General features: G+C 41.4%; 50 protein-coding genes (1 of these 50 running past the window's edge). 25 read left to right on the top strand and 25 right to left on the bottom strand.

Annotated elements, in window-relative coordinates:
- The 3 genes from RMY63_RS28420 to RMY63_RS28410 form a co-directional block, all read right to left on the bottom strand.
- On the bottom strand, positions 1-430 hold the 5' portion of the coding sequence (locus RMY63_RS28420; protein WP_322731906.1) for an ElyC/SanA/YdcF family protein. The gene continues 260 nt to the left of window position 1, outside the view; the window shows 430 of its 690 coding nt (coding positions 1-430); the start codon lies at positions 428-430; its stop codon lies off the left edge, out of view.
- Complete coding sequence (locus tag RMY63_RS28415; RefSeq protein ID WP_322731905.1) at positions 430-1,086, bottom strand: DUF2301 domain-containing membrane protein; 657 nt, start codon at positions 1,084-1,086, stop codon at positions 430-432. Before RMY63_RS28415 ends, RMY63_RS28420 begins: the two co-directional genes overlap by 1 nt.
- A 328-nt stretch (positions 1,087-1,414) precedes the next feature.
- On the bottom strand, positions 1,415-2,218 hold the full coding sequence (locus RMY63_RS28410) for an SAM-dependent chlorinase/fluorinase (protein ID WP_322731904.1): 804 nt from the start codon (positions 2,216-2,218) through the stop codon (positions 1,415-1,417).
- Positions 2,219-2,327: 109 nt separating this feature from the next.
- On the opposite strand from RMY63_RS28410, the gene RMY63_RS28405 reads away from it, so the two are divergent.
- Positions 2,328-2,483, top strand: a complete 156-nt coding sequence (locus RMY63_RS28405; protein ID WP_322731903.1) for a hypothetical protein — start codon at positions 2,328-2,330, stop codon at positions 2,481-2,483.
- A gap of 184 nt (positions 2,484-2,667) precedes the next feature.
- Here the strand turns inward: RMY63_RS28405 and RMY63_RS28400 are convergent, their stop codons facing one another.
- Positions 2,668-3,840, bottom strand: a complete 1,173-nt coding sequence (locus RMY63_RS28400) for a transposase (protein WP_322731902.1) — start codon at positions 3,838-3,840, stop codon at positions 2,668-2,670.
- Between the two features lie 851 nt (positions 3,841-4,691).
- Between RMY63_RS28400 and RMY63_RS28395 the strand changes: the two genes are divergently transcribed.
- Together RMY63_RS28395 and RMY63_RS28390 are read left to right on the top strand one after the other, a co-directional pair.
- Entirely contained in the window at positions 4,692-5,369 is a 678-nt protein-coding gene (locus RMY63_RS28395; RefSeq protein WP_322731901.1) for a response regulator transcription factor, read from the top strand.
- A gap of 2 nt (positions 5,370-5,371) precedes the next feature.
- On the top strand, positions 5,372-6,907 hold the full coding sequence (locus RMY63_RS28390) for an ATP-binding protein (protein WP_322731900.1): 1,536 nt from the start codon (positions 5,372-5,374) through the stop codon (positions 6,905-6,907).
- Between the two features lie 166 nt (positions 6,908-7,073).
- Here the strand turns inward: RMY63_RS28390 and RMY63_RS28385 are convergent, their stop codons facing one another.
- Both RMY63_RS28385 and priA read right to left on the bottom strand, forming a co-directional pair.
- Positions 7,074-9,272, bottom strand: coding sequence for an Ig-like domain-containing protein (locus tag RMY63_RS28385; RefSeq protein WP_322731899.1), 2,199 nt, complete (start codon positions 9,270-9,272; stop codon positions 7,074-7,076).
- Positions 9,273-9,848: 576 nt separating this feature from the next.
- A complete protein-coding gene (priA, locus tag RMY63_RS28380; protein ID WP_322731898.1) occupies positions 9,849-12,518 on the bottom strand; it encodes a primosomal protein N' in 2,670 nt (889 codons plus the stop codon).
- Positions 12,519-13,321: 803 nt separating this feature from the next.
- On the opposite strand from priA, the gene RMY63_RS28375 reads away from it, so the two are divergent.
- The 4 genes from RMY63_RS28375 (at position 13,322) to RMY63_RS28360 (ending at position 16,936) form a co-directional block, all read left to right on the top strand.
- Positions 13,322-14,494, top strand: a complete 1,173-nt coding sequence (locus RMY63_RS28375; RefSeq protein WP_322731897.1) for an RpoD/SigA family RNA polymerase sigma factor — start codon at positions 13,322-13,324, stop codon at positions 14,492-14,494.
- 162 nt (positions 14,495-14,656) lie between these two features.
- On the top strand, positions 14,657-15,151 hold the full coding sequence (locus tag RMY63_RS28370) for a GNAT family N-acetyltransferase (protein ID WP_322731910.1): 495 nt from the start codon (positions 14,657-14,659) through the stop codon (positions 15,149-15,151).
- A 349-nt stretch (positions 15,152-15,500) separates the two neighbouring features.
- Entirely contained in the window at positions 15,501-15,836 is a 336-nt protein-coding gene (petJ, locus tag RMY63_RS28365) for a cytochrome c6 PetJ (protein WP_322731909.1), read from the top strand.
- A 176-nt stretch (positions 15,837-16,012) separates the two neighbouring features.
- Positions 16,013-16,936, top strand: coding sequence for a tetratricopeptide repeat protein (locus RMY63_RS28360; RefSeq protein ID WP_322731896.1), 924 nt, complete (start codon positions 16,013-16,015; stop codon positions 16,934-16,936).
- Positions 16,937-16,940: 4 nt separating this feature from the next.
- Here the strand turns inward: RMY63_RS28360 and RMY63_RS28355 are convergent, their stop codons facing one another.
- Complete coding sequence (locus tag RMY63_RS28355) at positions 16,941-17,591, bottom strand: Uma2 family endonuclease (protein WP_322731895.1); 651 nt, start codon at positions 17,589-17,591, stop codon at positions 16,941-16,943.
- A gap of 326 nt (positions 17,592-17,917) precedes the next feature.
- On the opposite strand from RMY63_RS28355, the gene RMY63_RS28350 reads away from it, so the two are divergent.
- From RMY63_RS28350 to RMY63_RS28340, 3 genes are all read left to right on the top strand, one after another.
- The gene (locus RMY63_RS28350) at positions 17,918-18,301 is read left to right on the top strand and encodes a hypothetical protein (protein ID WP_322731894.1); all 384 of its coding nucleotides are present in this window, start codon (positions 17,918-17,920) and stop codon (positions 18,299-18,301) included.
- A 268-nt stretch (positions 18,302-18,569) separates the two neighbouring features.
- Positions 18,570-18,932 (top strand): hypothetical protein, encoded by a 363-nt coding sequence (locus RMY63_RS28345; protein WP_322731893.1) that lies wholly within the window; start codon positions 18,570-18,572, stop codon positions 18,930-18,932.
- 12 nt (positions 18,933-18,944) lie between these two features.
- Complete coding sequence (locus tag RMY63_RS28340; protein ID WP_322731892.1) at positions 18,945-19,499, top strand: hypothetical protein; 555 nt, start codon at positions 18,945-18,947, stop codon at positions 19,497-19,499.
- Positions 19,500-19,569: 70 nt separating this feature from the next.
- On the opposite strand, the gene glgX is transcribed toward RMY63_RS28340, so the two are convergent.
- Complete coding sequence (gene glgX, locus RMY63_RS28335; protein ID WP_322731908.1) at positions 19,570-21,696, bottom strand: glycogen debranching protein GlgX; 2,127 nt, start codon at positions 21,694-21,696, stop codon at positions 19,570-19,572.
- 529 nt (positions 21,697-22,225) lie between these two features.
- Between glgX and RMY63_RS28330 the strand changes: the two genes are divergently transcribed.
- A complete protein-coding gene (locus tag RMY63_RS28330; protein ID WP_322731891.1) occupies positions 22,226-24,325 on the top strand; it encodes a TonB-dependent receptor in 2,100 nt (699 codons plus the stop codon).
- Positions 24,326-24,378: 53 nt separating this feature from the next.
- On the opposite strand, the gene RMY63_RS28325 is transcribed toward RMY63_RS28330, so the two are convergent.
- A complete protein-coding gene (locus tag RMY63_RS28325; RefSeq protein WP_322731890.1) occupies positions 24,379-24,786 on the bottom strand; it encodes a hypothetical protein in 408 nt (135 codons plus the stop codon).
- A 168-nt stretch (positions 24,787-24,954) separates the two neighbouring features.
- Here RMY63_RS28325 and RMY63_RS28320 point away from each other — a divergent pair, with 168 nt between their 5' ends.
- Entirely contained in the window at positions 24,955-25,251 is a 297-nt protein-coding gene (locus RMY63_RS28320; RefSeq protein WP_322731889.1) for a hypothetical protein, read from the top strand.
- A 209-nt stretch (positions 25,252-25,460) separates the two neighbouring features.
- Here RMY63_RS28320 and RMY63_RS28315 read toward each other — a convergent pair whose 3' ends face one another.
- Both RMY63_RS28315 and rsgA read right to left on the bottom strand, forming a co-directional pair.
- Complete coding sequence (locus RMY63_RS28315) at positions 25,461-25,550, bottom strand: AraC family transcriptional regulator N-terminal domain-containing protein (RefSeq protein WP_322731907.1); 90 nt, start codon at positions 25,548-25,550, stop codon at positions 25,461-25,463.
- 289 nt (positions 25,551-25,839) lie between these two features.
- Entirely contained in the window at positions 25,840-26,901 is a 1,062-nt protein-coding gene (gene rsgA / locus RMY63_RS28310; RefSeq protein ID WP_322731888.1) for a ribosome small subunit-dependent GTPase A, read from the bottom strand.
- Between the two features lie 464 nt (positions 26,902-27,365).
- Between rsgA and RMY63_RS28305 the strand changes: the two genes are divergently transcribed.
- The 5 genes from RMY63_RS28305 (at position 27,366) to RMY63_RS28285 (ending at position 35,941) form a co-directional block, all read left to right on the top strand.
- A complete protein-coding gene (locus tag RMY63_RS28305; protein ID WP_322731887.1) occupies positions 27,366-29,834 on the top strand; it encodes a glycoside hydrolase family 31 protein in 2,469 nt (822 codons plus the stop codon).
- A gap of 266 nt (positions 29,835-30,100) precedes the next feature.
- Positions 30,101-34,534, top strand: a complete 4,434-nt coding sequence (locus tag RMY63_RS28300) for a PAS domain S-box protein (protein ID WP_322731886.1) — start codon at positions 30,101-30,103, stop codon at positions 34,532-34,534.
- Between the two features lie 78 nt (positions 34,535-34,612).
- The gene (locus RMY63_RS28295; protein WP_322731885.1) at positions 34,613-34,819 is read left to right on the top strand and encodes a hypothetical protein; all 207 of its coding nucleotides are present in this window, start codon (positions 34,613-34,615) and stop codon (positions 34,817-34,819) included.
- Between the two features lie 561 nt (positions 34,820-35,380).
- Positions 35,381-35,557 carry a hypothetical protein gene (locus RMY63_RS28290; protein WP_322731884.1) on the top strand — a complete coding sequence of 59 codons (177 nt, stop codon included), beginning with the start codon at positions 35,381-35,383 and terminating at the stop codon, positions 35,555-35,557.
- Between the two features lie 171 nt (positions 35,558-35,728).
- Positions 35,729-35,941, top strand: a complete 213-nt coding sequence (locus tag RMY63_RS28285; protein WP_322731883.1) for a hypothetical protein — start codon at positions 35,729-35,731, stop codon at positions 35,939-35,941.
- Between the two features lie 393 nt (positions 35,942-36,334).
- Here RMY63_RS28285 and RMY63_RS28280 read toward each other — a convergent pair whose 3' ends face one another.
- A complete protein-coding gene (locus tag RMY63_RS28280) occupies positions 36,335-36,817 on the bottom strand; it encodes a DUF4168 domain-containing protein (protein WP_322731882.1) in 483 nt (160 codons plus the stop codon).
- A gap of 109 nt (positions 36,818-36,926) precedes the next feature.
- Entirely contained in the window at positions 36,927-37,916 is a 990-nt protein-coding gene (gene holA / locus RMY63_RS28275; RefSeq protein WP_322731881.1) for a DNA polymerase III subunit delta, read from the bottom strand.
- A gap of 257 nt (positions 37,917-38,173) precedes the next feature.
- Between holA and RMY63_RS28270 the strand changes: the two genes are divergently transcribed.
- A complete protein-coding gene (locus RMY63_RS28270) occupies positions 38,174-38,962 on the top strand; it encodes a DUF1868 domain-containing protein (protein WP_322731880.1) in 789 nt (262 codons plus the stop codon).
- A 53-nt stretch (positions 38,963-39,015) separates the two neighbouring features.
- Here the strand turns inward: RMY63_RS28270 and RMY63_RS28265 are convergent, their stop codons facing one another.
- Positions 39,016-39,810, bottom strand: a complete 795-nt coding sequence (locus RMY63_RS28265) for an RDD family protein (RefSeq protein WP_322731879.1) — start codon at positions 39,808-39,810, stop codon at positions 39,016-39,018.
- A 45-nt stretch (positions 39,811-39,855) separates the two neighbouring features.
- The gene (locus tag RMY63_RS28260) at positions 39,856-40,701 is read right to left on the bottom strand and encodes a hypothetical protein (protein WP_322731878.1); all 846 of its coding nucleotides are present in this window, start codon (positions 40,699-40,701) and stop codon (positions 39,856-39,858) included.
- Between the two features lie 80 nt (positions 40,702-40,781).
- Between RMY63_RS28260 and RMY63_RS28255 the strand changes: the two genes are divergently transcribed.
- The 5 genes from RMY63_RS28255 to pstB all read left to right on the top strand — a co-directional run bounded on the left by RMY63_RS28255 (position 40,782) and on the right by pstB (position 46,120).
- The gene (locus RMY63_RS28255) at positions 40,782-41,735 is read left to right on the top strand and encodes a stage II sporulation protein M (protein WP_322731877.1); all 954 of its coding nucleotides are present in this window, start codon (positions 40,782-40,784) and stop codon (positions 41,733-41,735) included.
- A gap of 251 nt (positions 41,736-41,986) precedes the next feature.
- Positions 41,987-43,030: a phosphate ABC transporter substrate-binding protein PstS gene (gene pstS / locus RMY63_RS28250; protein WP_322731876.1), complete on the top strand. Its 1,044-nt coding sequence runs from the start codon at positions 41,987-41,989 to the stop codon at positions 43,028-43,030.
- 224 nt (positions 43,031-43,254) lie between these two features.
- On the top strand, positions 43,255-44,232 hold the full coding sequence (pstC, locus tag RMY63_RS28245) for a phosphate ABC transporter permease subunit PstC (protein WP_322731875.1): 978 nt from the start codon (positions 43,255-43,257) through the stop codon (positions 44,230-44,232).
- Positions 44,233-44,421: 189 nt separating this feature from the next.
- A complete protein-coding gene (gene pstA / locus RMY63_RS28240) occupies positions 44,422-45,303 on the top strand; it encodes a phosphate ABC transporter permease PstA (RefSeq protein ID WP_322731874.1) in 882 nt (293 codons plus the stop codon).
- Positions 45,304-45,340: 37 nt separating this feature from the next.
- On the top strand, positions 45,341-46,120 hold the full coding sequence (gene pstB / locus RMY63_RS28235) for a phosphate ABC transporter ATP-binding protein PstB (protein WP_322731873.1): 780 nt from the start codon (positions 45,341-45,343) through the stop codon (positions 46,118-46,120).
- Between the two features lie 13 nt (positions 46,121-46,133).
- Here pstB and RMY63_RS28230 read toward each other — a convergent pair whose 3' ends face one another.
- The 5 genes from RMY63_RS28230 to surE all read right to left on the bottom strand — a co-directional run bounded on the left by RMY63_RS28230 (position 46,134) and on the right by surE (position 48,995).
- A complete protein-coding gene (locus tag RMY63_RS28230; protein ID WP_322731872.1) occupies positions 46,134-46,421 on the bottom strand; it encodes a hypothetical protein in 288 nt (95 codons plus the stop codon).
- Between the two features lie 112 nt (positions 46,422-46,533).
- The gene (locus tag RMY63_RS28225; protein ID WP_322731871.1) at positions 46,534-46,692 is read right to left on the bottom strand and encodes a hypothetical protein; all 159 of its coding nucleotides are present in this window, start codon (positions 46,690-46,692) and stop codon (positions 46,534-46,536) included.
- 75 nt (positions 46,693-46,767) lie between these two features.
- Positions 46,768-47,421 carry a PAP/fibrillin family protein gene (locus RMY63_RS28220; protein ID WP_322731870.1) on the bottom strand — a complete coding sequence of 218 codons (654 nt, stop codon included), beginning with the start codon at positions 47,419-47,421 and terminating at the stop codon, positions 46,768-46,770.
- 87 nt (positions 47,422-47,508) lie between these two features.
- The gene (locus RMY63_RS28215) at positions 47,509-48,132 is read right to left on the bottom strand and encodes a hypothetical protein (protein WP_322731869.1); all 624 of its coding nucleotides are present in this window, start codon (positions 48,130-48,132) and stop codon (positions 47,509-47,511) included.
- 182 nt (positions 48,133-48,314) lie between these two features.
- Entirely contained in the window at positions 48,315-48,995 is a 681-nt protein-coding gene (gene surE / locus RMY63_RS28210) for a 5'/3'-nucleotidase SurE (RefSeq protein ID WP_322731868.1), read from the bottom strand.
- 496 nt (positions 48,996-49,491) lie between these two features.
- On the opposite strand from surE, the gene psb32 reads away from it, so the two are divergent.
- A complete protein-coding gene (gene psb32 / locus RMY63_RS28205; RefSeq protein WP_322731867.1) occupies positions 49,492-50,229 on the top strand; it encodes a photosystem II repair protein Psb32 in 738 nt (245 codons plus the stop codon).
- Between the two features lie 97 nt (positions 50,230-50,326).
- Here the strand turns inward: psb32 and RMY63_RS28200 are convergent, their stop codons facing one another.
- The 3 genes from RMY63_RS28200 to RMY63_RS28190 form a co-directional block, all read right to left on the bottom strand.
- Positions 50,327-50,710 carry a DUF4346 domain-containing protein gene (locus tag RMY63_RS28200; RefSeq protein ID WP_322731866.1) on the bottom strand — a complete coding sequence of 128 codons (384 nt, stop codon included), beginning with the start codon at positions 50,708-50,710 and terminating at the stop codon, positions 50,327-50,329.
- A 100-nt stretch (positions 50,711-50,810) separates the two neighbouring features.
- Positions 50,811-51,992 carry a GNAT family N-acetyltransferase gene (locus RMY63_RS28195; protein WP_322731865.1) on the bottom strand — a complete coding sequence of 394 codons (1,182 nt, stop codon included), beginning with the start codon at positions 51,990-51,992 and terminating at the stop codon, positions 50,811-50,813.
- 190 nt (positions 51,993-52,182) lie between these two features.
- The gene (locus tag RMY63_RS28190) at positions 52,183-52,923 is read right to left on the bottom strand and encodes a RibD family protein (RefSeq protein ID WP_322731864.1); all 741 of its coding nucleotides are present in this window, start codon (positions 52,921-52,923) and stop codon (positions 52,183-52,185) included.
- Between the two features lie 299 nt (positions 52,924-53,222).
- On the opposite strand from RMY63_RS28190, the gene RMY63_RS28185 reads away from it, so the two are divergent.
- Positions 53,223-55,352 carry an ATP-binding protein gene (locus tag RMY63_RS28185; RefSeq protein ID WP_322731863.1) on the top strand — a complete coding sequence of 710 codons (2,130 nt, stop codon included), beginning with the start codon at positions 53,223-53,225 and terminating at the stop codon, positions 55,350-55,352.
- A gap of 173 nt (positions 55,353-55,525) precedes the next feature.
- On the opposite strand, the gene RMY63_RS28180 is transcribed toward RMY63_RS28185, so the two are convergent.
- Complete coding sequence (locus tag RMY63_RS28180; protein WP_322731862.1) at positions 55,526-56,599, bottom strand: Gfo/Idh/MocA family oxidoreductase; 1,074 nt, start codon at positions 56,597-56,599, stop codon at positions 55,526-55,528.
- Between the two features lie 276 nt (positions 56,600-56,875).
- Positions 56,876-57,595, bottom strand: a complete 720-nt coding sequence (gene rnc, locus RMY63_RS28175; protein ID WP_322731861.1) for a ribonuclease III — start codon at positions 57,593-57,595, stop codon at positions 56,876-56,878.
- Positions 57,596-57,671 lie beyond the last annotated feature (76 nt).

Here is a 57,671-nt window from a genome sequence, read left to right as displayed (position 1 = left end):
CAGATGCATAACTACGATCCTTAACCACGTAAGGTGTCGGAACAGCTACTACTTTTTCTGCTTCTAAACCGAGTTGGATGAAGGTAGCTGCTGACACGTCTGCAAAGTTCTTGTATCCGGTAAGATAACTTCCTTTTCCTAATGTGCCTCCGGTAGTAATTATTTGATGATAAGAACCGGTTTGAAATTCAGTCAAAGCTTCTTCTATAGCGTAATCTGGTAGCCATCCTTCAACAATTAATACTTCTGCTGATTGGATCGGGGAAGTTACGGCGAGAAATGAATGTACATGAGTAATAGTGAAAAATATTAAGTAAACAATCAAAGCGATCGCAATCGCCCACCCTTGAGCCGTAAGTGTCCACATTTCTTGGTGTTTGGTTAGTTTGATTTTGGGAAATTTTTGACACCGACGATTTTTTCTCTGCATTAAACCTTAGCTAAACGTTGTTCCTTTAAGTAGGTAAACACAGACTTATCTCCAATATCAGCAGGAATTGCTTGCACTGTCTTTCGCAGGGCAAACACTAAAAATAATATCGCCCAAGTTCCTAATAAAACACTTTCTCCCTGAGTTGGTAAAATTCCTACCAAATGTCCCAACAACAGTAGCGGTACAATTGGGGTTAATACTTTGGTTTCCAGGCGATTGAAGCAAAAAGCCTCTTTAAAATAAATACCTGTCAAAGCTACAAAGATAAAACCAACTCCAAATAAGGTAATCGGCTGATTGTAAACAGCAAGAGCTAAAGGTTGACTACTAGTGATTGCCAGAATCACTGATGCGATACTACCAATCGCCCAAAAAACTTGCAATGTTCGGTGCAGTGATGCCATATAAATATGGATGGTAAATAAACTTACACCAAGAGCGAGACTAAAACAAGCATATAGAGGTGTCAGTAAAGTTACAACAGTTGGGTTATTGTTGAGTAAAATCAAAGCGCTGCCGATCGCAAAGCTCAGTGCTGCTACCATTAACCCAGTACGATAGATAATTACGCCAGTGCGATCGCTCTGAGTAATTGTAAATTCCCCAAACTGACCTTGATAAACTTCTGGTGCAGAGAGTGTTTGTGTAGTCATAGCTAAGAATATAATTATGATTCTCTAGTAGAGTACAACGAGAAATTGCTCAAGGGTTACTTTTATTATGAGCAATAAGGCGAACTTCATGTCACCATTCTTAAACTTACGTCTTTTAGCAGTTGCTTTCTGGAAATTTTTGTCGAATTGGCACTGCCTACGGTGAATGAAAATACTTGTTTTTAAGTGGTGTGCAGTTGCCCAACCTCCGTTTTATATCTAGAATTTTCCCCTTTCTTTGCCTTTGGCACAAATCACCAACAGGCACTTTGCAGCCTGGTGATTTTTCACTGTCTTAACTTTAGCAATATTCACTGCTCTGATTTTCTTAAAAAAACAAGACTTCTAGCGCATCTTGTAAATTAATCTGTAATTGTGAGTGAGCATGTCCGCAATTAATGGCAATTTCTACCCAGCCATGACTGCCAACTAAAGCTATTATCTCTCCCACCTTGACCTCACTGTAAGTTTCACCGCTTGGTACACTCAATCCAGCAACTTGCACATACCAACTTTTGCCTTGCATGTAACTTGCCCGAATGTTACTCACTAGGTTGCCAAAGTGGTCAATATATTGAATGCAACCTACTACACCAGTTTTTGTTTGCTTACAGTTGCCTATATCCAGCTTTACCAAACTTGCTAAATCGATTTCTTGTCCTAGCTGTTTGAGTGGGACACCACTAGCAAGATTAGCTGCTACTGGTGCAAAGATATCTCTACCGTGAAAAGTCTTACTTGGTTGAGAAGTGCGCCAATAATTAAGATTTGTAAGTTCAACGGCTGCGATCGCCAGACTTTGACTGAGTACGCCGCTAAATATACCATTATCTGGCCCGACCAAAAACCCTTGAGCAAATTCTACTGCGATCGCTCGTCGCTTGCTTCCCACACCCGGATCTACTACTGCCAGATGCACTGTCCCAATTGGGAAATGGGCATAAGCATTCATCAGGCTAAACCGGGCTGCGGCGATATCTTGCGGCGGAATTTGGTGCGTTAAGTCTATCACCGTCAGTCTGGGGTTGATTTGGGCTATGACTCCCTTAATTATGCCTACATAAACATCGCGATCGCCGAAATCGCTCAGTAAAGTCACAAGTGGTTGTCGAGCTATCTGGTTATTAGACATATTTTGGTAAAAATATATAAAAAATATATTTTCTGTAGCAACAGCTACAAAATGTGTGCTATGTTAAGAATACAAGACATAAATTGAAAGATTAAAGCAGGAAATCACTATGAGTCAAAATAGACTACAAAGCATAAGCAAATCACGAGAAGCTCACAGAGCCAATATTCAAAGAAGCCTAGAGCATCGCTTAGAAATAGCTAGAGCAAAAGGCGACGAAGAACTGATTCGTCAACTGGAAGCTGAAATGAGGTATTCCAGCTAAATCAAGTTTTCATTGTTCATAGTTTTGTTGTGTAACCCGCTACGGCGGGTTTTTTCTTTTTAGGGGGTTCTCTGGCAATTCTAGTAAAAGCTCATAATCCTTAATCAAGCAACGATATTGATTCTAGTGACATACTCCACACACTCCCCAATCGCGGGTGAGTGTGGGCTTCTCAATGACTCTTCTATGAAGACATTAATTGAGCTTTGAGGGCGTGTGTCCCACGCGCCTTTATGTTTAAAGAAGCATTTAGATCCCTGCACAAACTGATATTACAATTAGAACAATTGTGCATTCTTTGAGATAACGGCTTTTTAGCCTTGTGACCACAACTAGAGCATTCAAGGCTTGTACCGTTTGGGTTTACAGCTATTACTTTTAAACCAGCATTTTCGGCTTTATTTGAAAGTATGATTACGAACTGCCCCCAGCCAGCATCATTGACACTTTTAGCCAGTCTTGTTTTAGTTAGTCCTTTGATATTCAATTTTTCTACAGCTACGACATCATACTTATCAAGTAGTAATTTAGCTGTTTTAAAGTGAAAATCTTTGCGAGTATCCGCAACTTTTTTGTGCTTGACACCCAATTGTTTAATTGCTTTTCTACGTCGATTAGAACCTTTTTTACGTCTTGATACCCTTCGCTGTGCTGACTTTAATTTACGTTCAGACTTGCGTAAATGTTTGGGTGCAGCAATTCTGGTCTTGTCAGAGGCAACATAAAAATCAATCAGCCCAACATCAATTCCCACAATATTGTTAGCGTTAAAATCAGGTTTAATAGCTGGAACTGTTTTGTCATCAAGGCTGAGAGTTACATAATAACCATCTGCTTTTTTGGTGACAGATACGGTTTTGATATCAGAACCATCAGGTATTGGGCGATGAACAATCACCTTAACATCACCTATTTTTGATAACGTGATTTTGTTAGCAGCAAAATGATGTCTCTGAAATTGGGAATATGTAAATGTTTTGTATTGTCCTTTACCCTTAAATCTAGGTCTACCAGATTTCTTCCCGTTACTATCACCTTTCAACCATCTGTCAAAAGCTAATTTAACTTTTTTAGGGACTTCTTGTAGAACTTGAGAGTGAATCTCTTTGTACCAAGGTCTATCTACTTTAAGCTTAGTTAGAGATGCTTTTTGATTGTAATAGTTAGGTTGTTCTTTTAGCTCTGGGATATGACAAATTAATGAACATCTATCAATAAGACAACAATTCATCTCATACCAGTCAAACCTTTGAGCCAGTAAATAGTTGTATTTACAACGCAACATTTCTAGCGTTTTATCAATTTTTTCTACTTGCAATGCAGTTGGCTTAATTTTATACTGGTATGAAGTTTTCATTTTTTCCTTTGTTTTTCGACCTGCAAATATAATAACATAAATGCAAAGACAGCATGTAGGCATTAATGAAAAACAAAGCATTAAATTTGAGGATATCTGAGCGTAGATTAAACAAACTACGCTTATACTCGGCTCAAAACGATAAAACTATGACTCATGTAATTGAAGATTTTATAGATTCACTGGAAGTTAAAAATGGTGAGGCAGTTCGAGTCTTGGCGGTTCCCGTCGAGTCGAAACTGCCTTTCCCGTTGGGCGATTCCTCCTCGACCGCTCGCCCTGTCAAACCGTAGGTTTGATTTGGTTAGGGGTCAACTCGTCACCGCCCAAAAATTCATCTCATCGCCTCCCTTCGGGTAGGCAAGAGGCTTCTTTTTGTTGAAGCTAAGAGCTGATTCGTAAAGAAAATCTTAAGGATACCCAATTCATTGCTGGGTATGACTTTCAGAGAATCAACGCTCTTATGGCTCAAATTCCTGAAACCCTGATGAGACAAAGACTTTACTCTAGTTTACAAATTAGCTCTGAAACAGTTTAATCATCTGGTTTAATACCGTACATGAAAAAGCTCTTGTGCAGTGATTAGGGGTGCTTTCGCCCACAAGGGACGTTAGTGTTGGCGTAATAACTAATACCAATTCGCAATTCGCAATTCGCAATTCGCAATTGAAAAATTTAGATGTAGCAGGGCTTTCCCGGCTTACATCTGTTGCCTTATTTTAGAGAATTGGTATAAAAGCAAAAGCCCACACTGCACCCGATCAAGGGGTCAATGTGGGTAATTTATTCCTGTAACGGGAATAAAAAATAATGAATTTAGAATAGAAGAATATATGAATTAATAAAAGCTTGTGAACGTTCTGTTTGTTGAAGATGAAGCGAAAATTGCTAACTTTGTCCGGGCTGGACTCAAGGAGCAGGGATTTGTTGTAGACTACTGCGATAACGGTGATGACGGATATCTGCGGGCATTAGACAACGAATATGATGCGATTATACTTGACATTATGATGCCGGGAAAGGATGGACTATCGATTCTAAAACTATTACGGCGGCAAGGTCGGAATGCTCCGGTGATTTTGTTGACGGCTCGGAATGAACTAGAAGATCGCCTGCAAGGGCTAAATTTGGGAGCGGATGACTATATCGCAAAACCATTTTTTGTGGAAGAGTTAGCGGCTCGAATTCATGCGGTTGTGCGCCGGAGTGTGAGCGATCGCCAAAATCTGCTTTGCGTTGGGCCAATCAAACTCGATCGCATTACTAGGGAAGTCACTTGCAATCACCAAGCGATAGAACTCACCAGCCGCGAGTTTAATCTTCTGGAATATCTCATGCGCTCTCCCGGACGGGTTTTCACTCGTACCCAAATTTTAGAACACGTTTGGGGCTACGACTTTAACCCCAATACTAACGTTGTGGATGTTTGTATCCAGCGAATTCGTAAAAAGATTGACCCTCTTGATGAAGCAGTCTGGATTGAAAGTATTCGAGGGGTTGGATATCGATTTCGTAAGCCAGATTCTTGATCGTGAAACTTCCTTCCTTTCGACTCCGCATTGCTCTGTTGTCTGCGGCTCTAGCTGGCAGCACATTAGTCGGATTTGGTGCGATTTCCTGGTTTCAGATTTACAATGCTAAGATTAGCCGCCTAGATGCAGAACTATTAAATCACTTGATACGGGCAACTCCGAACTTCCCTCCACGAGAGGAACCTCCCGTTGGCGCAGCGTCTCCCAGAAGAGAAAACTCAGGCGATCGCTCACGATGGCAGTTTTACGAAGATTCATTATCTTATTCCTTCGGAACCAATACAAAAAACCTTGTCGCTCTGGTAGTGCTTGACACAAACAACAACATCCTTTATCAATCCAACTCCCTACCTGCCGACCTTGAGGTGAATCGTCTGCTGTTTAAGCGTCTTGAGTTGACACCTCTAGCACCGCCCCCAAAGAGAGAACCACCACCTTTACCCTCTAATACAAATCCATCGATCCAGCGCCCACCGCTAATTCGTCCACGCCCACCTCAATTTGTTACAGAGCAGACAGCAACAGCAGTCTGGCGGATTGGGGCAGTTAAATTTCCCAATGCTCAAATTGCCATTGCCGTTAGCTTGCAAGCCGTAGATCAAGAAATGGCTACCATTCGCAATATCTTCCTGGTTTCAATTCCGGGAGCGCTGCTGCTGGTTGCGGTGGGGGCATGGTTGGTTTCTGGTGGTGCTTTGCATCCCATCCGGCAATTAACGGACGTAATTCAACAGGTAACTGTCAAAGGGCTAGATCAGCGGATTCCCATTGGGACAACTGATGTTGAATTTGTCGAACTGATTCAGGTGTTTAACCTGATGCTGTCACGCTTAGAACGTAGTTTTACCCAAGCTTCCCGCTTTAGTGGTGACGCGGCTCATGAACTGAAAACCCCACTGACTATTTTGCAAGGCGAACTAGAACGAACACTCCAACAGGTCGAACCCGGTAGTGAAGTACAACAGGGCTTAAGCAATCTGTTAGATGAGGTGCGCCGCCTGAGTGGAATTATGCGGAAACTCTTGTTACTATCTCTGGCAGATGCCGGAAAAATGAGCTTGTATCTAGTTGAAGTGGATATGTCTGAGTTGCTGATGGAAATGTTAGAAGATGTGGAAATGCTAGCTCCCCATTTGACAGTGCAAACTGACTTTATTAATGGGTTGCGGGTAAAAGGCGATCGCGATCTTTTAATTCAAGTTTTGCAAAACCTATTCAGTAATGCGATCAAATACAATCTCGCCAACGGCTGGATACAAATTCGCACTCATCAAACTCCAACAACTCTTCACGTTACCATTGTCAATGCATCAAAAGATATTCCACTCAGCGATCGCGATGTCTACGACGGGCTTCGCCTACGCATTTTTGACCGCTTCTATCGGGGCGATCCCTCACGTAACAGCAAGGTAGAAGGAATCGGACTAGGACTGAGCCTAGCCCGCGAAATTGCCAGGGCGCATCGTGGCGACCTTACCCTTGACTTAACACCTTCTGGTCAAACAGCATTCACCCTCACCTTACCGATGAAGTAAGTCCTGGCTTGATTGAATTAAAGTTTTAGAGTTTCGCTTCGATTATTGTTTTCCAAAAGTGACAAAACAGGGATATTACCGCAAAAGATAACGAAAGTAGCGGTAATTCATGAATTACCGCTACGCAATAATCAGGTTTTCAGGCACATCTTGCGTAAGTCCTGTATTAATTAAGTGGACGCAGAAGTGTAATTTTGCCCATGCCCGTCTCTTGACTAAGTTGTGCCACGTAGAGATTTCCATTCGTGGGATTCTCAACCAAATCTAATGGACTTGGATTAAAACCAGTGAAACCACTAATACCCGTTTGGGAATTTACAATATCCAAGTTTGCGCCACCTGGGGTTAGCACAATGATGTCTTTCCCGGAACTGAAGCGTGTCACCAGCAGTTTGCCTTCCAGGTGACCACCTAAAACATGACTACGATATTCAATAATGCCATTAGGTGAAAAATGCTCTCCAAAATCGAAGGCAATACCCTTCCAATTCCGGTCAGGTAGAGTACCAATGGGATATTCATTTATCTGAACTGGATCTGTACCAACTGTGGGATTTCCTCCACTCAACACCCACTCACAACGCTTCGGATTGGGATGACCATAATAACCATTTTTAACAACGCGAAACAGAAAGTCTCGCTGCGTGCCTAGACTGCTAAGAGCTGGCACAGATGGACTAGTATAAGCGCCATTAGTAGCCCGATCAATCCGGTTTTGACAGGCAAGAGGTAGGGGAATAGGTGTATTTGGCGTATTGCCACCAGCTGCCGAACCATTCGTTGGCACATACAACTGACCATTGCTGTGCCAAACCAGATCGTAGGCATTACGTATACCGCTAGCAAAGATAGTTACAGGTGCTCCCGGATTAAAGGGGTTATAAGTACCTCCATCCTCTGTCTTAACGCTTAAAGGAGGTGAGGTGATTTTGGACAGGTCAACTCGTAATACAGCAGCAGTTAACAACTGCTCAGGACGATTACTCCAAGCAGTGTTTGGTGCACCAGTACTACTATTACTACCCTGTAACACATACAGCAGATTTGGCTGATTGGGCTTAAACTCAATGCTATTGGTTAGATGATCTCGGCTCGATCGTGGTAAATCAACCACATAGTCTTTTACTGTCTCTAGATTAGTACCGCTTAAACGAGTAATTTTACCAGTCCACTCTGGTGCATCAACAGTTGCATTCCAGTAGTAGTTATTTGTTACCCAGAGAATTAGGTTGCTAGCATTTGTTGATGAGGGATCAAAGTGCATACCAATGATCGTTCGATTACCACCATTTGCAGTCTGCAATGAGGAAATCGTTTGTGGCGTACCCAGAGTGCCATCAGCATGGATCGGGAAACGCAAAATCTCACCTAGTAAGGTAGCAGCATAGAGTTTATTGTCAGGCCCAATCAATACTGTCGTGTAAGGTTTGACAGGTACATTCGCTAGTGAGACTTGCTCAAAAGTAATATTGCTTACTGGGTCTACAAAAGTGCCTGTTGTGAAACTGATGCTATAGGGTAAGAATGCAGCACCATTGCTATCTTTAACCCCGTCGGTGATTTGTAACAAATATTTGGTATTGTTCTTGAGACGATTTATCGGAGACACTACAATCACATCTCCGCCACCGGAAGTGTTGTAATTGGCATTGACTTGTGTATTAGTACTGCTATCGATCAGCTTGATGGTTGAGGCGGAAATAGTATTAACTGCAATCCCACTGTTAGGCAGATTTAGGTCTGCTGTAATCGAGATATCTGGCGATACATTTGTCTGACCATCATTGGGATTGGTCGTTCTGATCGAGGGACGATTACCTAGTGCGATCGCAATATAGTTGAGCTTGGTATTCTTACCACCTTTAGCATCAATTGTGAGCTTGCCATCGGCAACATTAACAATCCGGGTAATTGCGGCAAACTTTTTAATTGCCGTTGGTACAAAGCTAGAAATAGCAGCCCTCCCTTCTATATTAATCTGGTGCTTACTATTTACAGTATTACTAGCATCACCGACGCTAACAGTCACATTGTAGGAACCATTAGATAGGGCATATTCCCAAGCAGCAGGTATCTTGACTGCTGTTCCCGAATTGCTAAGAGGATATTGCAGATGAATCAGTCTATTTAGTCGTTGATCGATGCCACTTTGGTTGCGATCGCGTGTATTGAGTTGGATATCAAGGGGAGTGGGTGTAGTATTGCCTAAGCTATCTTCACGCACCCAACCAAAGCCTCTAGTATCATTGTAGGCTTCACCGATATCTTTAATATACCCAGATGGTACAGGAGCGTTTTTTGGTTGAAAAGCAATCCCTTGAACAATTGCTAATACCAGTATTTTGGGTTTGATATTGTAAATCATAGTATGCCTTGCCGTTGTGTTCGTAGTTGATACGTGAGTAGTCCATTAACGATTGGCCAAGTATCTGCAATGATTATTCCTGGCAATCTTTCATTGGCTATAAACGAACGTAATGATCGCAAGTCTTAGGGAACCCATTTCTCCAAAATGTATAAAAAGTATTTATTAAATACTTTTTATACATAAGTACTGAACTTATTTTTAAGAGAATTATAAAGGAACTTTCTAATTCCTCAACTTGGCACAGTATGATTACGTAAAAAGCAATAAATCTTCAAAATTATTCCCTGTAAATTTTTAATTGCTGCTGGCAGAGTTCCTTTTATCTATGCTGTTAATATGCAACTAATATCAGGTTCTTTTGAAGATAGCAGATTTCAACTTTGTGAGGTACAAAAATACCCCACCCGCATTATCGTCAATTAAAGGGTTTAAGACCCCAACCAAAACACGTAGCATATTTTCAGTTGGGGTTTAAATCCCCATCTGAAAATATGCTACGTGTTTGAATGCGTGAATTTTGAATTGTTAACGTGCACCCTCCCCAAAGCATCGAGGAGAGTTGGCAGTTTACGATTACATAATATTAATCGGGTCTACATCAATAGTTAAACTTACAGACGAAGGACAAAGCGATCGCACTTCTTCCCAATCTGGTAATTGTGGTAAGGCATCGGGGGCAAATTTAATTAATATCTGCCAGCGATAACGATTAGCTACTCGTAAAATACTCGCTGGTGCTGGGCCCAATATCTCGAATTCTTCTTCTGTACTCAAGGCTGTAGCAATAACTTGCGCCGTATTTTGTACTTGAATCGGGTCGAGACTACTTAAACGCAACAAAATTAACCGCCCATAAGGAGGATAATTGAGTGCTTGGCGTTGTTCTAATTCCGCTTGAGAGAAAGACTGATAATCGTGCGATCGCACTGCTGCAATTACCTGATGCTCTGTAGTATAAGTCTGCACAATCACTCTACCCGGATCTTCACCTCTACCAGCACGTCCAGCGACTTGTGTCAAGGTTTGAAATGCTCTTTCGCTGGCGCGATAATCTGATAAATTTAGCAATCCATCGGCGGCAACAACACCTACAAGTGTCACCTGTGGTAAATCCAAACCTTTGGTGAGCATTTGTGTGCCGACTAATAAATCTGCTTCACCGTTGGCAAATTGCGTGAGTAAGGTACGATGTGAACCTTTGTTGCGGGTGGTATCGCTATCAAAACGAATCAAGCGTAACTCTGGGAACTGTCGCGCTAGTTCTTGCGTGACGCGTTGAGTACCGCTACCGAAAAATTTCAGGTAAGGGGAACTACAATCAGGGCAAAATTTGGGGTGCGATCGCGCATAGTTACAATAATGACACCGCAATAATTCCGGCGCTTTTTCTTCGGTGTGGTGATATGCCAGCGACACATCACAGTGGGGACATTCCAATACATATCCACAACTGCGGCAAGAGACAAAAGTACTGTGTCCCCGACGATGGATAAATAAAATTCCCTGTTGTTTTCTTTCTTGCAACTCTTGTAAAGCTGTTTGCAGCGATCTACTAAATATAGAACGATTTCCCTGTTGCAACTCTTGCCGCATATCGACGATTTCCACTGGCGGTAAAGGGCGGGAATTGATACGTTCAGGCAAACTTAAGTAATGAGTGCTGTTAGCGGTAGCGGGGCGTTTAGCCCGTGAGGAGTGAGGAGTTAGGAGTGAGGAGTTAGGAGTTAGGAGTGAGGAGTTAGGAGTTACAAATTCTCCCCCTGCTCCCCTGCTCCCCTGCTCCCCTGCTCCCCTGCTCCCCTGACTCCTCATGCTTACCCAAGTTTCCAACGAAGGCGTAGCGGAACCCAACACCAAGGGGCAATTTTCTAATTCGGCTCGCCATTGGGCAACGGTGCGGGCGTGGTAGGTAGGTATAGGGGAATCTTGTTTAAAACTGCTATCGTGTTCTTCATCTAAAATAATTAAACCCAAGTTGGGTAAAGGGGCGAAAACGGCGCTGCGAGTACCAATGACAACTTGAGGTTCTCCCGTAAGCATTTGTCGCCAAGTGTCATAACGCTCACCGTCTGAGAGGGCACTGTGATAAACGCTGACTTTATTACCAAAACGAGCGCGAAAACGATCGGTTAGCTGGGGTGTAAGTCCAATTTCTGGGACTAAGACAAGGGCGGATTTACCTTGATTGAGGAGAGGTGCGATCGCTTGCAAATATACTTCGGTTTTTCCTGAACCTGTCACCCCATGCAATAAAACTTCAGCAAATTCATCTAATGTCTGGATTGTCTCTAAAGCGCTAGCTTGAGCAGTAGTTAAAGCTTTAGCACCATCACCTGCTAAAGTTGGGCCTTGTTCAGTTCGCAAAACTTCCCGTTCTTCGATGACGATGTAACCCTTTTGTGCCAACGTCTTGAGAATAGAGGAACTAGCATTGCAAATTTGCAGTAATTCATTTTGCCACAACTCCCCACCACGTCGCCGCAGCACTTCTAAAATTTCTCGTTGGCGAGTAGTTAAGTCATCGTCGATTGTACCTGTGAGCGTGACTGCTTTTTGCAACTTTGGTCGAGTCAGTCGCGGCGGTTCTAAGTAGCTTTCTACTAAACCAAATCGCAATAACTCCCGAATTCCTCGATAAGCAGATTTGACTTTTTGTTGAAGGTAAACAAAACTGTAATCCCTCGCCGGCTGCCCTTGCAAAAGTTCCCAAACTTGCCGCGCAGTCGGAGTCAGAAAAGCTAAAGGATCGGCAGATGCCAGTAAATAACCACTTCCCCCTGCCCCCCTGCTCCCCTGCTCCCCTGCCCCTCTGCCTCCAACCAGACGGATACGACGCTGCGATCGCCCCAGTAACCCTGGTGGCAGAGCAACCCGGATTACTTGAATCAGGGGCGTATAGTAATATGCAGCAACTCGGTTGAGTAATTCCCAATAAGCACTTGGGAAAAATCCAACGCTGACTATATCTTCTACTTCCCGAATTTTTTCTGGTGGTAAATCGATATTTGGTTGTGCCAGTAACCGAATAGCGATCGCTCCTAATTGTTGCGCCCCAAATGGCACGCTCAAAATATCCCCTGGTTTTATTTCTAACTGGGCTGGCAATCGATAAGTAAATAGTCCTGTACTTCCTGGACAGTCTACCAATACTTCAACCCACCGATTAACAGTTTCACCTGACTTGTATGATTCACTCGGTTCACTCACCACGAAAGGAGATAAATTTATGTCATTAATATACATACTTGCTGATTTTATAATTAAATATTTTCTTCACATAGCTGGTCAAAATCAACCTAGCTAACTAAACTTTAGTTTTTCGCTTTCTTAAATTTAAATGGTATTTATCAATACTGTTATTCTTCATAATACTTGATAATTTTCCTCTTATGTAATCTACTAGACAAATTCGTATCAACTATATATGCAATAAATATTTGGTGCCCACTATACAAATAAAAGCATATTGGCTTTTGCTGCAACAGTTACTCATCTACTAAATAGGGAGTAGCCTTTTTCCGCCTATCGATAGATATTCAACCCTTTCTGCTTATGAGATGCTTTTATACAAAGTAAGATCGTCCCAAAAATTAAGCTGGCTCTCTTATAATTTGTATCATGTAGGTAACTTGAAATCAAATCGGGAATGCGTAAATTTATTAGCAGGTCTTCCTTTTATACAGTGGACTCCAGCGCCTAAAACATTATAAATATTTAGAAAAATATATGAAAGTTTAAGAAATTTGGATGAGTAGCTGGAATTTTTATATTTGTTAAGGTTGAGAAAGTTTGAGGGGGTTTGACATATTTGATAATTCAGAAAAAAATGAAGAATATATCTGTTGGGAATCTAAGAAAAAGCTTTATTGGGTGCTAAGGTCAGTTTCGTTATAGTTGTATATAACTGTAACCTATAGGTAGTAGGTAGATGCCGATTTTTATTTCTGTAGACAAATTAGCATCAGCCTATATTTCGCTATTCTTTACGGGTGCATCGTCCATTAGGGAAAACTACCAAGCCTCAAACGAGTAGGTGTAACTAAATTATGTACCAAACAAAGCAACAATCCCTAAAGGAAAATATGAATATTGTTGAATTGGGAAAAATGGAAATATTGGAGAATGCTGCTGATATCGAAGAACCATCACTCGATAGTTTAAATGCAGTGGCACAAGAAGAATCTCCAATTGTAGTAGAAAATCTGGAATCAGACGAACGCGATGGAGATGACATGGCGGCGGCTCGTCCTTCGGGGTACAACAAAACCGAACATGATGATGCTGTCGGCGCGTTTTTTAAGGAAATGGCGCGTTATCCGCTCTTAAAAGCTGATGAAGAAGTAGAGTTAGCGCGGCGAGTCAGGTTTTTAGAGGAAGTCAGAGAAATACAAGCGGCTTTAGAGTTAAAACTGGAACATGAAGCCAGCAAAATAGAAGTGGCTTCCGAGCTAGGAATGACGGAAAAGCAACTAGAAAATCGCTTGTATCAAGGGAGAGTCGCGAAACGCAAAATGATTCGCTCGAACTTGAGATTGGTAGTATCTATTGCTAAACGATATTTAAATCGGGGAGTACCTTTTCTGGATTTAATCCAAGAAGGAGCAATGGGTTTAAATCGCGCTACAGAAAAATTCGATCCCGATAAAGGATATAAGTTTTCTACTTACGCCTATTGGTGGATTAGACAAGCAATTACCAGAGCTATAGCTAATGATGCGCGGACAATTCGACTACCGATTCATATTGTCGAAAAGCTTAACAAGCTAAAAAAAGCCCAACGGGAACTCAAACAAAAACTCTGTCGTAATCCTACCGAAGGTGAAATGGCAGAATATTTGGAGATTAGCGTGCAACAACTACGTCAGCTACAACAGCTACGGCGACAAGCACTTTCTCTCAATCACCGCGTCGGTAAAGAAGAAGACACGGAATTGATGGATTTGCTAGAAGATGAAGATAACTTGTCTCCAGAAGCAAAAATGAATGAAAACATGATGCGTCAGGAGATTTGGGAAGTCTTGGGTGACGTATTAACTCCACGAGAAAAAGATGTGATTTCTCTGCGTTATGGTTTGACAACCAGCGAACCATGTACCTTAGAAGAAGTTGGCAATATGTTCAATCTTTCTCGTGAGCGAGTGCGTCAAATTCAAAGCAAAGCCATGCGGAAATTGCGCCGTCCTCACATAGCCAAACGCTTAAAAGGTTGGTTGATTTAATTACATTGCTCAAGATAGAGATGCAATCCCTAACTTAATTAGCTTTGCAATTCGCAAAAATCGGGCGTTTTGTAGCTTTTTTCGGCTCTTGTTTGGTCAATATTCAAAAAAATTGCCCAGTTGCCTATAGACTATGGACTATAAACTATGGACTATGGACTAATGACTTCGGGTAGCAATTTAATTGTGCGTTTTGCTGAACCAGCCGATTGCAGCATACTGTTTAAATTAATTGAGGGACTTGCAGAATATGAAAAATTATCTCACGCGATCGCTGGCAATGCTCTAGCACTTCAAGAGCATTTATTTGGTTCACGGAGGTATGCAGAGGCAATATTAGCAGAATCTGCGGGTCAAGCTGTCGGTTTTGCGCTATTTTTTCATAATTATTCAACATTTCTGACTAAGCCAGGAATTTATCTGGAAGATTTATTTGTTTTACCAGAATATCGCGGGCAAGGTATTGGTAAGGCTCTGTTGACTAAAGTAGCTCAGATAGCTGTAGAACGTGATTGTGGGCGATTAGAGTGGAGTGTCTTAGATTGGAACGAGTCAGCCCAAGCATTCTACCGTAGGATGGGAGCATCTATATTAGATGATTGGCGAATTTGTCGCGTCACAGAAGATGTGCTGACTCAATTAGGAGCTGTTAAATAAAAAACAAAGGATGAAGCAGGATAATTTTCATCTTTAATATTTCATCCTTAAATTTTAATGATTTTTTTTAGAAAATATTCAAAAGTACATAAATTTGCATTTTAATCATTAGCATAAATGCATATTTATGTAAATAAACAAGCTAGGGTATTTTGTAGAGAAGCACATTTTCGTTACATATCGCTTTGTGCTAACAAACCTCAATCTAAAATTGCCAAGATTCAAAATCCAAAAACTTTATTCAATAAAGCAAAGTTTGACAGCTTGTCATTTGACTATGGCAACGGCTCAACTGACAATTATGGAGGATATTGCACCGAATAAGCCGTTATTGCAGAGAGAACACGAAATGAAAAAAATGATTACAGTCATGCTGTTAGGCATAGCAATCTTCACCTTTGCCTTCAGCCGTCCAGCTTTGGCAGCAGATGCTGCTAGTGGAGCTAAAGTATTTAGTGCTAATTGTGCCTCTTGTCACGCAGGAGGAAAAAATCTGGTTCAAGCTGACAAAAGCTTGAAAAAGGACGCTTTAGAAAAGTATGGTATGTACTCAGCGGAGGCGATTATTTCCCAAGTTACAAAAGGTAAAAATGCTATGCCCGCCTTCGGCAAACGTTTGAAGCCCGAACAAATTGAAGATGTAGCGGCTTATGTGCTTTCACAAGCAGATAAGGGATGGAAGTAGATTAAAATCTAACTTCAAAAATTAACAATTTGCGGGGCTTTTTGTCCCGCTAATTTTAGAGTTGCCGCAATTATCAAACAGGATGCATATACCAATTTGGGATTTTGGATTAAGAGTCTGTACAAAAAGACTGTTCCAAGCATATCAAACAATACTACCTATCCTCATTTGGTATTATGAGTGATTTCTGGCAATTATTTTTCAGTGTAATTATTGCTTTACCTCTGATTTTTTTGACTTTACCTGCACATTCTTCACCCATTTTAATTACCCAAATTACAGCGAGTGATTTCTTGGAGTTGGGTGTAGATAAGATGGAGCACGGTGATTATCAGGAAGCAATAAAGAATTTCAACCAGGCGATTGCACTTGAGAAAGATTTTGCTGTTGCTTATAGCGATCGCTGTCTGGCTTATCTCCAATTACAAGATTACCATCAAGCTGTTACAGATTGTACGCAAGCCATAAATTTTGCACCGGATAACTTTGAGGCTTATCTAAATCGGGGAGTAGCACACTACAGACAAGGGGATTATTCAGCCGCCATTGTCGATCATAATCGAGCGATCGCACTTAAACCATCCGATTTTCGAGCTTACTACAACCGAGGGCTAGCTCGTGCTGGCGGTGGGAAAGATTCAGAGGCAATTCTTGACTTTAATTTAGCCCTAACTCAGATACCTCAAATAACTAGCTTACTACTTGCAGATATCTATAATGATCGAGGTTTAGCGCATTTTGTCTTGCAAGATATCCAAGCTGCGATGCTCGACTTTAATCTAGCAATTCGTCTCAACGCTAACGATTATAGAGCGTACTTTAACCGAGGTTGTGCTTGCGGACGAAATGGAGATGACTTTGGTGCAGTGCGTGATTTTTCCCAAGTCATCAGACTTAACCCCAGTAATGCCCAGGCTTATGTTAATCGGGGAGTAGCTCAGTATCACTTAGGATATCATTTAGGAGCTATATCTGATCTGCAAAAAGCATCTGAGTACTTTGAAAACCAAGGAAAAAGAGTTGCCTACGAAAAAACTCTAGATTTACTGAAGAATCTGCGACAACAAATTTCCTTTGCAAGTGAAATCGCTCTTTTATAAGACTTCAGCACTGTGTAGGGTATCCACCAGCTTGAAAAATCTGTTCTGCGGTTATATTTAACTCTGGGAAAGTAGGTGAGATAATGCGTTGTTTACCGCCGCAGGCATCGCTACCTCGAAACTGGCTGACTTGATATTCTCCCTCAATTAAGGTGTAAAGCGAAACGGTTGCTTGTTTGGGGTTGCCAATAAATCGCCTACCGCCTAAAGCAGCATAGTCTACAATCCAGTATTCCGGTATGCCTACAGCCTCATAGTCAGCAGCTTTTTTTAAATAATCATCACGCCAATTGCTATTCACTACCTCAACTACTAAGGGTATTGATTCCGCTTGGCTTACAGTAGATTCTTTTTTCCATAGAGGTTCGTTTACTAAATTGGGGCGATTTAATATCAGCACATCTGGTGAGTAAGCAGATTCATTTTCAGGCGGTTTGACTAATGCTGTTTTAGGTATGAAATAGGGGAGATTTAAACGAATACATTCTCTAGTAATTTCAAAGGCTAAAAATCCAACTACCTCTTCATGGTCGCCTGTGGGTTGCGGTATCTCGACTATTACTCCATCATGCAATTCATAACGTTTTCCTGTGTTGTCAGGATATTTAGCAACGAATTCATCGAATGTAATTAGTTTGCGTAAGGCTTGAATCATAAATTATTGTCTTCTATTGTGTTTGTGAAGCGTCCAGTTTTCTCAATGCTAACGTAATTCGTAATTGCTACAAGAGAAGAGGCTTTGAAGCTTATTCCCTTCGCCTTTTAAAACCTAGCTTGCTTATGAAGCCCAATATCTCTAGTCCTTGGAGAGCGCACATATAGAAATTTAAGTGTATGAAACAGAATAAAATATATCTCAACCCAGAGTCAGATCATATTACTAGTAGAACCGAGATCACAGTTAAATTAGTTTATCTCGGCTAAACTAAATACTTATACTGAAATATAACAAATACTCGTATAGAAACTTAAATTATGCCAATGAATAGAGCAGATCGTAGAGATTCTAATTATGACAACGCTGTTAATAATCCTCGCTCACGACAGATAGAGCCAGCTTCTTATCATGAGCTTAAACAGCTATTGGGGACTGTTCGCGTCCAACGCGATGAATGGCAACAACGTGCGAAAGAAAATGAAGAAGCTGCATCTCAACTGGTTCATGTTCAGCAAAAGATTCAAACTTACCAAATCGAAGCTAATGAGCTAAAAGAGCGAGTCACTCAAAATTACCAGTTCTTTGTTGATGAGCAAGAAAATCATCAAAAGACACTCTACCTCTATAACGAAGAAAAAGCGAAAATATCCCAGCTAGCTAGTTCATGTTCACCAGCGAGAGATCCAAACTTGCCAACTCGAAGCTAATGAGTTAAAAGAGCGAGTCACTCAAAATTACCAGTTCTTTGTTGATGAACAAGAAAATCATCAAAAGACGCTCTATCTTTACAACGAAGAAAAAGTAAAAATATCCCAGCTAGTTCATATTCATCAGCGAGAGATCCAAACTTGCCATCTCGAAGCTAATGAGCTAAAAGAACAAGTCACTCAAAATTATCGCTTCTATATTGATGAACAACAAAGTCATCAACAAACACTTTGTGTCTACAATGAAGAAAAAGCTAGAGCAACTGAATTGTTTACCAAATATGATGCAGCCAACTCTGAACGAGAAATGTATTTGACTTTATACAATGAGGCCAAAGTAAAACTCAAACATGAGCGACGTTCCAAAGCCAGTATTAAGGGATGGGAAACTCGCCGGAAAGCCGAGAATGAAAAACTAAAACGAGAAATTGCCCAGATGGTTGTGCTACTGCGTGACTCTTTAGCAAGTAAAGATGAAGCAGTAAATAATCTTTACGTTGTAGCAGAACGTATGGATCGGATTCAATCTCTAGTTGATTCGGTAGAAGAAGAAACAACTAACAATCCTATGGGTTTGGTACAAAAATTTAAACGCATCTGGCTGGCAATTAAAGACATACTTTCTGAATAAACAAGCATACTTATGAGCAAAAAATCACTACCAACCACGCAAAAAAAAGCTAAAGCGAGGTTGGGAGATCAAATTCGCAGTATTGCCGATCGCCTTAAACAAGAGACTGATGTACAGATACAAGCAACTTCTCGGATTCTAGGGGCTGCTGCTCAAATTGCCGAAAATCATGACCGACTTATTAATGAAGTAGTTGATATGGTTGAGTCAGACCTAAATGTAGAGAAACAGGTATATCAAAAGCATATTTACACTGTCGATATTCTGAAGCAACAATTTAAAACATTACGAGATGCAAAAACTCACTTTAATCTGAAAGTTACTAGTTGGGAATCACTAGTTAATAAATTAAATGCTGCATCTTCCCAAACAACCATAACACAGAATGAGCCTCAATCAAATCAGGATTTGACAGACTCCAATATGATAATTGGTAAATATAATTTTAATAATATTGAAAAATTGACAGTTTTTTTAGAGCCTGATGTTGCAGAAACGTTTCCCAATTCGGAAGCAGTAAATGAAGCTCTGCGTTTTCTAATTAGAGTTACAAGTAAAAATGGTTAAAGCATTTTATCAACTGTATAGAAAAAAGATATTTTTCTATACAGTTGAGCATCTTTTTCTCTTCATACTGCTAACTGACAAGACGTAATACCATTAGAGAGCGCTCTGTAACTGGTACAGTTTGAGAGTCTGAAACTAATTTTCCGCGCTCTAAAAAGCGAGGTTCATTAGTGTCAATTACTATCTCCCATACCTTGTCTTTAAAGTCATCGGGTAAAGCAAAATCAATTAACTCGTAGTGAGCGTTAAAAAATATCAGAAAACTTTCATCAATAATCCGCTCACCACGATCCCCTGGAGTAGCAATTCCCTGTCCATTCAAAAAAATCTCCATTACTTTGGCATAACTAACTAGCCACTGCTTCTCAGTCATTTCGCTGCCATCAGAATTAAACCAAATAATATCATTAATGCCTAAACCGTAGATGGGGCGACCTTGAAACCACTTACGTCGTCGGAATACTGGATGCTGATTGCGAAAGTTAATCAGTTCACGTGTAAAGTCTAATAAATCTGCGTTCGCTTTATGCAAATCCCAATGCCGCCAAGAAATTTCATTGTCTTGGCAGTAGACATTATTATTTCCCTTTTGACTACAGCCAATTTCATCCCCCTCTAATAGCATTGGGACACCTTGAGATAGCATTAGGGTTGCTAAAAAGTTTCGTCGTTGCCGTTCGCGCAAACGCATTACTTCTGGATCGTCAGTTTCGCCTTCTGCACCACAATTCCAGGATCTATTATGGCTTTCACCATCTCTACTGTCTTCCCCGTTTGCCTCGTTATGCTTTTCGTTATAGCTGACCAAATCATTTAACGTGAAACCATCATGAGCAGTTATGAAATTAACACTTGCATTTGGGTTGCGCCCGTTTGTTTGATACAGGTCAGGACTACCAGTAAAACAGTAAGCAAATTGTCCTAAACTATCATCTATACCACGCCAAAAATCTCTGACTGTATCTCGATATCTACCATTCCACTCAGACCAACGCAGTGGAAAGTTCCCGACTTGATAGCCTCCTTCTCCTAAGTCCCAAGGTTCAGCAATCAGCTTCACATCTGCCAAGATTGGGTCTTGATGAATAATGTCAAAGAAAGCTGATAGATTATCTACCTCATATAATTCCCGTGCTAGTGCCGAGGCCAAATCAAATCGGAAACCATCTACATGCATTTCTGTTACCCAATAGCGCAGGCTATCCATAATTAACTTCAGAACTTGAGCATGACGCACATTCAGAGAGTTACCGCAGCCTGTAAAGTCCATGTAGTAGCGAGGATCATCCTTTACCAAACGGTAATATACAGAATTATCAATACCTCGCAAAGATAGCGTTGGCCCGAAATGATTTCCTTCGCCAGTGTGGTTGTAGACTACATCTAAGATCACTTCAATTCCGGCAAAATGTAGTGCCTTGACCATTTGCTTGAATTCGGTTACTTGTTCTCCCTTAGTCCCACTAGCACTGTAACTAGAATAGGGAGCAAAATAATTGATGGAATCGTAGCCCCAGTAATTCTTTAATCCTTTATCTTCTAAATGTCCCGGATGAGATAGGAAATGATGTACTGGCATCAACTCAACTGCTGTAATTCCTAATTGCAGTAAGTGTTGAATTGCAGCAGGATGTGCCAACCCGGCATAAGTGCCCCGTAACTCTTCTGGAATAGCTGGATGTAGTTTAGTAAAACCTTTGACGTGAGTTTCATAAATAACAGTTTTATACCAAGGTGTACCAAGCAGTTGATCGCCTTCCCAATCAAAAGATTGATCGACCACAACACACTTGGGCATTATTTTGGCATCATCTAGTTCAGAAAAAACTAAGTCTTTTTCCTCAGCGTCTAGAGAGTAGCCAAAGACAGCCGGATCGTTACTAAATTCACCGTCAATTGCCTTTGCGTAAGGATCAATTAATAGTTTGTTTGGATTAAATCGATGACCTACCTCCGGTGCCCACATCCCATGCACTCTAAACCCATACTTTTGGCCTGGGGCAACTCCTGGTAAGTAACCATGCCAAACAAAATTGTTTTTTTCTGTCAAAGGCACACGGATTTCTTCGTCATCGTTGTCAAATAAACAAAGCTCTACCCCTGTTGCATTTTCCGAAAATAAAGCAAAGTTTGTCCCTTTACCATCCCAAGTTGCACCTAAAGGATATACACTCCCTGGCCATAAAGCTACATACATGAGTAAATCTTGAATAATTAGTTTTTCAGCAAATATTATTGACTTCAACTTTTTGAATAATTAGTTAAAATTTAAAACTACTAATTATTCGTTAAAATCACTAACATTAAAGTCTAACTTCTAAATAAATATTATTTGCTCTATCATTAGTAATAAAAATCCCTATTCCTTAAGTTGGAAAAATTAATGTAGAGGGCAACAGGCTGAAAGAAAACAGCCCTGTCTGTGACATGCTACGCGATTTGCTTCAGTAAAGCAACCCTCAAAAAAGCTTCTTTTTCCCTGCTCCCGTTTGACTACGCTCACGGCAAGCCTGCCCCTAGCAAGAACTGCGGTCTAAATGATTCAGTCTTTAGCCAGACAGGATATAACTTCTTTAAATACGATCGCTCTAAAGCTTAACATATAGTGAATTGACAAATAGTCTCATCTGAACTGTAGAAATATGACAGCGTGTCTTTTGACACGACGTTACTATTACAGCAACAATGCTACGTAGTGACTGTTTTTACTTAGTGTGAAAGAGAACGTGAAAAAGGATTTTTTGTTGCTAACAGTTGCTTTACCGAGTTTACTGATAGCGTCTCCTAGCTTTGCTGCTGAGAGTGAAATTGAGCAGAGAAATACTAATAAATCAACCGAAGTCATTTTAGATATTCCGAGTTTGAGTGAAATTGAGCTACCCGCAACTAATGCCGAATTATTAACTCAACAACCTGTACCAAGTGAAGTAAATCCAGAAGAAACTCAGCCAGAAACAGAGCAAACTCCGAGCGATGATGCAGACATTACTATAGAAACGATCGCAGAACCAGACAATCTACCCCAATCTACTCCAACTTACGTCATTGATAAAGAAGAAATTCAAAAGCAGGGCGCTACAAGTTTAGCCGATATTTTGAAAAGAATGCCTGGTTTTGCAATCAATGATGTCGGTCATGGTGCAGATATTCACACAGGTACATACTATCGGGGAGCCTCAATTAATCAGTCTGTATTTCTAATTAATGGCAGACCAATTAACAATAATGTCAACATTTATCATGGTGGAACTGATTTAAACAGTATTCCTGTAGAGGAGATTGAACGAGTAGAATTATATAGCGGTACAGCCTCCGCTTTATATGGTTCCTCAGCCTTTGGGGGAGTTGTGAATATTATCACCAAACAAGGTTATGGCAAACCTAAATTGAGCGCTAGTGCAGAATTTGGTTCATTAAATTTAAATAATCAACAAGTGAGCTATGGTGGTTCATCTGATAAGGTCAAGTATAACTTTAGCTTTGAAAGATTCTTTACAGATAACCGTTACCCCGTTCCAGTAGGTGCAGCAAATCGAGATGAGAAAGGATTTTTATCAAATGCAGATACAGCTACAAGTACATACTTTGGTAGCATTGGACTAGATTTAAATCAAAAAAACTCTTTAAATTTAGATGTTACTAAACTCAGCAGTCGTCGCGGCTTAATTTATTTTGGATTTCCTCTGCAAAGAGATAGATTAGACCACGATGGTTTAAATGTTGGCTTATCTTGGAAAACTCGGCTAGGTAATGGCGAAAGCTCTAATATTACAACCTCAATTGGTTATAACCAAGATTATTTCAGCACTTATGGCCCTACGGGAGCATCATTTTATCGTAGAGGGTCTTTAGATACGCAACAACTCACAGCCAGGGTAGATCATGAGTGGAAAATTACTTCCAATAATAAATTGCGCTGGGGATTAGATTTGAAAAACACCGACTTAATCGGTGATGTTTTGAGTACAGATCCTACTAGGATTGCCGAGAACGAAACTGAAGATAGAAGTTTGTTTAATACAGCTTTATTTGCTGTCAATACTTGGAATATTAGCGATAATTTTCTGATAGATTTAGGACTAAGACAAAGCTTTGACAGCCAATTTGGAAATTATCTCAACCCTAGTGTTGGGTTACGTTATGCCGTCACACCAATAGTAGCAGTGCGTGGAAGTTGGGCAGGGGGACAACGCAATCCTGGGTTGGATCAGTTGTATGTTTATGATACAGTTCATGGTTGGGCACCTAATCCTGATTTAAGCCCAGAAATTGGCTCAACTTGGACTGCAGGAGTAGATGTTAATTTTTCTCAAAATCTGATTGGACAGTTTACTTACTTTGGTAGTAGTATAGGCGATCGCTTGGGAGTCATCGCTGGTAAATGGGCAAACATTGGATTAGTAGATACCAATGGTTTAGAGGCTGCATTGCAATTAAAAATTGCGGCTGGCTGGTCAACTTTCCTCAACTATACTTATACAGATGCCCAAATAAAAACAGGAACAGAGAAAGGTTTACAATTAGGTTTGATTCCCTATTCTGTACTGCAAACTGGTGTGGGTTATCAAAATTCAGGTTGGCAAGCTAACTTGTATGTTACCTACAATAGTGGCGCTCGCAGATCTATCTTCACTAACTCTACTGACAAGCCCACAGATTTTGCACCGTCTTTTGTGAATATAGATTTGAGTGGGCGTATACCTCTAACTAGCAATTTAGGATTGACAGTTTACTTAGAAAATCTACTCGGTGAGCAATATGAGCGAGTTAATCGCATATATAGCCCTGGATTTACTTTTCGTGTTGGTTTAAACGCCAATTTTTAGGTATTCAATGTAGAGGGTTGCAGTTACAATCTCTCTACATTGAAATTGCATTACTATTTGCTAGCAGAGAAATTATATTCTCCAAGACTACCACCAATACCATTGCTCAAGAAAGCTGAAAAAGATCCTCCGATTCGCAGTGTAGAACCTGTTTGTGAGAGATTGCCTTGATAGTACTGATAAGGAAAGTTACTAGAAGACTTACGGACAAAAGCAATACGTCCCGAACTAGGGCAATAGAAGCCTTCAATCGCATTTCCAAAGATGCTTCCAGAGATGGGTTTGCAGTTGAGAGCGCTTGCAGGTTGGGTGATAACAAGAGAGCCAAAACTTTGATTTCCTACTACAGACCAAGTGCCAGCCACGCTTGTTGGCCAGCCATCAGCATCAGCTGAACTTACCCATGAAAATGTTCCACAACAGACAGCAATAGCTGTATATGTTTTTAAATTATTCTTCATAATTTATCATCGAAAAATTATACAATGGGTTTTATATGTAGCAAATAAAATATCATCACTAACATAATAATTACTATAAAATTTACAAAAAATTACGAAAACTTACCCAGGTTATAATTCTTTGTAATAAGAATTTTTTGTTATTGTCCTTCAATACAAATAGCTGACATGAGAGCCAGAATTGAAAATAAAATACTTTTTATTCACCACGAAGATTTACCAGAGTTTAAGAAGGGTGGTTCGGTGGTGAGAAACTCTTATTTTTGGGCACTACGTTCAATTGCTGGTCAAGCTTCACGTTATCGTGATTGGGAATACGAACCGGAGGTTTGGCTAGCGCTTTCACGAATGCTTTTATCGTTTGCTGAATCTGGATATTTGGGTATTAGAGAAACTTTGCTAGAGTTTCCCTTCTCTCAAGGAGAAATTCCTAATTTGTTGCGAGATGTTTCGACTTGGGAGTAAGGATGTATAGCTGTCATTTTTGTTAACAAATCCTTGACCAGCTTCTAGTTGAAAATGATTAAGATTAGAGATATCAAGCGATTACTGTAAATATTTGTATCTTTTAATTTGTAACCACCGCTTTTGAAATCTCCAAACATCTCTTATACATAGACGTGTAGCGGCTTCTTGCAGGGTACGAGCGATCGCTATATATTTCTATTAAGGATTCAAACAAAGCGGTAAATAATTTTCTGCTTAATCAGTGGTGCGAGAACATGAGTTTCAGCAGGGGAATTTAGAAGCCTGACGAGCCGCACCACAGCATCTTGTTTGCTCCCCTGCTCCTCTGCCCCCTTGCTGCCTCGACAATTTACCTTTTCTTAGTGCCATTCTGTACTGATATCATGTCCGCATAATTAGTTATGATTTCCACAGTCATTGCACCCCACACGCCAGGTGCTTCAAGTCGGCAGAGCCGCCCAACGCACTGGCTCCCCTTAATCCCCTCCCCGCTCTTCGGGAGGGGAGACAAAGCGTAGCTTTGGCGGGGTGGGGTTCTTCGGGTTTAATAAGTAATCAAGCGGAGATGATATGACACCTGTGCAACTAGCGCTTGTGATGATTTCGCATGGATTTATGAATCTTCTTCCATCTTTCTTTCTCAGCTAATTGCGCCCTCTGGTCTTGTTTGCGAGTCAGGTAGTCGAGTTCTTTTTGTAACTTTTGGTAGCTAAGAAATCTAGAATAATCAAGTTCTCCCTCAGCCAAAGCCTGCTGCACGACACAATCCGGTTCGTTATTATGCTGACAATTGCGGAAATGGCATTCTTGCGCCAAGGTTTCGATGTCTGCAAAAGTTTCTTGCAAACCTTCATCACCTGCCCAAATTTGGATTTCCCGCATTCCTGGAGTATCAATAATTAATCCGCCAGTAGAGAGCAAAATCAATTCACGATGAGTTGTCGTGTGTCTACCTCGGTCATCACCTTGCCGTACTGGTTGCACAACTTGCACAGATTCACCTTGCAGTTGGTTGGTGATAGTGGATTTACCAACGCCAGAAGACCCCAACAAAGCAACTGTCTGTCCTGGTTGCAAGTAAGGTTTTAAAGCATCCAATCCTTGATGATTGGTGGCACTTAAAACTACAATTGGTACACCCAAAGCAACTGCTTCTACTTGGGTTAAATACTTTTCTAGAGAGTTGCACAAATCTGCTTTGTTCAACACAATTACCGGATTTGCACCACTTTCCCAAGCCAGAATGAGATAACGCTCAACTCTTCTTGGGTTAAAATCACCATCCAATCCTGAGACTAAGAAGACTGTATCAATATTCGCTGCAACAATTTGTTCTTCTGTTTTACTACCCACCGTCTTGCGAGAAAATTTGCTTTTCCTGGGTAAAATCTCGTTGATAGTGGCTCGTCCTTCAGATTCTCTGACACTAATCACAACCCAATCTCCAACGGCGGGAAAATCTTGTGGTTGAGAAGCACGATGCCGCAATTTACCTGAAACTTCTGCTGAAAGTTCCCCTTGTTCACTATAGAGGGTGTAAGTATTTCTGTATTCAATAGCAACCCTACCAACGCTAAATCCTTGTAAGCGATAGGGTTCAAAGCTGTGAGCAAAAAAGTCACTCCAACCTAAATAATCCAAATTCATTGATGTTTCCTCGATGTGTGCTACTTGTTTTGCACAAGGTTCCACAGAGGAAGACACTTCTATGCAGGAGAACTCCCCGCACCAGAATGTCTGTGAATTCTAGTTTTCATTCCTGTAGAAAACAGGACTGAACAGAATCTCTGCGCCTTGTGTCCTTTGAGTTGGGATGGTCAAAGTAACCCGGACTGCTAACAACTCAGTCATAGTTCGTCCTCCTTATGTACTACAGTTAATAATCTACATTACTACATTAGCCTATTCCAGAAAATTCGTTTAACCCTGATGTAGAGACGTGATTTATCGCGTCTTAAAAGACTAATGCACAAGTTTGTACATTACAAAAATAAATCTTGGTAAAAAATATCTGCTCATCTTTCACCAACTTCTAGCGAAAGAAAGAGTTTGAGGCTGAGTATCTCTGTAATCATGAATGCGGACAAGTGTTTACCTGCTAAATAACTGATATGCCGCAATATTTCGGAAAACTACCCACCACTAACCAAGCTTGGACAACTGTTAGCAATGTAAAAGCTGTAAGCTGGGAAAATAATACTGTTAATTTTGACTGTGGCGACTCACGCCTGACCATCAGCGTACTTACTCCGAATTTAATCCGTGTGCGTTTCGCACCAACTGGGGAATTTATGCCTCGCCGCTCTTGGGCAGTGACGCTGGATGATGCAGAATGGGCAATAAAACCTTTTGCAGTGCGGGAAACTGAAGCAACAATAGAAATTGAAACAGCACAAATTCGTGTGTGCGTTCAGCGAGAAAAATGTCGCATCGCCTGTTTTGACAAAGCTAATCGTCCCTTTGCCCAAGATGCAGATATGGGAATGGGTTGGCGGATGGGCGCAGTTGCAGCGTGGAAAGAAATTGCAACTGACGAACATTTCTATGGCTTTGGTGAACGCACAGGCTTTCTGGATAAACTCAGCGAAGTAAAAACCAACTGGACAACGGATGCTTTAGATTATGATGCACTCACTGATGAAATGTACCAGGCAATTCCATTTTTTATGGCTTTGCGCCCGCAGGTAAGCTATGGCATCTTTTTTAACACTACTTTTTGGAGTCAGTTCGATATCGGCGCTGAACAACCAGGGATTTGGAAGATGGAGACTCGTGGCGGTGAATTGGATTATTACATTATTTACGGCCCCGAACCTGCCCAAATCCTGGATACTTACACTCAGTTAACTGGAAGAATGCCATTACCGCCGAAATGGGCGCTAGGTTATCATCAATGCCGTTGGAGTTACGAATCAGAAAGCGTTGTGCGGGAACTGGCGCGAGAATTTCGTCAACGCCGCATTCCTTGCGATGTTATTCACTTGGATATTGACTATATGCAGGGCTATCGAGTGTTTACTTGGAGTCCTCAACGCTTTGCCAATGCGGCAAAACTCATTAATGATTTAGCAGAGGATGGTTTTAAAACAGTCACAATTATCGATCCTGGTGTGAAGTATGAACCAGAAGGTAATTATCACGTTTTTGACCAAGGCATAGAAAACGACTATTTTGTGCGTAAAGTTGATGGTACGTTGTTCCACGGCTACGTTTGGCCTGAGAAAGCTGTTTTTCCTGACTTTTTACGTCCTGATGTGAGTAACTGGTGGGCTGATTTACACAAAAGCCTAACTGATATTGGTGTGGCAGGAATTTGGAATGATATGAATGAACCTGCCATAAACGATCGCCCTTTCGGCGATGATGGTGAAAAGATTTGGTTTCCCCTAGATGCACCGCAGGGAGGCAGGGGAGCAGAGGGGCAGGGGAGCAGGGGAGCAGGGGGAGATGACGGAGCAGGGGGAGCAGGGGGAGAGGAGGATAATTCTCAATCCAAAATCCAAGTTGCGCTGGAAGCGCACCAAAGGTGCGACCTAAAATCTAAAATTGATGTGACTCATACGGAAGTGCATAACTTGTATGGGTTGATGATGGCTAAAGCTTGCTATGAAGGGTTACGACGGCATCGAAGTTCAGAGCGATCTTTTGTGTTAACGCGATCGGGTTATGCTGGTGTGCAACGCTGGTCTTCGGTGTGGATGGGGGATAACCAATCGTTGTGGGAGCATTTAGAAATGTCTCTGCCGATGCTTTGTAATATGGGACTTTCGGGTGTGGGGTTTGTGGGTTGCGATATTGGCGGGTTTGCTGGTAACGCTACAGCTGAATTATTCGCTCGGTGGATGCAAGTAGGAATGCTTTACCCATTGATGCGCGGTCACTCGGCAATGTCTACTGCTCGTCATGAACCTTGGGTATTTGGCGATCGCGTTGAAAATATCTGTCGAGAATACATTAATCTACGTTACCAATTACTTCCCTATATTTATAGTCTTTTTTGGGAAGCGACAACAACGGGCGCACCGATTTTAAGACCACTATTGTACCACTTCCCCAACGATCCGAAAACCTATAGCCTCTACGATCAAGTATTGCTAGGTGCATCGCTGATGGCTGCACCAATTTACCGCTCTGGAGTTGAGCATCGAGCTGTCTACTTACCCGCTGGCACTTGGTATGATTGGTGGAGTGGCGATCGCTACGAAGGCCCAATTCACATTCTTGCTCATGCACCACTGGAAAAAATGCCACTGTATGTTCGTAGCGGTGCGATCGTTCCTATGCAAGCTGTCAGCCAATACGTTGATGAATCGCCACTCGACCAGATTCGGTTACGAATTTGGCCTGGTAACAACGAATATCAGTTATTTGAAGATGATGGACAGACAAGTAAGTATCAAAAAAACAATTTTTCAATCACAAACATACGTGTATTTACGCAGGCAAGCCAAACAGTAGTGGAAATTGAAGCAAGAGTTGGAAAGTGGACACCTCCACTGCGAGAAGTGATTATAGAACTTGTTGGTGTTGGAGAGCAACGGTTTCAAGATGATGGTAAGCGACATAGCCTACAATTCTGAAATCAAGATTGGGGATTGGGCAATTCAATTTTGGATTTTGGATTTGCGATTTTGGATTAGAATTCAATCTAAAATCCAAAATCTAAAATCTAAAATTCCCAGTCCCCATTATTTCCTACTTGAAATTATGCAAAAAAAATATGCATAGAGGTAGATGAAAAATCAGCCCAAGTGTAATTTACAATACAAAAAACATCAATGATTAGCTCGTAAGAAATACGTAAGTTTACTACGCTAGATAGATAGATGCGGTTAGAGAATACTCAATGTTAAATATTAACCGCTTGCGGCTGCAAGATAGATTTAAAATCTCTACAAATGCACTTGTGGCAAGAGTCGCAAGTGCGAGCGCTGTTTTTGTTGGTAGCTTAGTATTAGTTGGCTGGTGTCTTGGCATTGAAGTTCTTAAGCGCGGCTTCCCTGGTAGTCCTGCCACAATGAAAGTCAACACAGCACTTTGTTTTGTGTTGTGTGGTGTGTCACTTTGGCTATTTTTAAAAGGGGAGCAGGGGAGCGGGGGAGCAGGGGAGCGGGGGAGCAGGGGAGCAGGGGAGCAGGGGAGCAAGGGAGCGGGGGAGCAGGGGAGCAGGAGGGAAAGAACAATTCAAAATTACCCGCACAGTTCCACAGTCGCCTTGCCTATAGTTACTCTTGTAATCTCTCAGGTCTGTGCAATAGCTGTCACCACAATTGCAGCGCTTACCCTCTGTCAATATCTGTTCGGTTGGAATCTCGGCATTGATGAGTTCGTATTCCGTGATTTGCGAACTAGTATAGCGACATCGCATCCGGGGCGAATGGGGGTGAACACAGCACTCAACTTTATACTCGTCAGTGTCGCCCTACAGATTCTGATTCATCCAAAAACCCACCGCAGTTATTGGTATGCCCAGATTATCGCTCTGATTGCTACTTTAATTTCCTTTCAAGCGCTGATGGGCTATGCCTACAAAGTAAAAGTTCTCTACGGACTTGCCCCTCATACAACATCAATGGCGTTACAGACAGCGGTGTTGTTCTTTTTACTAAGTATGGGAATTCTGTGGGCGCGGGCAGAACATGGCTTAATGAAGGTAATTACAAATGATAGTTACGGTGGCTTACTTGCACGTCGTTTATTAATTGCCGCGATCGCAGTACCTTTTATATTGGGATGGGTAATTGTCAAAGGTCAACGGGCAGAACAATACGATCCGGCATTTGCAGTATCGGTGTTTGCGATCGTTTTGATTGTAATTTTTACTATTTTGATTTGGCAAAGTGCCAGGGTTATTGAACACCTCAGCGCTCAACGCGACCTTGCCCAAGAAGCACTGAGAACCTACGAAGCTAAACTAGGGAGTTTTGTAGATTCTAACGTCATCGGCATTCTGTTTGGCAACGTGTATGGCGGTATCCAGCAGGCAAACGACGAATTTCTGAGGATGATTGGTTACACGCAGGAGGATTTGTCAGCAGGTAAGTTAAGTTGGCGCAATATCACACCATCAGAGTATCTATACTTGGATCAGCGAGGTGTTGCCGAAGCCCAAAAAAATACCAACGCTGCTTGTACACCCTACGAGAAAGAATATATTCGCAAGGATGGTAGCCGCATCCCGGTTTTAATTGGTTACGTCCTGCTAGGAGAAAACCGGGAAGAGTCAGTAGCCTTTATCCTCGACTTGAGCGAACGCAAGCAAGCAGAGGCAGAGCAACAAAAATTAGTGTCCGTAGTAGAAAATAGCTCTGATTTTATCGGCATCGCCACCCTTGAAGGTCAATTACTCTACATAAATGATGCAGGTCAAAAGCTGGTAGGTCTTTCCAGCCTTGATGAAGTGAGGCAAAAAGCAGTATTAGATTACTTCATGCCCAAAGACAAAGCCTATTTTCAAGAATATATACTGCCGACTGTGCGATCCCAAGGGCGCTGGCAAGGAGAATTCTGCTTCCGGCATCTCCAAACAGGTCAACCGATACCAGTTGATTACAACATCTTCACTGTTACAAATAACAACACAGGTCAGCCAATTGCCTTAGCAACTGTGACTCGTGACATCAGCAAGCAAAAGCAGACCCAGGAACAAATCTTACAGCTCAACAGGGATCTACAGCGCCGCATTACTGAATTACAAACTTTGTTGGAGGTAATTCCGATTGGAATTGGCATTGCCGAAGATCCAGAATGCCAAAATATCAAGGTCAACCCTTCTTTTGCCAAGCAGTTGGGAATATCCTCAGATATAAATGCCTCCCTTAGCGCTCCCTTGTCCGAAAAACCGACAAGCTTTAAAGTCTACCGCGAGGGAAGGGAAATCTCAACAGAAGAACTCCCAATGCAATACTCTGCTGCTCATGGTGTCGAAGTTCTGGATTGTGAACTTGATATTATACATGAAAATGGCAAAACTGTCAAGCTGTTGGAGTACATTGCACCCCTGTTTGACGAAGAGGGTAAAACCAGAGGATGCGTTGGTGCATTTTTAGATATTACGGAGCGCAAACAGGCAGAAGAAGTATTGCTAAACCAGCAAAAATGGCTAGAGGATGTGTTAAATTTGATGCCAAGACCGTTGCTGTTTATCGAACCAGGAACGGCGCGGGTAACTTTTGCCAATCGCTCTGCTAACGAATTAGCAGGGGGGGAATTTCCTAAAGGTGTACCTGTTGAAGATTATCACACAGTTTATTACTATACAGATGCAGCTGGCGATCGCATCCCCAATGAGCAAATGCCAGGAGTGCGGGTTGCCCGTGGCGAACGCCTGAATGGATTGGAGGTGGACTGGCACACTCCCACTGGCGTCCACTCTCTACTAGTATTTGCTGATACCTTGCCAGCAATGCACGGTCATCCGGCTACCTGTATCTTAGTGTTCCAAGAAATTAGCAACCTCAAAGATGCACAAAAAGCACTCTCATTAAGTTACAAAAGGCTAAAGCTACTATTTGACACAGCCAATGATTTATTATCGAGTCAGCAACCAGTAGTACTAATCGATACCGTCTACCAAAAACTAAGAGACCAAATTGGTTTAGATGTTTACTTTAACTATTTGATTGAGGATAACTCTCAGCTAATACGGCTAGAGTCTTACAGTGGCATTTCTCCAGAACTGGTAAACCAAATCGAGTCTTTAGAATTTGGTGAAGCGGTTTGTGGGACTGTCGCCCAGGAGCGTTGTGCAACCGCTCTAGAGAATGTGCAGCAATCAATTGACCCGAAAACAGAATTGATTCGTTCTTTAGGAATTACAGCTTATTATGCATCCCCATTGCTCGCTCAAGGACGGCTATTGGGTACTCTTTCTTTTGGCAGCCGCACTCTGTTAAGCTTCACCGACAATCAAAAAGGGATGATGCAAGCAGTATGCGACCAAATAGCGATCGCAATGGAACGGACTAGTTTAATTGCTTCTTTGCAACAACAAACTGAGCAGTTGCAAGAAGCCAACCGGATGAAGGATGAATTCTTAGGGATATTGTCCCACGAATTGCGATCGCCCCTCAATGCCATCCTTGGCTGGGCGCAATTACTGCAACGAAGCAAGCTCAGTGATACCCAAATGGCTAGGGCAACGGAGACAATTGAGCGCAACGCCAAAGCGCAAACCCAGCTAATTGAAGACCTACTAGATATATCGCGGATGAGTAGAGGCAAGTTACGCCTCGATGTCCGTACTTGTAATTTGGTTCCCATAATTGAGTCAGCTATCAAAGCTGTTAGTTTAGCCACGCAATCCAAGGAAATCGATTTGAGATTTTCTCTGATTCCCTCAAAAAAAACGCTAAATTCAGATTGGGAATTAGGAGTTAATCAGGAAAATCGCGAATTTCCGAAAGCACAATCCCAAACCAATCAACTTTCACAGGACAGCAAGCTGGGTGAAAATTCTCAATATTTAGTTTTTGGGGATTTCGAGCGCTTGCAACAAATTATCTGGAATCTGCTATTCAATGCCATCAAATTTACACCCATTGGAGGAAGGGTAGAGGTGCAATTGTCAGTAATTAATGGACAAGAAAAACAACAAACAACGGATAAATATGCTCAAATTCAGGTGATTGATACAGGCATTGGTATCAGCCCTAATTTTCTTCCTTACGTCTTTGATCGCTTTCGTCAAGCTGATAGTTCTAGCACTAGAATCTATGGTGGATTAGGACTAGGTTTAGCGATTGTCCGTCATTTAGTGGAATTACATGGCGGTAATGTCCATGCAGATAGCCCAGGTAAAGAACAAGGAGCGACGTTTACCGTCAAACTACCACTTCTCAAAAGTGCCCACCTCCATCCTTTTGCCCCTCTACCCCCCTCTGCCCCTTTGCCCCTCTCCCTGCTTGGTGTGCGCGTGCTGGTTGTAGATGACCAAGCCGATAGCCGTGAATTTATCACCACAGTCCTCGAACAGTGCCAAGCCGAAGTTACAGCTGTAGCATCAGTTGCAGAAGCATTGCAGTTAATTAGACAGTGGAAACCAGATGCTTTAGTCAGCGACATCAGTATGCTCCAGGAAGATGGTTACTCTTTGATCCGTAAAGTGCGATCGCAACCACCAGAACTAGGGGGAAATATTCCAGCCGCAGCTTTGATAGCTGATACTAGGGCAGAGGATCGGATGCGAGCTATACAAGAGGGTTATCAACTGCATTTACCTAAACCTATTGAAGCAGCTGAGTTAGCTACAGTAGTGGCCAGACTTGTTGGACGGACTTAGAGGATGTCTGAGAAGTATCAAATCTTTGTTTATGGGGGGTACCTCCAGCATACTTCGGTAAGGGTCGTCCCAGGAAGCATGGTAATAGACAAACTAACTCCTGGTCGAGTTGCCCAGGCTATGGGGATCATTTTAGAGAGTATTGGTACTCCTGCTCGTTCGCCCAAACCCCGTGGAAAGTCTCCAGGTTGGAAACTTGGGCAACTGCGGCAACGTAGAATTCGCTATCCTATAGTCAAAAAAACTACGCCAAAACCACGCAAACAGAAAGATAAATCGGCTTAGTACCAAAGATTTTTCTGATTGAAGCTTATGTTTTGTGAACTCAGTGCTGCTGGGTCGTTTCCTAATGCTTAGTCTAGTTTCCGGTGCGAAACTAAATTTTCAAAAAATGAGGATACGGATTTAAGATGTTTCTAGGAACTAAAACCAAGGTTTTTAGGCTTTATAGAATGAGCTTTCTGAGTTTCGCACCACGAACTAGTCTAAACTCCAGGAAACAGAGTATAAGTGTTGAGGTCACACTTGGCTGTGGATGGCTTAGTAATCGCTCTGATAGTCCCAACCTGCTGATAGAGATGACTGAAATTATCCGTCTTTCAAGTCCCTATCAGTTAGTGAGTCCCTGTTTTGTCCTGATTCTTCTCTCTGCATTGTCTGTCTAATTTGTCAATGCGTAAGTTCTAAAATAATTGAAAAACGAAAACATAACTAAATTAGTTATGCATAAAAAAGAAGTTCCAAACACTTGAATTACTAGATTGAATTTCAGACTATTTAAATAAGGATTAGGCAATTCACAGTTTAATCTCGTCGAGACAATCCTACTAAACAGGAGAGCTTTAAATGGCTAGCATCACGATTTTTGACTTGAATCCTACTGGTTCTGAACTGTTTTTTGACTCTGAAAGCTACTTAAAGGAACTATCTGAGGCAGAACTCGCTATCCAGGGAGGGGCTACTCCATTGCTAGCAGGTCTACTCTTTGGTGGGGCATTATCGTTCGTCCTAGAACCCGATTAGAGCTATCTATAGCAATCCTATTTGATTTGCAAACGCTGGTGACCACAGGGAGCCGGATTCAGACGACTTTTGTTTGTGTCTCATATCGGATTGCTATACCTAGCTTATAGCGACAGTAAAACAGTCTCTTTGCACATTCAATCCAAGCAAACTAGTCTCAAAGGAGAAAAAATGGACAGTAAATCTACTTCGATTCAAATATTTGATCTTCCTTGTTTAGAGGAAGCAGATGATACTCTGACCGCTAATATTAGAGGAAGAGGAGGGCAAACTACGGCGGAAATTGGAGCCTGTGGAGTTGCAGCCATAGCAGGACTTACTTTTGGTGCGGTGGGGAGTATCGTAGCTGGTACAGTATGTCTCATGGTCGCTAATGCGGATTGACCTTGACTAGAATAAAGCGTGTTTGCAAGCTATATCCAAACGAGAATAGCTGCGATCTTTAGCATTGCCAAGAAGTTTTCTTGTCACTTGCACCATAAAATGGCATCTAATGCCATTTTATGCTTCACAAAAACCTAGGTCAATATAGGACTCATATTTGATTTTTAAGGGAGCTAGGTACACCTTTATTCCTTCTTAAGAGTCCCCATTACCCCTTATCCCCTTCAGGGGCCCCACCATCCCCACTAAAGAGTCCCTAGTCTCTACGAGTAATTCACGCCCATCAAATCGGATTGCTATAGGACTGCTGTAATGTCAGAATAATTGAGTTATGATTCCCATAGTAATTAGCCACTTACTTACTATGTGCTTTCATTGAATTAGCCCTTCTACTCACCGAGACTCAGCAGGTTGTTGCAGCCGTAATAGGGTATTATAAACCTGCCTTTTTAAGATAGTATTATTTTGTAGTTCTATAGTAATTTTGTTGAACTGTTCAAACTTCAAACCATTCTCTTCGACAATTTTTTGAGCGTGGTTACAGTAGTTCACTGCAATATCTTGAGCCTTTCTTGGAAGACCATTTATGCTATTAGAATCGTTGCAGACAATATTGGGAATTTCTCCATTGCCAATAAGTTTTTTAATTTCTTCAAAAGCATTTTGACGGGCTGGCTCCATTGCGAGCACGGCTTGAGCGTAACTGTTGATTTCAGTATTGTTAACTATTGGTGCTGGAGTTTGAGCGTCAGCTTTGGAACTCAATGAAAAAGCATTGGAAATTACACTCACACTAGCGATCGCACCGAAAAATAATGATTGCGAAAGGGTTCGCTTTCGGCTAGTTCGGGAAAATAAATCAGAAATTTTCTTCATATAGTGTGTGACAGAAAACTAGATCAGGGATATTATAAGAACTTTGAATTATTTTCGGAGTTGGAAGTTCCAGGAACTGGTCAATACATCAAGCTTTTATATTTGATTGTCAATTTCCTCGGCATTCTTGACAAAGTTCGATGACTTTTGTCTGGAGTGTTGACATTTCTGATGCTCCTTGCTTAAGACTAACCTCTAATTCCAGTAGTAGGGGTAAGCAAGAGATTAACTGTTGCACAGAAAGCAGCTTGATTTCTTGCTGTAAGAAGTAAATCCGTTTGGGATTACCGATATCAGCAGCAATAGCGATCGCTTGTTGATTCCGTTCCCCACTTTCTATCATAATCTTTACCCACAGCCAGGTGCGAAATTGTCCAATCAGCGTCGCAACTATCCGTAATCCTGGCTCGGAAGCATTATTCAAATCTGCCAGTGTTGTCAAAGCTTTAGCTGTATCTCCTGTTCTGATTGCTGCTGCTAATTGTAAGCTATTTTGAGTAGTATTTCTTACTAATTTTGTAACAGTATCTGTGTCTAAAGGCTTATTACTACCTTGGGCATATAGCCGTAATTTCTCTAACTCATTGAAAAGTAGCCGTGTATCATTGCCAACAGATTCGGCCAACAGATGGGAAGTATTGGCAGTCAGTTTCACGCCCACAGTCTGGGCTGCTTGATTAACAGATTGCACCAGTAATTCTGTTTTCCAAGGGGGGATGAGGGGAAATTCTCGGAATTCGGTAGCAAACTGTTTTAACAATTTCGTAGATTTGAGGCGTTCATCTGGCTTATTGCGGCTAGTGAGCAATAAAAATGAGTTTTCGGGAATCACTCTTAGCGATCGCCCCAATTCTGCCAACACATTCTCAGGACAGTGCTGACACAGAGTAGTATTTATCAGCCATACCAAGCGCCCACCAGCGCCAAAAGTAGGCGTCATCACCTGATTTAACCCCTGGATAGCAGCATCAGCTCGATCTGGCGAGAATGCAGTGTAATTAAAACTTGTCCATTGCGGATCGAGAACGCGATCGCGCAAAACAGCGATCGCCTTTTCCATCACAAAATCATCTTCACCCCAGTAAACATAGATTGGCATAGATAAACCTCTTAGTAGATGGGCATTAGGAGTGCTGAGTGCTGAGTGCTGTTAGTGGTAGCGGGGCGTTTAGCCCGTGCTGAGTGCTGAGTTAAGAGTTAAGAGTTAGGAGTTTTGTTTACCCCCTTGTCCCCTTGTCCCCCTATCTCCCCACTCCCCACTTCCCACTCCCAAAAATTAAATACTTTTGAAATCATTTTGTTAATCAAGGTAATTTTCCCTAAAATCTATCAAGTGAGAGCGTGAGGCTATGAAGATTGGACGATAACTATCAAACTTACTTAAATCGGTTAGCACGACTGACTCTGCCAGAAGCCTATAGATCCCAAGCGCAGCATATTCAGGAATCTTCTAAATTTCAGCCATATTCTGGGTTGAGACAAGCAGCGTCCTTTCCTGGCTATACGCTAATTACCCCGCCGGCAGAAGAAGAATCATACAACTCTGCTTTCTATGCCAAATTACAGACTTATCAACAGGAACTTTTGCAGTTGCCTGTAAACCGTAATTTGATTGTACCTGTACCTCCTGCTAGCTTCCATCTAACTTTAGCGGATTTAATTTGGGACAATGCCTACCTTGATGCCTACGAAAAAAATCCTCATTTTGACGAGGAGTTACACTCTTGTTTAGCTGAAATATTTCAAAAATATCAACAATTGATGACAAACAGGAGTCATCCAATTAAATGGCAAATGCTGGGACTAATACTGATGCCAAGAGCTGTAGCCATTTGTTTAGTTCCCCAAGATGAACGCTGTTACGAGGAAATTATTCAATTTCGCCGAACAATTTATCAAAATCCCAAGTTAATTGCCTTGGGTATTGAGCAGCATTATCACTTCACGGCCCATATTACATTAGCCTATTTTGGGGAGGTTCCATCTGACCTAGACCGCATAAGCTTCAGCACTATGCTTTCTCAATTGAATGAACAATGGCTGTTAAATTTGCCAGAATTTTTGATTGATCGTGTTGAATTACGAAAGTTTGACAACATGACACGCTATTATCGTGAACCAGACTGGCCAATTTTAGATTTTTAAGTAATTATTTAGTAGTCAGTAATTTGCACTCACTGACTACTGACTACTCATTATTAATTAGCCTCAAATTTCGGTTGTTGATAACCGAGGTAAATTGCTTCTAAAAAAACATCAGGCATAACAGCTTCTGGCAATTTTTCTAAATTAATAATAGCTTTAACTTGCTCGGCTAGCTTTAGAGATAGTGAAGCTCTTGCCTTTAACGACATTGCACCACGTCGCTGTAAATACTCGCGAATCACAGCAAAATCATCTGGCATCAGTTGCGATAAATCAGCAATTTCGATTAACTGTTCATGAAGTCCTTTTGCCTGTTCTGAAATTGTCAATCTTCCAGATGCAGTCGGTGTTTGTGCTTGAATGACAATTGTGCCAGCAGCCAAATCACCTAAGCGCTTTTCGCGGCTACCCAACATAATTAAAAAAGCACCAACAAATAAAGTTTCATCAAAGGGCCGCAGTAAAGCACGTAGCGTTGCTTGTTGTAACCCGATGAGTCTACCATCATCTCGAACTACGCGAATTTTAGCAAACCGTTTACCAGGAGTTTGCCCAAACCATAAGGTTTCAAAAAATACAAAATAGCCGATATAAATTGCAAAGGTGATAATGAAGAAAATTGCTAACAACCAAATATCTAAACTTGGTAATTTGGTAAAAAAGTATTCAACGAAACTTAACAGTTGTGTCGAGAAGACACTCCAAGTAAGAACAAACAGAAGTAAAGTTACACCCAACACTGTATAGTCAATCAGGAGTGCCAAAGCTCGATTACCGATTCCCGCTAGAGTGAATTCCAACTCTACACTTTCTGGAGTCTGGAATGTGATGCGATTAAAAAAGCGCATATTTTAACTAATTCAAAATTAATAGAGTTGGATTAAGGTGTTGGGTTAACGAAAATCTTGCGAGGGAGGTTCTCGTAATTGTAAACCTAAACCTTCACGCCGACTACGCAAGTCCAAGTATAAAACAGCTTTTAGTGCTTGCCAGAATGGCATGACTAAAACTCCACCGATCAAACTTCCAATTACAGAAATAACATTGACAATCGAGTAGATAGCAGTACCAGGCTCAAGCCTGATTAGAAATAAGCTAGGTATATAGTTTAATACAAACACCAACGGCATTGTAACGATAAAAGCAACTAAAACAATGCCTTGAATGCGAAATACTGAGGCTTTAGTTAGCTCCCAACTTCTGGCAACACTTTCGCCACCATTGATATTTTCCTCAACTGCTAAGGGCACTTCAGCTACTATCCAACGGGAATAAAACCAGGTTAGTCCTAATAATATAATGCCTGCCGTTACAATTATTGCCAATGTGGTTATGACTATAATGCCTGAAGTACCTAATATCCCTCCTAATGCTACTCCGATCAAGCCAGCTAGTACACCGCCCACGATCGCTAATCCAAGATAAATTACCAGTAAAGATATACCTACTTGCAAACCAACTCTTAAAAATGACCAAAGACGTGGATTAATATGGCTGCTGGCAGTTTGAACACCTTCAGGCTGGTAAATTAATTCTCCAAAAGCCAAGCGTGAGATGAGTCCAGAGATGGCTGCATATTTTGCCCAACCATACACAGGAATTAGAATCCATAAGTGCGCGATCGCAGCTAGATTAAGATAAGTCTTCAAATGAGAACGATACAACCGTACCGCAGCACTGACAACGTTACCGATACTCAGTGGTTGTATCTGGCCGGAAGATCCAAAATTTTCAGACATAATGGTAAATTTCCCTTGAAATTACGGAGATGAATTTGAGGCTATCTTAAGCTAAGTTAAACTGAGTGTTCCCAAAATTCATGAATATTCAACGTTGGATTGCGCGACGAGAACCAAATTGGCAGCGTTTGGATGCCCTACTAAGGCAGATAGAAAAAAAAGGGTTAAAGTCCCTACGAGCAGCAGAAATTAGAGAGTTAGCGAGTTTATATCGTTCTGTAGCGGCAGATTTGGCACGTGCCCGCACTCAGCAAATCGGCAATACTTTGATCCAAAGTTTACAATCTTTAACAACTCGTGCTTACACGCAGATTTACCAAGGTTCGCGGCGACAAGAATGGCAGGCAATCCTAGAATTTTATCGTTGGGGATTACCATCTGTAGTCCAGAAAGCATTTGTATACATTGCTGCGGCAACAGCGCTGTTTTTACTAGGCGCACTAGTGGCTTGGTGGTATTCCTGGCAAAACCCCAGCTTTATGCCTTTGATTGTACCTGAAAGCTTGATTACCAAGGTGCGAGATGAGCATAAATTATGGATGGGTTCAATTGTCGGTGTTGAACCTTTAGCATCTAGCGGGATCGCAATCAATAATTTGTCGGTGTCTTTTGGGGCTGTCGCTGGTGGTATAACGGCTGGAGCATACACAGGCTATTTGATGATATTTAATGGTTTATTAATTGGTGCTGTTGGTACTTTAGTTGCCCAAAATAATCTGGCTTATCCCTTTTGGGCCTTTGTGTTTCCGCATGGTTCTTTGGAATTACCCGCGATATTTTTTGCTGGGGGTGCAGGATTTTTATTAGCAAGAGCAATTTTATTTCCTGGTAAATATCGCCGTGGGGATGCACTGAAATTCTATGGTTATCAAGCAGTGCAGCTAGTATTTGGGATTGTACCAATGTTGATTATTGCTGGTGCGATCGAAGGATTCTTTTCACCTAATCCCAGCATACCTGAGCCGATTAAATATTTAGCAGGAATAGGATTATTTATACTTTTGGTAATGTATTGTAACCGCAAGAAAACATGAAACAATTTTGATATTTAGATTGCATGGTTTACTAAGTTTTAATTATTTAAATTAAGCTTAAAACTTTTATTAGTATATTTTTGCTAACTAATTGAGTCAATTAAAATTAATAATTAAAATGCTTTATATTAAAATTTAATCATATCTTAATTTCTTGCTTATCACTTGTTAAATAAGGTTTAACCATAAAAAATGTAGCCTATTTAAGACTGGAATTACAGCAGTAAAATATTCCTTAAATCAGAGGTAATATGATTTTTTCGACCGCCATATTGAATCGTGTCGTTGCTACTTCAATGGTGACAACTTCTGTTGCACTTAGTCCATTTTTTGGTGCGATCGCACAAGCTGAAACTCTCAATGGTGCAGGAGCAACTTTTCCGGCTCCGCTTTACGAACGCTATGCTCGTGAAGTGAAGAAGAAATATCCAGACTTGAAAATTAACTACCAAGCAATTGGTAGTGGTGGCGGTATTCGTCAAGTCATCGCCGGAACCGTTGACTTTGGTGGTAGTGATGCTGCAATGAAAGATGATGAAATCGCTAAAGTCAAGAATGGTGCAATCTTAGTACCCACAGCAGGCGGTGCTGTTTCTGTTGTTTACAATCTTCCAGGCGTTAACGATCTCAAATTATCCCGCGCTACACTACCAGCAATTTATTCAGGTCAAATTACCAAATGGAATGACGCAAAAATTAAAGCTGATAATCCAGGTGCTAATCTACCAAATCAAACAATTAAATTTGCTGTTCGTGCTGATGGTAGCGGTACAACTTTCATTTTTACGAATCATTTGAGTGCCATCAGCGGTTATTTTAAAGGCAGAGTTGGAACTAACACTGCTCCCAAATGGAATTTGCCAAATGTCCTTAAAGGCAAAGGGAATCCAGGTGTAGCTGCTATAGTAGCTCGGACTCCTGGTTCTATAGGTTATGTAGAATATAGCTACGCTGTCAAAAACAATCTGAAATCAGCATTGGTACAAAATAAGAAGGGAGAATTTGTTGCTCCTTCTTTAGAATCTGCAAATGCGGCTTTATCAACCGTCACTTTCCCAAACAACTACCGTGTTTTTGTAGGAGATCCAGGACAAGGTTATCCCATTGTCGGTCTTACTTGGATAATGGTTTACAAACAGTATGCTAATGCTGCTAAAGCTGATGCAATCAAAAAATGGATTAATTGGGTATTAAAAGACGGTCAACAGTATAACGATGACCTTAACTACACCAAAATTCCATCTGATGTAGCAAATCGAGTGCTTCAGACAGTGAATAGCTCTGTCAAGCCTTAATTTGCAATTTTTAGAAATTACGCACAAGAGATCCCTCTATTCCCTTAAAAAGGGAAGGGTGCTTTGAATATAGCAATCCTAAATGAGATTGTGAAAATTTTTGTTATGGTCGTCCTTGGTCATTTGTCCTTTGTAATTACAAATAACAAAGGACAAATGACTAATGACAGACTGAGTTAATAACTAGCTCTACTAGTAAGAAAAAACTATTTTATTGATTTGTAATGGCAAATTTATCAGATGATTCAAATCTAGGCGATGAAAATTTCAATCTAACTACTACCAGCGGCACAAATTTCTGGTTTGACCAAGGTTTTACACGGCTAGTATACTTTTTTGCTGTGATTACGGTTGCAGTGCTATTGTTAATGAGTTGGGTAATTTTACACGAAGCTCTACCAGCCATTAAGCAGTTTGGAATGGGGTTTTTGTGGGGACAAGATTGGGATACAGGTAATCAGATTTTTGGTGCATTACCCTATATTTATGGAACTTTGGTAAGTAGTGCGATCGCTATTTTATTCGCTGTCCCAGTGGGAATAGCGGTAGCCTTAGTCACGAGTGAAAATTTTTTACCTACATCAGTACTAACCACCCTAGCATTTGTTGTTGAATTAATTGCCGCAATTCCCAGTGTAATTATTGGTTTATGGGCGATTTTTGTCTTTATTCCAGTTCTGGAACCTTTACAAAAGTGGTTAGCCAGCACTTTTAAATGGATACCACTATTTAATACAGAAGATCCTTCTGGGACTAATATGTTGACTGCTGGAGTTATTCTGGCCATCATGATTTTGCCCACAATGGCAGCAATTAGTCGTGATGTCTTAATGGCTATCCCTAAAGAATTACGTAGTGCATCTATGGCTTTAGGTGGAACCCGTTGGGAAACAATTTTTCGAGTCTTGTTACCATCTGGATTTTCTGGAATAGTGAGTGCAGCAATGCTTGCTTTGGGACGCGCTTTGGGTGAAACAATGGCTGTAACTATGGTGATTGGTAACTCTGCTCAAATCAGCGCTTCTTTACTCGATCCAGGTTATACAATTCCCTCTGTATTAGCTAATGAATTTGCCGAAGCTGAACCGGGATTGCATATAGGTGCTTTAAGCTATTTGGGATTAATTTTGTTTGGGTTGACTCTAGTTGTAAATATTGGCGCTGTCATCTTAGTGAAGTGGGTTAGCAGGAAAAATAAATAACACTATATAGGACTACTATTTGATTTTTGAAAAGATACGTAGATACGTAGGGTGCGTTAGCGATAGCGTAACGCACCGAATCCTTAAGAATGGTGCGTTACGCAAAACGCTAACACACCCTATAAATACTACTTTAATACAAATATTTCAATGTAATAAGACGTTTATAAATCAAAAATTATAAAAAATATGAGTGGTTACATTCAATCAGAAACTGATGAATCTCTGGCAAGAGAATTATGCAGTCCTTTGCCAACAGAACGAGTAATATTTACCTATGCAATGAATGCGATCGCCTTTGGTCTTACAGGTCTAGTACTCATTCCTTTATTATCAATTTTGTGGGAAATTTTCATTCGGGGAATCTCTGGACTCAAATCAGAAATGTTTGTCAAAGCAGTTATTGATAATGGCTTTGGCAATGCCATCTTGGGAACCATAATCATGGTAGTAATTGGTGCTATTTTAAGCATTCCCACAGGGATCGTGACAGGAATTTTCTTAGCAGAATTTAGTCAAACTAATCCAGTTTCTAGTATTGTTCGTTTTGTCACTAATATTCTTACAGGCGTGCCTTCAATTGTTGTCGGCGTATTTGCTTATGGTGTGATAGTTTTAGTAACTAAAGGATTTAGTGCGATCGCAGGTGGTTTTGCTTTAGCTGTAATTATGCTACCTGTAATTATACTGACAACAGAAGAATCCTTAAAACTGATCCCCACATCTCAACGCCTCGCCTCTGCTGCTTTAGGTGGAACTCGCTTCCAAACTACTTTTCGCATCGTTGTAACTACTGCAATCCCCGGAATTACCACAGGGATTTTATTAGGTGTAGCTCGTGCAGCTGGTGAAACAGCACCCTTAATTTTTACCGCTTTATTTAGTTTAGATTGGTCAGAAGGATTGTTAAGTCCCACAGCTTCTTTACCAGTATTGATTTTTAACCTTTACAACGACCCCGACCCACAAAGAAGCCAATTAGTGTGGACTACTTCTATAGTTCTACTAGGTTTAATTTTATGTGTCAGTATTCTTTCTCGCTTAGTTATTAGACAAAGAAGAATTAAGTAAAAATAAATTTTTGTTTTATTTCGTACCTTGGGAAAGCATGAGTAACCTAATTCCAGCTATCAAAGTTAAAAATATCAGCTTTTACTATGGCACAACAAAAGCTATTGAAAAGGTGTCAATAAATATTTATCAGAACCAAGTAACCGCAATTATTGGCCCTAGTGGTTGTGGTAAATCTACCTTTATCAAAATTCTTAATCGCATTAGCGAATTAGAAGGGCCTGTCAAAGTTGAAGGAGATGTGGAATTTTTTGGTCAGAATATTTACGATCCTCGTGTCAACATCAATCGGTTACGCCGCCAAATTGGTATGGTGTTCCAAAAACCAAATCCTTTTGGGATCAGCATTTACGAAAATGTTGCCTACGGGATGAGAATAGCAGGCAGGTATTCAAAATTAGAATTAGATGAAATTGTCGAATCTGCACTTCACAGCGCTGCTCTTTGGGATGAAGTCAAAGATAAGCTGGATAAATCAGCTTTAGGGCTTTCTGGTGGTCAACAACAAAGATTATGTATTGCCCGTGCTTTAGCAGTCAAGCCGAAAGTTCTGCTGATGGATGAGCCTTGCTCGGCTCTTGACCCCATCGCTACCATGAAAGTAGAAGAACTACTCCATAGTTTGCAGTCTGAGTTGACAATTGCGATCGTCACCCATAATATGCAGCAAGCCGCTCGCGTTTCTGATTTTACGGCTTTCTTTAGCACCGATGAAAGTCGGATTGGTCAAATGGTTGAATTTGGCGCTACAGAGCAAATCTTTAACAACCCATTAGACCCCCGCACCCGCGACTACATTTCTGGGCGTTTCGGTTAATACTTTAAGGAACCTACACCAGTACATTACTCTTTAGTACGAAGTGAAACACAGAGATAGCTGCTAAAAAATATACAGTTTTATTCACTTGATAAGCCAGTCCTTGGAAAACTTTAATCAAAGGATAAATAATGAAACCAATTGCCAATGCCTCTGCAATCGAGTAAGTCAGGGGCATAATTAGAAGAATTAGGAACGCAGCAATTGCTTCTGCTGGCTCATTCCAATTAATCTTTTGGACGCTACTCATCATCAAAAAACCCACCATAATCAATGCAGGAGCTGTCGCGAAAGCAGGCACTGCTGCAAATAAAGGAGTAAATAACAAAGTAACGCCGAAACTCGATTGTCTGCTGTATATAAAGCACCGTGGTTATCTGTATCTAACCCTAAACCTATGATATTAGGACGAATTAATCCTTGCGATCGCAAATCAGCAATAAAAGGATGAGACTCTCGACAATATCTTCATACCTAACAATTAAAACTTGCCTGGGACTTATAGGAGCGGCGTTAATATCTCCTTCTATACCATGATTTACCTTTAAATTTAATGTTTTAAGCTCTACCATCGCAGAGCCTGGTTTTACTTTGCTGAAAAGATACATGATTGAGAAAGTCATATTCATTCAGAGGCGCGATTAATCTCAAATTTCGGAGGTGAAGTCAGATAAATTATCGGATTTGCTAAGAATAAATAAACTTCCATCTCCTCCACGTCCAATTCTTAAGGTTTCATCTAAGTAAGTAATATCCAGTGTGGCAGTTCTGCTAGTAGGATTATTAGCTGGGACGACCTTAAATGGGTTAAGTTGGGGAGTATTAATGCTAAAAATCTTCTCAATCGATAGATAGCGTTTATCAAAATAGACGTTGATACGTTTGTTCGCTATAGGCTCTAAATCTTCTTTAGCTGGCTCAAAGCTAGCTGTCACTTTCACATATCCCGATACCAGCCCCAGAGGATGCTGAACTTTAGCTAGATTGAAAAACAATTTATTTGCAACATCAATCACTTGATAAACTTTACCCAGCTTTAATCCCAATGGAAGAGAAGCTAAAGAACGTATCTCTTTGGCTGTAGAGTATTGCAGTTGCCAAGCTCCTTCTAGCAAAGAAGTAGCATAAAGAAGAGGATTGAGATTGGGATTGACACTCTCCAATTCCGTCGTTAGTTGTTCAATTTCTGCGGCTAAGGTTTTGTCTAACTGCAAATCGGTAATGGGAGAGCCATCACTCTTAGTTTGAATATTCTCAAGCTTTGCTTGTAATTTTTCCTTAATTAAAAGTTGATTATTCAATGGTTAAAGATTTTCCTTTATATATCCTATTTTTTGAGTTCAACTTTTATGCGATAAGTACATAAAAGTTGAATTATCTAGATGAGATTAGTCAATGAGTTGTGGGGTGGGAATTTGCGTATCGATATCTGCTTGAGAATAAGTGGGGAGCAACCAGCTACTCTCACCCGCCTTGAATACTTTGGCAGGTTCAACATTCAATTCAATTGCACCAGTGGCTGGATTGGTTCTAGCAAGAGACTGTGTACCATCAACAAATTTAACGGCGATTGGTTGAGTCAGTTCTTGTGGTTGAGTATTTGGGCCTAAAACTACTTGAGAACCTGCGGGTAAGTAAATGCCATCGCAATCCCAATCATCATCGGTGATTTTTCCTGCGCCCAGAAAGTAGAGTTGGGTTGGAGATTTTTTTGGTTTATTGGCATAGACAGCCAAAGTCTTTCCAGTTTCATTACGGCACTGCGCTCGTTTTCTAGCTGTTTCTATGACATTTTTCTGAAACTGTAATTGTGCCAGTCGCTGCTGAAACTGCTCTGGTGTATAGCCCGCCTGCTCAGGTGTATTCTTGACAGTGAGAAGTTGATTGAGCGCCTGAGTTACCTCAGCATAGTCAGCCCCCTTAGTAAAATCCTTGCCTGCCCAAGAGGGTTGAGCAGTTAGCAGGTTCACTATCAACACGAGAGCAACAAGAAGAATTTTGAGAAACTGCATATATTTCTGCTTTTTTTGAAATTAGTGTTCAGTACCACTGAAACTTTACCAGATTTCAAATCCTTGAAAATTTCGATCGCGATCGCACCAACAATAGCCATAAGATTAATTAATAGCCTTACAAGCTCTCCTCAATATCCACTAAAAGGTGGTAGCAGTTAACTAGTAACTGATGGCTGATATCAAACTCTTAACTGGGTGACGGCGATATTGCCGGAAAAACATACATCTACATCGCTGCCAGGAGTGCGATCGCGTTTGCTATATTCTCCTATATAATAAAAATTATCGCCTTCAATTCGATAGTTCACGGGCAAAGGTTTGGTACAGGCTTGGCAAAACACCATCTCAGGATGTGGTTCTCCTGGTTGCAGATGCGGCAGATTCACGTTCCAGAAGCTTCCTGGTTCTAGGGGACGCTTGAGTAAATCCGCTAAAACTTCAGCTGTGAATTTAGCGGCCAGATCCCAATCAAAATTCTGCTTGGCTTTACGATAGTGGGAAATGGCAACTCCGGGAATACCGTGCATCGCGGCTTCCCGCACGGCAGCAACTGTGCCAGAAATGTAGGCATCGACTCCCAAGTTACCCCCAGCATTGATACCTGAAAGTACAAATTTGACATTTGCAGAAATTTGTGTTATTGCAATTCTTACACAATCAGCGGGAGTACCTGCGATCGCATACTCAGTCTCAGAACGTCGCTGGAGGTTGATAGCACGAGTCGTAGTAACTTGATGTCCACAGCCAGACTGATGATCGGCAGGAGCAGCGATAATAGAATTTTTGCCGTTTACAGCTTTGAGCAACGCTTGGATACCGGGGGCATCAATGCCATCGTCGTTAGTTAAAAGTATAGTCATGTACATATGATATTGATTTAGCTAAAATTTCAAAAAAAATGCAGAGATCAACTATCACATAGACATCTCTATAAATTAAGTATGCATTATCCAGAACTCTTGTAGAGACGTTGCAGTGCCACGTATTTACAATCTTTTCTCTCAGATATCTAATGAGTATGGCAAGAAAAGCTACTTGTCTATATGAAAAAATATGCTTTATTCTGCAAAAAATATCAATCGTGCGATATGATTTCTAGATGGTTTGCAAATTCCGCCCTAAGCATTTGGGTTAATTCCCAAAATGGGCGGTATTTCTTGTAACTAGTAAGGGGGTTAGTGTTAGTTTAATGCTTGCAACCGCCTTCAGAACAAGTTTGTGTAATCAAAAATCCCGTACAATATACATATTTGCTGGGAATATCAGAAATTTTACACTGAAGAAAATCGGGAACGAGGTGATTTTTGCAGTGGTTCTGTAGTATTTTTGGTGCAAGTCTGTCTTAGGGATCACACGATGAAACAGCTCCTCAAACAAGTTTTTAGCAGTCAAAAACACCTCATTCGGCTAATTCTACCTTTGGTGACGGTTATTTTCGCAACTTCGCTGTTTGCTACACCTGCTTTAGCCACAGGTGTGTATCAAATACCCAGCCTGACAGCGGGGAATGACACCTGGGTTTTGGATCAAGGTGAAGTCATCAGCCGTTTGAATGAAGGCAAGATTAGCAGCGCTTTTAAAGATTTGGCAAAGCAAACAGATAAGGAAGTCAGAATTGTTACTGTTCGCCGACTCGACTACGGCGAAACACCAGAAAGCTTTTCTAAAGAACTTTTTGAAAAATGGTTTCCGACAAAAGCAGCCCAAGCTAATCAAACTTTATTGGTTCTTGATACAGTTACCAATGGTACCGCCATTATTACTGGGGATCAAGTCAAGCCAACGCTTACTGACTCTATTGCCGAGAGTGTAGCTACTGAAACAGTAAGTGTGCCGTTACGCAATGGTGACAAATACAATCAGGCATTTCTCGATGCAAGCGATCGCCTTGTCGCCGTTCTCTCTGGCAAAGCCGATCCAGGGCCACCCCAAATAACTGACAATGTGCAGGTTGGAGGCACTTTCAAGAAAGCAGAAGAAACCAACCAAGGCAACGCTACTGCTTGGGTAGTAGGATTGTTAATTGCTGCCACCGTTATCCCAATGGCAACTTACTATATCTATCAGATAAATCAGCCTTCATCTAATGGGTAATGGCGGAGTTAGGAGTGGAGTTAGGAGTGGAGTTAGGAGTTAGGAGTTAGGAGTTATGAATTTCTAACTCTTAACTTTTAACTCCTCACTCCTAACTTTAATCTTGAACATACTCTTGCCCTGTAACTAAAGCTACCTCAGCCCGGACAAATTCTCGACCCAGATAAGCTGCATGATCTAATTGAGTTACAGGAGAGGGCTGAGTTTCTTCAAAAATCTTCACGCAAAGTTCTTTTGCCGTTCTGGCGCTAAAAACTGTTGTATGAGTTCGTTCTACCTTTTCTCGCGCTGGAATAACCTTTCCCGTTTCAGGATCGACAGCTAAACCGCGATCGTCAATCACATTTGTAAAATGCTTGGCATAAATTAACCCTGCGTCTCGATCCAAGTAAATAATGAAATATCCACCGGGATCGAGGTCAATATGACGCTGGGAAAGTTTATCATCAATTGCGGCTAAATCTTCAACTATTAAATCCATAAGCATTATAAAAAGGAAATTTTTTCTTGAGGGTTTTTACACTCTATATCAAGTGTAATTCGTTGTTCACTGTTAATTAACCCTCTGCCTTGGCAAACTTTTAAGAATCTCGGTTACTAAATGGCAACTCTGCATTAATTGCCTCAATCTGCTGCTGTTCGAGTTGATTCACTTCCTTAATATAGGGACGTAAAATTTGTCCTAAACGATTATTGTAAAAGCGATGCAGACTATGATTGGGCATAGCAGGGAAACCGCGCCGTTTTTTGTGTCGCCCACCCGCGCCAGGGTCAAAAATTTGGATGCTGTTAGCGATCGCCCATTCAATCGGTGCATAATAACAAGCATCAAAATGTAAGCAATCTATTTCTTGAAAACTCCCCCAATAGCGTCCATAGAGTTTGTCACCTTTAAATAAACAAAAGGACATTCCTAAAGGATGAGAATTATCTTCCTCGCTATATGCACCAACAAACAAGACTCGATGGCGATAATCGGTGTGTAGCTGCTCAAAAAACCTCCGGGTGAGATACTTGCTACCCCACCAGCCAAACTTATCACAGGTGTCAGCATAAAATTGGTGCATCAAGGGAAACAAAGACTGAGGAATTTGATCCCCAGCTAGTGGTTGTAATCGTAAACCTGCTTTTTCCACAGCTTTGCGTTCCCGCTTGATATTGCGGCGCTGATTGGCGTTAAACACCTTCAAGTAATCATCAAAAGTTTTAAAGCCAGCATTTTCCCAAATGTAGCTGTGGTGCAGCCAAGTTGTAAAGCCATGTCGTTCCAGCATCGGACGCCATTGGGGATCGACGTAGAGAAAATGACACCCAGAAATCCGATTTTTGGAGCAAAAAGTGTCAATTTCATGCACCATCAGCGCTGTGATTTCATCCTCATCTTCTCCTGGGGCGATTAAGAATCGATAACCTTCAGCAGGAGTAAATGGTGTCATTCCCAGCAATTTTGGGTAATATTGAATTCCGATGCGATCGGCTAACTCTGCCCATTGGTGATCGAAAACAAATTCACCAGAACTATGTCCTTTAAGATAGAGTGGTGCAGCAGCAATCAGCGTTTTATTTCGCCACAGTGTCAAGTGATTTGGCAACCAACCAGTTTTAGCCGTAACACTCTGGGAAGTTTCGAGATTATTCAGCCACTCCCATTCTAAAAATGGCGTTTTGAGTGGCATTGCCAAAGCATTCCAGGCATTTTGAGGTACTTCAGCGATTTTGTTCGTCCAAACGACAGAATAGCGAGGCTTAAGTTGTTCCACCATCTTAGGGAAGTAGGGAGTAGGGAGTGGGGAGTGGGGAGCAGGGGAGCAGGGGAGCAGGGGAGCAGGGGAGCAGGGGAGAAGTTGCAGTAAGTTTTACCCCTCTGCCCCTGTGCACCTCTGCCTCTTGTGCCTCTTTTGCCCAATGCCCAATGCCCCATCCCCAAAACCCAATAACTTAACTTAGCGTAATCTAATCTGCCGGTCGTTGCAGGCGATAATGCAAAAACACTTCTTGCTCAACTGTATGAACTTCTATGAGTTGTAACTTGGGAGCCAAATCAGGTAAAAATCCTTTCCCTTCTACAGGTGTGGGTGCAGTATTACCACCTAAAATCAGTGGACAGACAGTTAGCCATAATTCATCAATTAAATCTAGTTCCAGCAAGGAAGCTACTAATTCACCTCCACCCAAGACCGCCAAGCGTGTTATATGTAGAGTGGCTAGTTGCTTCAAGGCTGCGAGAATGTCAATTTCTCGCGTTGGTGTTTCAAAAACCAGAATCTGCTCAAATTCTGGAGGATACTCTTGTACTCCGATTTCCAGAGTTGAGTGAAACGTCTGTAAGCGTTCTTTCCACGAAAATTCTCCTGCTGTTGTGGTGAGTAGCCAGCGTCTAACTGGTTGCTTAAAAAAGCGAATTTCCGGATTAAGGTTTGCAGAGTTTGTAATCACTATATGAACTGGTTGCCGAGGCTTCCCTCCTTGCGCCCGAAGTTGCACTAGAGTTGGATCGGTTACAGTAAGTGTTGTTCCATAAGCGTCCAGAGTCCCAGCACCGAACAAAACGGCATCAGAGGCAGCAATTTGTTTTTCTAAGTGTGCTTTATCAACCCTTGAGCCAAACCGAGCAGGCGATCGCTTAAAATCTGCTATCTTGCCATCTGCACTCATTGCTAAAACAACTGTAGTATGAGGACGATGTTGCAACATTAAATTGATTTGATAGTTTTAATATTTTCTTTAGTCGGATATAGATTCTCAAACAAAACCATACCTGCAAGCTACTGTTTTATAATTTCCCCACTCTACTGTATTGATATGCAACATAAATCGCTTTTACATCTAGCATATACGAGTTTTGGTATACCACGTTTCTTTTTGAATTATAGCAATTTGTTATTTTTAAACATTGAAAATAAAATTCTGATCATTTAATAAAATGTCTCATCTAGCTGGTCTAATTGCATATCTTTGGTGTTGTAGATTGCAGGTGCAAAGTGAGACACTCGATGACTAATTCCCGCCAATCTTCCTTTCGTCGAATTTTAGTAACGAGAATATTGCTGCTGTTTGTTCCAGTTTTACTTGTAGGCGAAATTGTTGCCTTGAATAAGGCACGTTCTAGTATATTGGGAACGGCACGGCAAAATTTAACAGAAAGCGCCATCAGTAAAGGGGAGAGAATTGGAGATGCGATCGCAATCTTAAAAGCTAATTTGCAGAGTGTAAGCAAAACAACGGTGATTCCGTCGGATTCACCTATACAAGAGCAAGAAATTCTCACGCAGTTAAGGCAACAACTTCCAGCTAGTATTGAGTGCATCCAATTAACAAATCTCCTAAACCACAAGCTAATTGCTAGTAGCTGTGGGGATCGAAAAATTAGCGAATTGAGATTACCTTTACCTAGTGCTGGAATTGATGTCAAAGCAATCTTCCCGCCAAAGGCAGGAATGACTGGAAAAAGAAATACACAAAATCAATTGCAAGTAGTTGTATCTGCACCAGTCTCCGATAGCCGAAGAAATTCAATTTACAGCTTAAGTATTCAGTCTGCATTGTACCAACAAACCATAAATCCGCCGGGATCGCTCACGGGCGCTATGGTAGTGATTGCTGAAGATGGCACAATTTTGGCACACCCATTCACAGATTGGGTGGGAACTAATATTAATCAGCACCCTCATGCTTCCCAAATTAAAAGCATAATTAAAAATGCAATTACGGGACAAAACGATTCGATAAATTTCTCTTTTATCGAAGGAAAAGAATTAGTTGCTGGCTATACAGCAATTCCAAATCCACTCGCTCAACAGCAGCAGCAAAAATGGATAGTTTTAGCTGTTACTAGCGTCGATAATGCGCTTTTTGGTTTAGAGGAAATCAAATTAATTCTTATCGTTTTGACAGTTGGTTTGATTGGTGCAAGTTTGTTAGCATCTCTATATTTAGCTCCTTACTTGGCCCGTCCTGTAGAAGAATTGCGAGACTATGCTCTCAATATTCACTCTCACCATGCTGCACAACCAGTTCCGCACAATTTTCAAATTCGGGAATTCAATCAACTGGCCCAAGCATTAGACCAAATGGTAGAACGGTTGAAAGCTGGATCGGAAGAACTAGAAATAGCTTGGAAAGAAGCAAAAAGTGCTAACCAAATTAAAAGTCAGTTTTTAGCTACAACTTCCCATGAATTGAGAAACCCATTAAATATTATTATTAACTGTATTCGCCTGGTTGAAGAGGGTTTATGTGATGACCGGGAAGAAGAAATGGAGTTTCTCAAACGTGCTGATGAAACAACGATTCACTTGCTAGGTATTATTAATGATTTACTCGACATTTCTAAAATCGAAGCAGGTAAGCTTTCAGTTGTATCCACGCCAATTGACCTCCGACAACTATTGTTAGAGGTAATTAATTTACAATCAGTTAATGTCCAACAAAAGGGCTTGCAATTGAAATGTGAGTTAGCTCCCCAAGCGATCCCAATTAAGGCAGACGCGGCAAAACTAAAGCAAGTGCTGATTAATGTTATCGGCAACGCCACCAAGTTCACCGATACCGGAAGCATCACCATTACTACAGAAATTCAATCTAGTAGTGGTAAATCTCAGGTGGTAGTAGCTGTCAAAGATACAGGTATAGGTATCGATCCGACTCAACAGCACAAACTATTTCGCCCCTTTGTAATGGTGAATGGCACTACGACACGTCAGTTTGAAGGTACTGGACTGGGACTAGCGATTTCACGAAACTTAATCGAACTCATGGGAGGTAGCATTACTCTTGAGAGTGCGGGACTTCATCAAGGTACGACACTGAAAATTACTTTACCTTTGATTGATATCTCGCTGTTAGCTGTTTCAAATAAAGAAGCAAATGTGGGGGATCTGGGATTCTCCTCTGGGAATGAGCCAGTAAAGGCAAGCCGCTATCCCAGCCTACAGGAGTCTGTAGGAAGTTCCTCTTTGGGGATCAACAAGTCTGTGAAAATAGAGGTAGACAAAGAAAAGTTCCCGAAGTCCCAGTTGCTATTTGGAAATGAGACTTGCGAGATTCGACTTTCGCCCTTGCAAACTATTTTGGTAAGTCTTCCAAAAGGAGGGGTTTGTGCGAATGGGACTTTCAAGAGGTAATATCGTGTCCGGTGAAAGACTTATCATTAAGACTGCAAGGGAGCAGGGGGCAGGGAGAGAAAGAGTTTTCAGGTTTTTGCACAGATGCGGAAATTATAACTAATAGGCGGAGGACTTGTGTGTACACTGTAGCCTTTATAAGGGAGGGTTAAGGTGGGGTAAGATTTACGCAGCTACTTAAGAAAAATAGGTTTACCGCCTTGGCCAAGAGATACTGTTAGAGCAGCAAGAATTTCTACTAACTGTGTGCCTACCCAGCCAGACGAAACCTCTGAGGGAGTAGTGTTTATAACAGAGACAACAAAAGTGGAGCAAACCCGTTGCAATGGTTCCCCTGGCTCTAATTCCAGCGCTATCTGTCTTTGATTCACAGGAATAAATTGATTGCCCTGCTGTTCAAACTCACCATGTAGTAGGGTTAGAGGTGACAATCGCGACATTTCATCAAAAATCAAACTACCAAGGCTACCTACAATCCCCAGCCGTCGCTGTTTATCAGGATTCAGCCAGCACAAATGAATATAAACTTGAAAGCCATCTGGGTATGTCAGTGTTACCCATACTAAATCAGCCAAACCTTGAGGCAGAGGAGAATCTGTCTCTTTCTTACCCTCTGCTCCCCCGCTTCCCTGCTCCCCTGCTCCTTGTAGCCACACTGTACCCGTTGCTTGTACTTGCACAGGAATTTGACCCAGCCAAGCGTTAAAGATAGCAATATCGTGAATGGCTAAGTCCCACAGTGCATCAACATCTTGGCGGACAGGCCCTAAATGAGTGCGCGTCGCGTAGCCATAGCGTAAATCACCTAATTTACCTGCTTGTACTACAGTTTGCCCTTGCTCAACTGCTGGGTGAAATAAATAGGTGTGGTCAACCATCAGTATTAAATGACGCTGTTCTGCTAACTGGCAAAGTTCCCGACATTCTGCTGGATTGAGAGTTAGGGGTTTTTCAGCCAAAACATGGTATCCCTGTTGGAGAGCGTCTTTAATTAAAGCATAGTGGGTGATAGCTGGAGTTGCGATCGCCACTCCTGTCAACCCTAGTACTTTTTTTAAATCTTCCCACTGGGTTGTTAATAATACATTTTTATCTAAGTCAAACTGCTGCTTTACCACCGCTAATCGTTCTGGATGGGGGTCTACTACAGCAACTACATCTACTTGGGGATGTGCTAAAAAATTCCGCAGCAAATGCACTCCCCAACGCCCAACTCCGATTACAGCAATATTAATTTTATTTGTCATTTGTCATTTGTCATTAGTTATTAGTCATTAGTCATTTGTATACAGAAGACAAGGCAATACTTCTCGGATAAAGGTTGAGTCGTCCTAAATTCAGATCCCCCCGCCTACGGCGACCCCCTTAAAAAGGGGGTAAAAGAGGGTTAGAAGCCCCCCTTTTTAAGGGAGGTTGGGGGGATCTGCAACGACTAATTGCGCTAACCGAGAAGTATTGAAAGACAATGAACAAATGACTAATGACAATCAACTGATTATCAGCTAATTAGCTGTCTGTTACACTCAGGGTATTTGCGGTTTAGGAATTGCTAAAAAAGCTACTTTAGCTGCGGCTTGTTCTGCGGTTTTGATTGAGCGTCCCTTACCAACTCCTAGTTTGTTTCCGTGCAGCCACACTTCAGCCATGAAACGTTCTTGATTGCGATGCGGTTGAGTGACTTCCACAACCCGATACTCTGGTAAAACTTTAAATTGCGCCTGAGTCCATTCTTGGAGAGCAGCTTTGTAATTTAGTCTGGCAGGATCGAGGCGAATTTCTGTTGCTAGTTGGTGAAAGTGGGGATCTAGCCAAGAGCGAATCAATTCCAGATTTTGAGTACTTAAGTAAAGCGCACCCAAAACTGCTTCAAAAGCATCTGCCAGCCGTGACTCTAGACCAACTTTATCAGCGGTAGCACTGCCAGCGACTAGTAAGTATAACTCCAAACCATAAACTCTGGCCAATTGGGCAAGGATGCGATCGCTCACCAATACCGAACGAATTGCCGCAAAATCCCCCACCGGACAATCGGGATAATTTTCCCATAACACAACAGCTGATACTAACCGCACCACTGCATCGCCAACAAACTCCAGCTGTTCATAATTTGCCGAATCAGAAACAGTGGGATGAGTGAGCGCTAAATCCAGCAGTTCCCACTTTATAGGTGCTTCTAGCGACAAACCAAATTTTTGGACTAAACTTTCGAGTTGCCGCTGACGGCGTGGATAAGCGAGGGGCATTACGTGATAAGGGGAAGGGGGGCAGGGGGAGCAGGGGGAGCAGGGGGAGCAGGGGGAGCAGGGGGAGCAGGGGGAG

This window comes from Nostoc sp. ChiQUE01b, from assembly GCF_034531255.1.
In the GTDB taxonomy this organism is placed as follows: domain Bacteria; phylum Cyanobacteriota; class Cyanobacteriia; order Cyanobacteriales; family Nostocaceae; genus Nostoc.
Note: the sequence above shows the minus strand (reverse complement) of the source record. Positions and strands in the feature narration are given on the sequence as shown.

Excerpts from the sequence above, each read along its gene's own strand:
- RMY63_RS28180 (WP_322731862.1), bottom strand. The coding sequence starts at position 56,599 with ATGACAAATAAAATTAATATTGCTGTAATCGGAGTTGGGCGTTGGGGA.
- RMY63_RS28195 (WP_322731865.1), bottom strand. The coding sequence starts at position 51,992 with ATGGTGGAACAACTTAAGCCTCGCTATTCTGTCGTTTGGACGAACAAA.
- holA (WP_322731881.1), bottom strand. The coding sequence starts at position 37,916 with ATGCCAATCTATGTTTACTGGGGTGAAGATGATTTTGTGATGGAAAAG.
- psb32 (WP_322731867.1), top strand. The coding sequence starts at position 49,492 with ATGAAACAGCTCCTCAAACAAGTTTTTAGCAGTCAAAAACACCTCATT.
- RMY63_RS28350 (WP_322731894.1), top strand. The coding sequence starts at position 17,918 with ATGAATAGAGCAGATCGTAGAGATTCTAATTATGACAACGCTGTTAAT.
- RMY63_RS28190 (WP_322731864.1), bottom strand. The coding sequence starts at position 52,923 with ATGTTGCAACATCGTCCTCATACTACAGTTGTTTTAGCAATGAGTGCA.
- RMY63_RS28200 (WP_322731866.1), bottom strand. The coding sequence starts at position 50,710 with ATGGATTTAATAGTTGAAGATTTAGCCGCAATTGATGATAAACTTTCC.
- RMY63_RS28370 (WP_322731910.1), top strand. The coding sequence starts at position 14,657 with ATGACTTCGGGTAGCAATTTAATTGTGCGTTTTGCTGAACCAGCCGAT.
- RMY63_RS28265 (WP_322731879.1), bottom strand. The coding sequence starts at position 39,810 with ATGCGCTTTTTTAATCGCATCACATTCCAGACTCCAGAAAGTGTAGAG.
- pstB (WP_322731873.1), top strand. The coding sequence starts at position 45,341 with ATGAGTAACCTAATTCCAGCTATCAAAGTTAAAAATATCAGCTTTTAC.
- RMY63_RS28385 (WP_322731899.1), bottom strand. The coding sequence starts at position 9,272 with ATGATTTACAATATCAAACCCAAAATACTGGTATTAGCAATTGTTCAA.
- RMY63_RS28295 (WP_322731885.1), top strand. The coding sequence starts at position 34,613 with ATGGTAATAGACAAACTAACTCCTGGTCGAGTTGCCCAGGCTATGGGG.
- RMY63_RS28225 (WP_322731871.1), bottom strand. The coding sequence starts at position 46,692 with ATGGTAGAGCTTAAAACATTAAATTTAAAGGTAAATCATGGTATAGAA.
- RMY63_RS28405 (WP_322731903.1), top strand. The coding sequence starts at position 2,328 with ATGAGTCAAAATAGACTACAAAGCATAAGCAAATCACGAGAAGCTCAC.
- priA (WP_322731898.1), bottom strand. The coding sequence starts at position 12,518 with ATGTATATTAATGACATAAATTTATCTCCTTTCGTGGTGAGTGAACCG.
- RMY63_RS28360 (WP_322731896.1), top strand. The coding sequence starts at position 16,013 with ATGAGTGATTTCTGGCAATTATTTTTCAGTGTAATTATTGCTTTACCT.
- RMY63_RS28320 (WP_322731889.1), top strand. The coding sequence starts at position 24,955 with ATGAGAGCCAGAATTGAAAATAAAATACTTTTTATTCACCACGAAGAT.
- pstS (WP_322731876.1), top strand. The coding sequence starts at position 41,987 with ATGATTTTTTCGACCGCCATATTGAATCGTGTCGTTGCTACTTCAATG.
- RMY63_RS28255 (WP_322731877.1), top strand. The coding sequence starts at position 40,782 with ATGAATATTCAACGTTGGATTGCGCGACGAGAACCAAATTGGCAGCGT.
- RMY63_RS28260 (WP_322731878.1), bottom strand. The coding sequence starts at position 40,701 with ATGTCTGAAAATTTTGGATCTTCCGGCCAGATACAACCACTGAGTATC.
- RMY63_RS28400 (WP_322731902.1), bottom strand. The coding sequence starts at position 3,840 with ATGAAAACTTCATACCAGTATAAAATTAAGCCAACTGCATTGCAAGTA.
- rnc (WP_322731861.1), bottom strand. The coding sequence starts at position 57,595 with ATGCCCCTCGCTTATCCACGCCGTCAGCGGCAACTCGAAAGTTTAGTC.
- RMY63_RS28410 (WP_322731904.1), bottom strand. The coding sequence starts at position 2,218 with ATGTCTAATAACCAGATAGCTCGACAACCACTTGTGACTTTACTGAGC.
- RMY63_RS28415 (WP_322731905.1), bottom strand. The coding sequence starts at position 1,086 with ATGACTACACAAACACTCTCTGCACCAGAAGTTTATCAAGGTCAGTTT.
- RMY63_RS28305 (WP_322731887.1), top strand. The coding sequence starts at position 27,366 with ATGCCGCAATATTTCGGAAAACTACCCACCACTAACCAAGCTTGGACA.
- RMY63_RS28340 (WP_322731892.1), top strand. The coding sequence starts at position 18,945 with ATGAGCAAAAAATCACTACCAACCACGCAAAAAAAAGCTAAAGCGAGG.
- RMY63_RS28355 (WP_322731895.1), bottom strand. The coding sequence starts at position 17,591 with ATGATTCAAGCCTTACGCAAACTAATTACATTCGATGAATTCGTTGCT.
- RMY63_RS28185 (WP_322731863.1), top strand. The coding sequence starts at position 53,223 with ATGACTAATTCCCGCCAATCTTCCTTTCGTCGAATTTTAGTAACGAGA.
- RMY63_RS28280 (WP_322731882.1), bottom strand. The coding sequence starts at position 36,817 with ATGAAGAAAATTTCTGATTTATTTTCCCGAACTAGCCGAAAGCGAACC.
- RMY63_RS28325 (WP_322731890.1), bottom strand. The coding sequence starts at position 24,786 with ATGAAGAATAATTTAAAAACATATACAGCTATTGCTGTCTGTTGTGGA.
- RMY63_RS28300 (WP_322731886.1), top strand. The coding sequence starts at position 30,101 with ATGTTAAATATTAACCGCTTGCGGCTGCAAGATAGATTTAAAATCTCT.
- RMY63_RS28215 (WP_322731869.1), bottom strand. The coding sequence starts at position 48,132 with ATGCAGTTTCTCAAAATTCTTCTTGTTGCTCTCGTGTTGATAGTGAAC.
- RMY63_RS28285 (WP_322731883.1), top strand. The coding sequence starts at position 35,729 with ATGGACAGTAAATCTACTTCGATTCAAATATTTGATCTTCCTTGTTTA.
- surE (WP_322731868.1), bottom strand. The coding sequence starts at position 48,995 with ATGACTATACTTTTAACTAACGACGATGGCATTGATGCCCCCGGTATC.
- pstC (WP_322731875.1), top strand. The coding sequence starts at position 43,255 with ATGGCAAATTTATCAGATGATTCAAATCTAGGCGATGAAAATTTCAAT.
- pstA (WP_322731874.1), top strand. The coding sequence starts at position 44,422 with ATGAGTGGTTACATTCAATCAGAAACTGATGAATCTCTGGCAAGAGAA.
- RMY63_RS28290 (WP_322731884.1), top strand. The coding sequence starts at position 35,381 with ATGGCTAGCATCACGATTTTTGACTTGAATCCTACTGGTTCTGAACTG.
- RMY63_RS28375 (WP_322731897.1), top strand. The coding sequence starts at position 13,322 with ATGTACCAAACAAAGCAACAATCCCTAAAGGAAAATATGAATATTGTT.
- petJ (WP_322731909.1), top strand. The coding sequence starts at position 15,501 with ATGAAAAAAATGATTACAGTCATGCTGTTAGGCATAGCAATCTTCACC.
- rsgA (WP_322731888.1), bottom strand. The coding sequence starts at position 26,901 with ATGAATTTGGATTATTTAGGTTGGAGTGACTTTTTTGCTCACAGCTTT.
- glgX (WP_322731908.1), bottom strand. The coding sequence starts at position 21,696 with ATGTATGTAGCTTTATGGCCAGGGAGTGTATATCCTTTAGGTGCAACT.